The following is a 57,671-nucleotide window of genomic DNA, read 5'->3' on the forward strand; positions in this document are numbered from 1 at the left end:
TTCAAATCCATCGTTATCCGGAGAAAATGTTTTTGAAGCAAGTGTGAAATTCTCTTGAAATTCAGCAATCTCCGAATGCTGGGAATTCTTATAGCCCGGACTTGCAAAACCGGATGCTGATGTTGCAGATCTTAGATTTCCCGGATCACTGTTAGGCCTGTTCAGTTTGCTGCGTTCAAGGCTTACACCTTCTTTAGTTTTAAGTAAAGAGAAATGCATTTTTTCAGAATAGCTTAGCTGATCAATTATTTGTCCTTTGCTGATTAAGACAGCTGTACCGGAATCATCGTTAAATGCCGGGAAGGGATTGATTTTGATGAAGGAGTTAGTATCTTTTATAAAATATTCTTTTTTAATATTCCCTGGGTCTGGTGTAAGGGCGAGGTAAGTCCCGGGTTCAATTAAATTTTGCTTTTTGCTCAGTTTCTGGATTGAATTGATGCTGTCTTTGATGATTCTGGCAATCGAAAGATCTTTCAAATCAAGTGTATAATCTCTATTGTTAAAGATCTCTACAAAATCAGAGCCTCCGGCTCTTGGGTTAAAAAGTATCTCTGTAATCAGAATATCATTCTTGCCAATATCCCGGCTAATAGTAAATTCCAGGGAATTGAACTCTGCCGATAGCAATGTATTTCTGCAATCCCTGATATTATTTGCTGTGAGCCGATAGGTGAATCCTTTACTTAGGGGCTCTCTGAAAGATAAAATAACCCGGGTAAAATCAGGCCCGCTTATTTGGGAATTTATTGGGTTTCCTACTCCATTGTTCAGAAAATAATTACTATTCAGGCTTGCTTTAACACTATCAGCTGTTTTGTTAAACGTCAGGGCAATTTTCAAACTATCAATTATTTCTATGGCAATTAGCTTCAAAGTATCGGGCTGGTAATCAATCTGGTAAACTGAATTCATTCTGCCGGGAGTGCCACCCGAACTATCCCTGCTGGCTGTCCAGTTCTGAAAACTGAGGCAGATTGATTCAGGATCAATTAATTCCAGAGAATACCCGCCTTTTCTTTTTTCAGAATCCCGGTACCATTTGGAGTCATACCTGAGTTTATTTATTTCTTTACCCTTATTATTTTTTAATATTAATACATCGCTTTCATTATTCAGATCAGGCCAAAGAGGTAAACCCATAACTTTTCCATAGGAGCTGAATAATGAGGTATCCTTTACTGCACATATTATGAGATAGGATTTCGCTGCAATTTCACCATTAGTAAATGTGTAATTTCTGCTTTGGTCACCAAAGTTTAGGCCATTGAGGCTCACAGAACTTGATGTTGGATTAAAAAGTTCAACGAATTCTGCTTCGGGTAAACCCTGTGTGGGACTTGGGTCGGCAAAGATTTCATTTATTATCACAGGGTAAACTATTTCTGGTATAGTTGGTATACCGAAAGAAATTTTGTGATCAGTGGCTGAACCTAATTTTCCCGAACAGGTATAGAGCGAATCAGCAATTAGGAAGTACTCGGTACCCTCAATGAATTTTTTACTGAAGATTAATTTTATTCCCATAAAATCGGCTTGGATAGCTAAACCTTTTGCTCTTCCTATTTCCCCCGGAATATTAAAATTTGAGGCCTTAAGGAAACTTGTATCGGGAATCTGGTTAAACAAAATATTAAGTGTACTATCTGACATGATAACTACAGACTTCATTTTTAGTTCATTAGCACTATTTATTAAGACTTCCCGGCTATTTTTTCGGCCGGGTGTACCTCCTGAATGATTTGTTGATGCTGCCCAGTTGTAAAAGCCGGAGCATGAACTGGAATTAAGGTCAATTTTTTCCAGCGACCAGCCACCGGATTTTTTTACCTGATCTTTGTACCATGTGTCTGAATAGGCAATGGAATCAACAGTTCGATTTTTATGACTTTTTAAAACCAGTCGGTCGGAACTGTTTCCAAGGACTGGCCAGGGTGAGAGTCCTGCAGTTTTTCCAAAAGCTTTGTACTGTACTGTATCTGCTGCCGGGCATAGAATCAGAAATTCGCCCGGTGCAATCAGAATTTTTTTAAAGCTGCTTTTGGTTTGGGTATCACTGAAAGTCCATCGTTCAAGATTAATGGTATCCTTGCCGGGATTATAAATCTCAACAAATTCAACCAGGGGTAATCCAACTTCAGGAGATGGATCGGCGAAGATCTCAGTCATGAAAATCAAAGCCGTATCCCGTTTTTCTGCAGGAGGCGGGACAATTGCAGGGATTGTAAAGCTGAAGTGAGATGAGGTATTCTGAATGGAATTTCCGCTGCAGTCTTTCAGCCCTGAAATACTCAGCTTATAACTTGTTCCTGAAATAAATTTTTCACTGAATGTAATTTTTAGCTGCCGGTTTTTTGAATCTTCAGTAATTAATTTGACCTGACCGGCCGCAGGAGAAAGCACAAAGTTCTCAATGCGGATGGAGTTGATATCGGAAAATTTATTGAAAAAGACTTGTAAAGTTGTGTCAGATTTAATGCTCAGGCTATCTGCTTTAAAGGCAATCAGGTCATAATTCATGATATTCACTGAATTTTGCCTTCCGGGTGTTCCTCCCAATGAATCAATAGAAGCAGTCCAGTTTAGAATACCCAAACACTTCGAAAAAGCATCAATTCGCTCCAGACTCCAGCCTCCCTGCTTCTTTTTGGAATCATTGTACCATGTGTCCGAATAGGCAATGGAATCAACAGTTCGATTTTTATGACTTTTTAAAACCAGTCGGTCGGAACTGTTTCCAAGGACTGGCCAGGGTGAGAGTCCTGAAGTTTTTCCAAAAGCTTTGTACTGTACTGTATCTGCTGCCGGGCATAGAATCAGAAATTCGCCCGGTGCAATCAGATTTTTTTTGAGAATGCTTTTGGTCTGGGTATCACTGAAAGTCCATCGTTCAAGATTAATGGTATCCTTGCCGTGATTATAAATCTCAACAAATTCAACCAGGGGTAATCCAACCTCTGGAGAAGGATCGGCGAAGATTTCAGTTATGTAAATCAATGCTGTGTCTGGTTTTTCTGCAGGCTGTGGAGCAATTGCTGGAATGGTAAAGCTCCATTGAGATGAGGTATTCTGAATAGGATTTCCGCTGCAGTCTTTTACTCCTGAAATACTTAATTTATAAATTTTTTCTGCCAGAAATTTTTCGGTAAAAGTAATCCGTACTTGTTTGAAGTCTGGGTCGGCGATTATACTTTTGATTTTTCCTGCATCAGGAAGCATAGAAAAGTTTTCTTCAAGGATTGTTGATTTATCGAGGTGCTTGCTGAAGTAAACGATAAGAGTAGTATCAGAAAGTCTGTGGATACTATCTGATCTCAATGGCAAAAGGTCATAATTAATTACATAAACAGAGTTCATTTTCCCCGGTGTCCCTCCTGTGGAATCTATTGAAGCGGCCCAGTTGAATGCTCCTTCACAAACAGATTTCGGGTCAATTCGTTCCAGACTCCATCCACCCTGCTTTTTTTCAGTGCTGCGATACCATTGATCTGAATAGCTAAGGGAATCGATTAGTTTGTTTTGTGCATTTTTTAATTTAATGATATCACTGGTATTGTTTAAGCTTGGCCAGGGTGAAATTCCCATTACGTTTCCAAATTGTTGAAATTCAGTTGTATCTGTTTTTGCGCACAGTATTAAAATGTCCCCGGGGCTTAAGCTGACATTCCCTAATGTTGTGCTACTTGAGGGATCAAGAAATTTCCAGTTATTTACAGAAATAGTTTTTTCACTGATATTAATCAATTCTACATATTCAGCCGAGGGGAGCCCTAGTTGTGGTGTAGGATCGGGAAATATTTCATTAATTATAATGTCCATAAAATTCCCATAATATGGTTTTATATAGTTAAATGAAAAGCTATTGTTTGATTTTATCTTATTGCCATTCCTGTCCATTACATTTACTACAATCAGGGAATAATTCCCTGTATTCAAGGGTTCTGAGAGCCTAATCCTGAATTTCTGTGGATCTCCTTCTGAATTTATTTCAATTACGTTTCCTGGAAAATTTTGGATATTATAATTCATTATGTTTTTGACGCTAAGGCTGTCCATGGCTTCGTTGAACTGGACTTCCAAAGTATTGGAGTCTATAACGGTGACCATATTTAATATGGGGGCGATGCTATCAGTAGTCAGTGATCCAATCCTGAAATCATCAAAGAAATGTTTCTGAAAAAATGATGCAGTTGATTGCTGTATATAAATCCCAAAAGAAGTGGTATTGATGTGGCTTTTGTCAAGGAATGTGCCTTCGTTCACAACTTTTGAGTTTATGCCAATAACTTCCCGTTCAAGGGTAAAATGGCCGAGGTGGTCCCGGCTTACACGAATTTTGACTGTATTATTACTTGAGCCAACTGAGCCATTTATGCCATCGATAATACGGATACTGCTAGCCATAGAACCTGAGCGTTTGTATAAACTGATTTCGTCTTCAGTATTGCCAATCCTTACAAAATAGCCATTGATCATGGAGTTCTGTAGATCAGCTTTATCAGAGATCAGATATACATCGGCATAGTTTAAGCCCGAGGTACTGAATTGCAGATTAATCCAGAACTCCCAGTAGCAGTTTAAAGCAAGAGTATTTGCAGTACTCAAATAAAAATTTCCGGATGCTTTATTGGATTCTGACCTCAGACGATTGTTTATGATTTTAAAATCTCCACCCGTATTGCTACCATTCCATTCAGGGTTTATACTGAAATTCCCATCAGAAAAATCATCTATTACCTGGCTAAATCCCGGAATGCTGCAAAAAACAAGAAAGATAATCAGCGCATTTTTCATTTCTGACAGGTATAAGCAGCATTAAGTTAAGTCCTGTTGAAATTCCTGAATAATAAAATTAGTATCCGGTATAGCTGACTAGTATTATCGGTATTTTAATAGGTCTGATCGGAATAGTAGTAACAATTGACATGAAAATTACCCCCTAAAGAAAGGAACAGGGTGAAAACCCAAACAATTTCCCATATTTGCTTAATTATTATTTAACAACTAAAAAAATTTAAAAATGAAAGTCGCAGTAGTAGGCGCTACCGGCCTTGTTGGTTCGGTGATGTTAAAGGTTTTAGCAGAGCGCAATTTCCCGGTTAGTGAGTTGATCCCAGTAGCTTCAGCAAAGAGCGCAGGTAAACAGATCGAATTTAAGGGAAAGAAGTATACTGTTGTGACCATGGATGATGCCATAGCCATGAAACCTGATGTGGCTTTGTTTTCTGCCGGTGGGGGTACCTCTCTTGAAAATGCGCCCCGTTTTGCAGAAGCTGGAACTACAGTAATTGATAATTCTTCAGCATGGCGTATGGATCCTTCAAAAAAGCTTATTGTACCCGAAGTAAATGCAGATGAATTAAGTGCTCAGGACAAAATTATTGCCAACCCTAACTGTTCTACCATACAGATGGTAGTAGTATTAAAACCATTGCATGATAAATATAAAATCAAGCGGGTTGTGGTCTCAACTTATCAGTCTGTTACGGGTACAGGGGTAAAAGCGGTTGATCAAATGATGAATGAGCGTAAAGGAATTGAGGGGCCGATGGCTTATGCATATCCCATTGATCTTAATGTAATACCTCAGATCGATGTTTTTCAGGAGAATGGGTATACAAAGGAAGAGATGAAGATGATTCTCGAAACAAAAAAAATAATGAGTGATGATTCAATTCGTGTAACCGCAACAACAGTTCGCATACCGGTTATGGGAGGGCATTCAGAATCAGTAAATATTGAATTCGAAAATGAATTTGATCTTAAGGAGATTCGTTCAATTCTAGAAAAAGAGGAGGGGATAATCGTTGTGGATGATCCTGCTAACCTGAAATATCCAATGCCAATGGATGCTCATGAAAAGGATGAAGTTTTTGTTGGCAGAATTCGCAGGGATGAATCTCAGGATAAAACCCTGAACCTTTGGATAGTAGCAGATAATTTACGGAAAGGTGCAGCTACAAATGCAGTGCAGATTGCTGAATACCTGTTAGAGAAAAAATTGATCTGATCCTGATCAGAATAAATGAAGAGCCTGGCAAAAGCCGGGCTTTTTTTGGCTCATATGGCCGATTTATTGACTTGCCAGTTCTATTTGCCTTTCAAAAGTATTTTCAATAACTATACTTGCTGAACCCAGAATGCCCGCACTTTGTCCAAGCCCTGAGAGGACAATTTTTGTCTGTTCCCTGATTCTGGTCATGCAATAGGTATTGATTGCATGCCTCATCGGAATTGTTATGTACTGTTTTGCCCCAGCTATTTTACCCCCAAGTATAATTAGTTCAGGGTTAAACAACTGAATAAGGGTTGCGACAGCCTTACCTAAATTCTCACCTACTTGAGATAAGATGTTAATTGCATACTGGTCGCCTTTGTTAGCGGCATCAATCACAATCTGAGGTTCAATCTGGTCGATTTCCTCCTCCGATAGTGCATTCAAAAGAGAGGTCTGGCCTGACTTTATACCTTCTTTAGCCATTCTTGCCAGTGCAATTCCCGAGGCTACTGTTTCGAGGCAACCTCTTTTGCCACAATGGCAAAGTTCACCATCTTTTACAAAAGGAATATGACCAATTTCACCTGCAAAACCCGACATTCCACTTTGCAGTTGACCATCCATAATGATTCCGAGTCCAATTCCCCAATCCATCAACAATACTAATGCATTCTTTTTGTTCCGGGCAAGTCCGAACCTGCATTCAGCCAATGCATTGGTCTTTACGTCATTCTGAACATACACAGGTTTTTTGAATTTTTCTTCCAGAATATCCCTTAAGGTTTTGGAATCACCTGAACTGCTAACCAGGTAAGTATAATTCTTGCCTGCATTGGAGTCTACCAGTCCCGGCATACCAAGTCCTATACCTACCAGTTTATCTGTATCTATTCCGGAAGATGCTATTAATTGTTCTGCAAATTCATGGAGTAGTTTGATCGCACTTTTGTCTTTTGTTAATTTGAGAGGAAAACTTTTTAATCCTGTTATATTATTGTTATTGTTGTCCAAAATTGCCATCTCGGTCTTAAACCGGTCCATTTCTATGCATAGAACGTAGAATGAATTATTGTGAAGTGAATATAGTTCGGGTTTTCTTCCTCCAATTGATTTCCCTTTCCCTTTTTTTTCTATAATACCATCGGTCAGAAGTTCATTAAGCAGAATTATTGATGTTGGCGAACTTATATTCAAAACCCTGCAGATATCCGCATTTGATTTTGAACCCTCTGCATGCAGTAATTTGACTAGTTTAACTTTTTGTAAATATTTCTTTCTTTCAATATTGGTTAGTGAGTCTAAATAACACTTCTCAAGGAGTATAGCTTTCATTCAGAAATTGATTGATTAAACATAATTACTATTAATAGTTGTAAATTCATAAAGAACCAGTTCAACAGGTAAGTTTAGTTTCCAGCGACAAATATTTTCAAAATCACGTTTTATAATTTAATAGCTCATATAGATGTTACATTACTGATTTGCAAGCCGTAATTATTAAGTTTGGGGGTAAATATGCTTTTTTTTGTATTAAATAGCGTGAAAATTGCGATTATTTTTTAAAAATAGTAGAAATCCAGGCTATCTTTTGTTTTTTTTTATTCAAAGGTCAGTCAATTGCTTTATTTTTTTAAATTACTGTAAATTAGTTAGTTATAAACAATATATAATATTTTCAGTATCTTAGGGCCTTTAAATTCATTAGGTAATTTAATTTTATTTAACAATATTTACTTTATATTTAGGAAGTGAACTGTACTTATGCAGAAAAGGGAAGCAATTTGCGATTTTGAACTTATAACCCGCCTCAAAGAGGGTGATGAGCTTGCATTTCGTATAGTTTTTGACTCCTATTCCAGTAAACTCTATTATTTTAGTTTGAAATTCCTGAAAGAAAAGGAACCTTGCCAGGAGGTAGTTCAGGAAGTTTTTATGAATCTATGGATTAACCGTGAGAAGCTGGATACCCAATATCCAATTGCCCCATATTTGTATACCATCACCCGCAGGTTAACTTTAAATGTACTTCGTCAGATTGCCAATTCGCAAAGTGCAATGGAAAAAATGTGGTTAAATCTTCAAACCATTAGTAATGAAACTGAAGAACTTGTTTTTCTGGAGGACCTTGAGAGATTTACAGAACAAGTTTTAGCAAATCTACCGAAGCAGCAGCAGTTGGTATACAGAATGAGCAGGCAACAGGAACTTAGTTATGATGAAATAGCTGAAGAACTCAATATCTCCAGAAATACTGTAAAAAATCACCTGGTTTCGGCTCTTAAGACTCTCAGGACCCAATTGCAAAAAGCATTTTCTATTCTCTATTAGCTAGAATATCCATTTGATATTTTTTTTCAATAAATAATTCAGCAGACTAGTCCTGTTTTGTTGTTGAGGTGTATTACAATAAATCTTCCTATGTGTTTTAAATAATCAATGATGAATCAAAATAAATTAGATGATCTTTTAAGTCTATTTGCAGAAGGAAAAATCAGCAGAGAAGAATTCGAGCAATTATTTGATTATTTAAAATCAGGACATGATACTGAGAGCATCAATTTTGCAATTGATCAGGAACTTGCCAAAATGACTAAATGTGCTTCTTTGACCGATGAGGAAAGAGATACCATGTTTAAAAATATTGTCGTCACCAATAAATTCAGACAAGAATCAGGTACTGAAAGAACCGGGGTGTTTGTTTTCAGGGCGTGGTATCAGGTAGGTGTGGCAGCAAGTTTACTTGCAATACTTTCTATTGGCCTATACTTTTATACCAATAGAACAATTGAAAGTCAGGTAGCATTTTCAGATTCCAAAACCATAATAGAAAAGGCTATAATCAAACCCGGTGGCGACAAGGCAGTATTGACACTTTCTGATGGTTCTGAAATTATTTTAGAAGATGCAAAGAAGGGATTACTAGCGAACCAGGCCGGTGTAAGTATTCAAAAAACTGCTGATGGGGAGTTGCTTTATTCATTTGCTAAGAATGTAAGTTCCGTGTCCGAAACAATACCAAAAGAGTTGATTTACAATAAAATAGAAACTCCATTTGGAGGAAAGTATCAGATCAATTTACCTGATGGAAGTAAAGTTTGGTTGAACTCAGCTTCAACTTTGCGTTTTCCTGCTTTGTTTTCCGGAAATACAAGGGAAGTTGAACTAAATGGAGAAGCCTATTTTGATGTGGCAAAAAATCCAAATAAACCTTTTAAGGTAATTACTAAGGATCAGATTGTAGAAGTTTTAGGTACTCAGTTTAATATTAACTCTTATTCGGATGAGGAAAGCTTCAAAACAACGTTAATTGAAGGCTCAGTTAAAATTATTTATAAGGATAGAGTTGTATTATTAAGCCCCGGGCAGCAATTTCAGCCTAATATGAAATCTTCCAAATTGATTGAGGCTGATACAGAAGAAGTGACGGCCTGGAAAAACGGATATTTTTTATTTAAAGATGAGGATATCCAAAGTATCATGAGAAAGGTGTCAAGGTGGTATGATGTTGAAGTGAGTTATGCCGGTGATATACCTGATGTTGGTTTTGGAGGTAACATTTCGAGATCAAAAGATATTAATGAAGTGCTAAATGTACTTCAGTTAACAAATGCTGTTCATTTTAAAGTTGAAGGAAGGAGGATTACTGTTATGCGATGAAATAGACCCTGAAATGCTAACGGTAATCCTACAAAAAAAGCCAGGAGCGGTTGCAACGCCCCTGACCATATTCGGGTTACCAATTTAATTGTTGTGAACAAGTATTAACTAAACCCAAACGCGCAAAGATATGAAATCCTATTCATTAAACATATGTAGGCCTTCTGATTACATAATAAAACTCTTGTTGATGATAAAACTAACTTTTGTTTTATTGATCACAGCCCTACTTCAAATAAGCAGTGCTGCATCATTTTCTCAAACGGTGAGCTTAAAATTTAAGAACGCCAAGCTTGAGACGGTCTTAAAGGAGATTGGAACCCAAACGGGTTACGATCTCGTGTATATTACCCCATTGATTAACGAAGCCAAACCGGTTAGTATTAATGTAAATAATGCATCCTTAAAGGAGGTTCTTGAAAAATCTTTTTCAAACCAGTCCCTCACTTATACAATCAGTAATAATACGATTATCGTTCAGCAAAAGTCATCCGCTTTATTTCCTGCTGCACTAATTGATATCAAAAAACTGTCAGAAAAGGCACCTCCCACAGAAATCAGAGGTCAGGTTACCGACGCAAGCGGAGAAACTCTGATAGGTGTAAGTGTAACAGTGAAAGGCACTAATGTTGGTGTAAGTACTGATGTCAATGGCCGTTATACCATTAATGTTCCCGATGGTTCAAGTGTTTTAGTATTTACTTATATAGGTTATACTACAAGAGAGGTCTCTATATCAGGTCGTACAAGCCTTGATGTAACTCTGGTGCAAAGCACTGAAGCCCTTCAGGAAGTGGTGGTAGTTGGTTATGGTACTCAGAAGAAGAGTGATTTGACTGGTTCTGTCGTTTCTGTTACTGCAAAGGATATTAAGGATCAGGCATTCTCTAATATTAATCAGGCCCTGCAGGGTAAGGTTGCAGGAGTTTCTTTTACAAGTACTTCAGGCGATCCTGGTGAGAATGTAAACGTTCGTATCAGAGGCTTGAATACTTTTGGAGGCTCAGGCCCGCTTTATGTTGTAGATGGTATGCCTATGGAGGCAGCTGATATTAACAGTATTAATCCAAATGATATTGAATCCACCACTGTATTAAAGGATGGATCTGCAGCAGCAATTTATGGTGCCAGATCTGCAAATGGTGTGATTTTATTAACTACCAAAAGTGGTGGGGAACGTGCTCCATCAATCAGCTTTAATTCTTATTACGGTATTCAATCTTTCAATAAATTCATACCCTTGTTGAATTCTCAGCAAATGGCGGATGTAATTAATGAGGCGCACGTAAATGGTAACTTCTTTCCTTTACAGCCTGCGATGAACGATCCGGTGAATTTGCAGACAAATACTGACTGGCAGGATGTATCCATTAATCCTGCTCCAATTCAGGATCACTCACTGACAGTTTCCGGGGGCACTAAGGATGCTAGTTATTCTATTTCCGGGGGTGTATTTGACCAGGAAAGTGTATTGGCATTTCGTACCTACAAAAGATATTATTCAAGGGTAAAAACTGAGTTCAAGATTGGGAAGTTAACAATCGGACAATCATTGATTGCGAGTAAGGATGAAGGTCTGAATTTGAATTTTGGAAACAACCTTGATTTAGCTTATATGATGGGTGCTGCCCCAACTATGCCAGTGTATGATCCGAATAATAATAGTGGTTATGCGGGGCCTTCACCGGCTACCACTGGTGTGAATAACAGGGACAATATCCTTGGTCGTCGTGACATGAACCGGGCCTATACCTTTAATAATAAAATAATTGGTAGTGCCTATGCCTCATTTAAAATTCTTCCTGATCTGGAGTATAAGTTAAATGGAGGTTTGAACATGGGTATGCGAAGATTCAAAAATTATGTGCCTCAGTTTCAAATGAATAACAGGGGAAGTAACGTCAGATCTTTGAACACAAGTTTGAATGAATCATATGAGTACCTGGTTGAAAATACCCTGACATATAACAAGGTAATAAAAGAAAATTACAGGGTTAATTTATTGGGTGGTTTCACTCAGCAGAATTTTTTCGGAAATGGCATTAATGGTACCAGAAGGGATTTCCCAAGTAATGACATTCAGGTATTGAGTGCAGGTACTGGTGTATTTACAGTGGGTGGAAATGAACAGGAGTGGGCTATAAGATCTTTCCTGGGTAGAGCAAATATTACCATGTTCGACAGATATTTGATTACTGCGACCATCCGTCGCGATGGTTCATCACGATTTGGTGATGCCAATCGATATGGAAATTTCCCGTCTCTAGCTGTAGGATGGAATGTGGACCAGGAGAATTTCCTGAAGGATTCCAAATTGATTAGTGGTTTAAAAGTCAGAGCAAGTTGGGGGAAGTTGGGTAATCAGGATATTGGTAACTACAGTAATCAAACAGTGGTTTCTACTAATTCGAGATATTTCTTTGGTGCAGACCAGCTTGCTCCTGCAGCAGTGGTTAACAACTTAGGTAATCCAAATCTTCGTTGGGAAACAACTACTCAAAGCAATGTTGGGGTAGATTTAAGCTTTCTTCAGAATAAAATTTATTTTACTGCCGATTACTGGATCAAAGATACAGATGGAATTTTGGTACGTACACCAATTTCAACAGTTACCGGATTTGGCCGTGATTCCGGACCTTTCCAAAATGCTGCTCAATTGCAGAATAAGGGTTTGGAATTCTTGTTAGGTTACAGGGGAGGCAGTGGTGAATTTAAGTACGGCGTTTCAGGAAACTTATCTAATGTGCGAAATAAAGTGATTTCACTGGGTGCCGGTACAAGTATCATCAACCTTGTTGAAAATGTGTACTACTCCGGTACATTTACCCGCACTATGCCGGGAATGCCAATGTCTCACTTCTATGGCCACATTAATGATGGAATCTTCCAAACTCAGGCAGAAATTGATGCACATGCAACACAGGTTGGTGCCAAGCCGGGTGACAGAAGGTTCAGGGATATTAATGGTGATGGTAAGGTTGATGCCAACGACAGAACCAATATTGGTGATCCTTGGCCTGATTTTGATTATGGATTTTCTGCTGATGCGAGTTGGAAGGGTTTCGATGTCAACATGAGTTTTTATGGAACCAGTGGTAAGCAATTGTATGATTCTCAGGGTGTTTATCTTGAAACAATGCAGGGTGAGTGGAATAATAAAACCACTGTTTTAAATCGCTGGACAGGACCAGGTACCTCTAACACTCTTCCACGTGCAGTGCGTGGTGATACCAATCAGAATAATCGTAGTCAGTCAGACTATGTATTAAATGCAGATTTCTTAAGAATGCAGAATTTCCAGATTGGTTATACACTTCCACAAAGTGTTATCAAGAGAGTTGGTGCCAGAAATGCCAGAATTTATTTTAACGGGCAAAACTTATTTACAATTACCAAATATCCTAACTACAATGCGGATACTTTGGGAGGTGTAGGTTTCAATGATGACTCAATGAGTCCACTAGCTTTCGGAGTAGACACAGGTTCAACTCCTATCCCTAGCGTTTATTCATTTGGAGTTAATTTAACTTTCTAAGTTTTAGACAGCAGAATTACTTTTTAAACAAGTCATTAAGAAATTAAAAATTCAAGAAAATGAAAAATCTAAAATTAGGTATATCAACCATGTTAATGCTGTTGTTGTTTGCAGGTTGTAAAAAGGAGTTTTTAGAAAAGTCACCACCGGATGCATTGACTGAAGCCGGTTTTTATGACTCCGCTGAACGAGCTCAATTAGGAGTAAATGCAATATATGTTTCCCTTCAAAGTGCCTGGAGTATCAATCTTCAGCGTATTTATGATGTGCCATCCGGTGAGGTTTTACTTTCCAATACAGTTCCTTTGGAGTACAATAATTTCACCTACTTTCCGGCACTGAATCAGATTCATGATACCTGGAGAGGTTTGTATGAAGGAGTATACCGGTCAAATCTTGCCATTGCGAATATTCCCGCGATTAATATGGCAGATGCATTAAAGAATCAGTATGTAGGAGAAGCTAAATTTCTAAGAGCACTATTTTATTTTGATCTCGTTAATTTATTCGGTGCTGTTCCGTTAATTACAGAGCCCTTGCCAAATACAGATGCAGCTCTGGTAGCAAGAACTCCGGCTGCCGATGTATATAAGGTTATAATTGCCGATTTATTGGCAGCAGAAGCAGGTCTGCCGGTTTCTCACAGTGGGAATAATCTGGGAAGAGTAACAAAGGGGGCGGCTCAGGCCTTGCTTGGTAAAGTTTATCTTTATAATAAAGATTATGCCAATGCTGAGAAATACTTCTTATTGGTAATTAATTCGGGAAGATATGGTTTGATGGATAATTTCCAGGAAGTATGGCACCGCAGTTTTGAGAACAATAAAGAATCGATTTTTGAGGTTCAGTTTGCCGATATTGGTGGTAGTGGTACCAATGGCCGAAACGGAAGTTATCTTCCTGCGGTGAATGGAGCTACCGGTTCAGGTTTGGCTACTAAACGCGCATTTGATGCATTTGATCCTGCAGATCCCCGTCGTGGTATGTCAATCTTCAAACCAGGTGATACATTCGCACCGAACATAAGTGCAGCGCTTTCTACATTTAGTGCCGTTTGGTCAGCAACTGGATATGCAGTAAAAAAAGGTATGTGGCCAATCATGTACGTGAATGCCAGTGGCATAAATTACCCGATCATTCGTTATGCAGATGTGTTGCTGATGTATGCAGAAGCTGCCAATGAGCTGAATAAGCTTACTGAGGCAAGAGCTGCCGTAAATCAGGTTCGTGCCAGACCATCGGTTAATATGCCGGCATTAACTGCTGCAAATACAGGAACAAAAGCGACCATGTTCAATGCCATCAATAAGGAAAGACAAGTTGAATTGATGTTTGAATTTATCCGGTTTAATGATTTGAGAAGATGGGGTTTGGCGGTGCAGGAGTTAGGACCAATAGGATATACAGCAAAACATGCTTTATTCCCTATCCCTCAGCTTGAATTGGATATCAATCCTAAACTGACACAAAATCCAAGCTGGTAGTCATACCTTTTAATGCGATATTTTAAGTATTAAAAGGATAAATAGGGATACTGTGAATCTGATTCACAGTATCCTTTATTTTAAGAATATATAAGCTGGTTTCTAAAATGGAACTCGGCCGGATCATGAAGCTTTTTTTCATGATTCATATAATTACCGAACTTAATTGTTTTTTTCTATATTGAAAATGGAAAATAAACAAACTCATTTAATCGTATCCAGAGCATATTTGAAGGGTTGTTGCTTAGGTAGAAGCTCGCTTTTTAAACAGAAGGTAATTAATTTGGAACAAGATATATGAAACGCAGGGATATCATCAAGTGCTTAACGATTCTGCCGATAGCTGAATTTTCTACTTTTAACCTATTTGGAAATTCAATTATTGATGAATACGCGCCTTTGTTGAATTCTGCTTCATGCAAATCTTTTCTATCTGACCTCCATAAAAACGCCTTTGTTATGGATGGTCATATTCATATGATGACCAGGCAGTTATTACAGGGACTTGATATCGGAGATCGTTATCCGGATGGTCATGTTGATCTTCCCAGAGCTATTGAGGGGGGATTGGATGCAATGTTTTTCTCCTGTTATACTCCTGAGCCTTATTATCCCGACCGTCATGAATTAAAAAATACATTCCGTGTAGTAGAACTGGCTCTTGCACAGATAGAGAAGAACAATCACCTTATTGAACTTGCACATACTGCTTCAGATATTGTCAGAATAAACCGCAAGGGAAAGATGGCAGCTTTTCTGGATCTTGAAGGAGGTTTTGACCTGGATGGTGATCTGAATATATTAAGGGCACTTTATCGTTTAGGGCTTAGGTCCGTTCAGCTCACTGCTCATAATGAAACAAATGCGTTCATTGATTCCTGTTATGGAGAGAAGCGCTGGGGTGGGATAAATGCCCATGGGCGCACTGTTGTTACTGAGATGAACAAGTTAGGGATGCTTATTAATGTTGCCCATGCATCAGATGATGCAATCCTTCAGACAGTTGAAGCGAGCAGCCAACCTGTGATTTATAGCCACGGAGGTTTCCGTGGTATTGTAAACAGTTTACGGTGTATTACCGATGAATGCGCAAAAGCATTAGCAGCAAAGGGTGGGGTAATTGGAATACAATTCGGTAGCAGTTTCAATAATCCAAAATATGCCCAATGGGTGGAATCAAAACGACAGGCTGGATCCGGTACAATAGCTGATCCAATAGAAAGAAAAGCTTTGTCTATAGAAGAGGTGGATCAATCCCTATCCAAAGGACTCCCCTTCGTTCATAAAGGAGTAATTCCCGATGAATACTGGATGGGAACAGATCAGCTTGCAAAAGTTATTGATTATGGCGTACGTCTTGTTGGAGAAGATCATATTGCACTGGGTTCTGATTTTGATGGGGGCCCACCGCTTCCCAGAGAAATAAAGGATGTAAGTGATTATCCTCAAATGACTTATGCAATGCAGAAGCTTGGGTATTCCGAGGAACGAATTCGTAAAATTCTCGGACTGAACTGGTTGAGAGTGATAAGGGAAGTCACTGAAAAAAAATAATGGAGTAATTATGTCTTGATTGTTATCAATTAGCACAATGATCCTGAAAATGAGTTAATGTTTAAATTTTATTATGATGATAAAAAAAGTTCAAAGAGTACTGTTATTGATTTTATTAGCAAGTATGAGCTTGCCATTGAGTTCATTGAATGCGCAGGAAATTGATTTATTACTGAAAGGCGGTCATGTTATAGATCCAAAAAACAGTATTAATTCAAAAATGGATATAGGAATTAAGGATGGTAAGGTGTTTCGTGTTTCAACCAATATTCCTGCAAGCTCCTCAAAAAAGACTGTTGATGTAAGTGGTCTCTATGTTACACCGGGAATAATAGATATACACACTCATGTTTTTGCAGGTACACAAGATCCCGGATTTTCAGGGTTCGAAATTACCAACGGTTTTGGGAGTGTTGTGCCTGATGATTTTACTTTCCGCGCAGGGGTAACTACAGTAGTGGATGCGGGGTCCTCTGGCTGGAGGAATTTCCACACATTTAAAAAGCAAACCATTGATAATTCTCAAACCAGAGTCCTTGCATTCATTAGTATAGCGGGATATGGAATGCTTGGAACAGTTCATGCCCAGGATGTTACCGATATGAATCCTGTAGCAACTGCCTTTATAATGAATGAATATCCGGATCATATTGTAGGAATAAAGGCACATCATTATCGCGGTCATGATTTTACACCTGTGGATCGTGCAGTAGCTGCAGGTAATATTACTAAAAAGCCTGTAATTGTGGATTTTGGAGGAAGTACCCCTCGTTTATCAATCGAGGAATTATTTATGAAACATTTGCGACCAGGGGATATATTCACGCATACATATGCTTATTCTTTGCCAGGCAGGGAATCAGTAGTGGATGAAAATAATAAACTAAAGCCCTTTGTTCTTGAGGCACAGAAAAGCGGAAGAATCTTTGACGTGGGACATGGTGGAGGTGCTTTCAGATGGCATGTAGCAAATGCTTCTATCAAGCAAGGATTTCTTCCAAATACGATCAGTACTGATCTGTACCGTGCGAGCAGAAATGCCGGTATGAAGGATATGGCCAATGTCATGTCTAAATTTCTGGCTCTTGGTTTATCCATTGAAGATATTATTCTTCGATCTACCTGGAATCCTGCAAAAGTAATACAAAGAACCGAGCTGGGACATTTGAGTGTGGGTGCTGAAGCTGATCTTGCAGTTTTCAATGTCAGGGAAGGGAAATTTGGCTTCATGGATGCAAGAGGTTTAACTATGAATGGCAATAAAAAATTTGAAGCTGAATTAACTTTAAGATCAGGCAGAATTGTTTGGGATCTGAATGGTATCAGCGGCCAGCAATGGGATTCGGTTCAATAATAAACATGCAGGATAGCCTCAATAAACTAGGCTTAGCACTCCTGCAATAAACTAAAATTAAGCGAATATGAAACGTAGAAATGTTTTAAAAACTCTAACCTTGCTTCCTTTTGCAGGAGGGGCAATCCAGGGAAACTCTGCATCTGCCGCTCAGGAGATAACCGGATCATTAAGGGGACCCATTAATCCGGCTACAGCCGGAGTGGAAATCACTCTTGAGTCCTTTATGTCAGATAAAAATATTTATAGAACTCATGGTATTGAACCGGTAATTAATTGCCGTGGTATCTTTACAATTATTGGTGGTTCACTCAAGCGACCTCAGGTTAAGGCCGCCATGGAAGCAGCTTCGAAAAACTTTGCACAAATGGATGAAGTGGCCGACGGTATCGGTCAGCAACTTGCTAATCTGACCGGTGCAGAATGGGGCGTGGTTTCTGCCGGCTGTGCTGCAGGATTAAAACTGGTTACTGCAGCTGTGGTGGCCGGCGGAGATCCAGAGAAACTTGTGCGTATTCCAAATCTGGAAGGTCTTGAAAAAACAGAGGTTATCGTTCCACGGACTTCACGGAATTCTTATGATCATGCTATCAGAAATATAGGCGTAACTATGATTAATGTAGGCTCTATGGAGGAACTTGAGAATGCCATAAATCCCAAAACGGCCATGATCTACCTTGTTAATGGAGACCGATCATGGACAGGGGCACCTATGTCTCTTGAAAATATCGTTGCGGTAGCGAAGCCGAAAAATATACCGGTACTTTTTGATGCAGCTAATGAAATATTAACCTTCCCTCCGGTTCATTTGAAACGTGGGGCAACCATTGTTGCTTATAGCGGTGGCAAAGCAATTTGTGGGCCACAGTCCTGTGGACTAATACTTGGTAATAAGGAGATTTTGACATCGGCATGGCAGGCTAGTTCTCCACACCATGGGCCTTGCAGGGATAATAAGGTAGATCGCGATGAAATGTTTGGGATGGTTGCTGCAGTCAGGGCCTGGAAGGAGATTGACCATGATGCGATATTGAAGCAGTGGAATTCTTATCTCGATCATATTATTAAGAAAGTATCGGGAATAAACAGTGTCCAAACAATGGTTCATGTCCCTTCAACCCAATCCGGACTTTCGAATGTGTCGCCGGAAGTTGTGATAAGCTGGGATAAGGATGTACTTAACATTACCGGACTTGAAATGGCTGATGAACTGGCCAGAACAAAACCGAGGATTGCAGTGGCTGCTGGTGGAGGAAGAGGTAAAGACCCAAATGTTAACGGAATTGCGGTTACTACGATAGGTATGCAACCCGGTGAAGAAAAAATTGCTGCAGACAAAATTTATAAAATATTGACTGCTAAAAGAGCTCCTATTTCTACAGAAATGCAAGCCCCGGCCCAAAGCCTGGCGGGAAGTTGGGACGTAGACGTGAAATTCTCAAGCAGTTCGGCAAAACATAAACTTTTTCTTGAACAGGATGGTAACTGGATTAAGGGAGGTCATCAAACAACATTTGCAGTAAGTGATTTATCCGGAAGCATTGAAGGGAATCAGATCAGGCTTCAAAGTGCTCTAAGACTTATCGGAGATCATGTTCCATATACTTTCACAGGTACTGTTTCGGGTGATCAAATGACCGGAAGTATTTTTATGGGAGAATACCGAAGTGCGCAGTTCACTGCTGTCAGAGATAAAAAGGCGGGTCCAAAACAAAAGATTTTTGTTCCATCGGGAGCACCCCTTTCCAGTTAAATTCAAAATACTTAAATTAAATTCAAACTTCTTTAAATCAATCAAATGAATAAACAATTTATCAGAAAGGCGTCTATGTATGCCGCTGCATTAATCATTACAGTTGGTCTATTCAGCAATTCAGAACTTCAGGCCCAGGAAATTGATATGCTTATAAAAGGCGGTCATGTGATCGACCCTAAGAATAAAATTGACGGCAAAATGGATATTGCGATTAAGGATGGCAAAATTTTTCGGGTTGCTTCTGATATTCCAGCTAGCAGCGCCAAAAAAACAGTAAATGCTACCGGATTGTATGTTTCTCCGGGCTTCATAGATATCCATACTCATGTTTTTGCAGGAACTCAGGATCCCGGATTTACAGGATTTGGAATAACCGATGGTTTTGGAAGTGTCGTGCCTGATGATTTTACATTTCGTTCAGGTGTAACCACAGTAGTTGATGCAGGATCTGCAGGTTGGAGAGATTTTTATAAATTCAAAAAGCAGACTATTGACAATTCTCAGACCCGGGTGCTTGCCTTTATAAGTATCGCAGGTCATGGAATGCTGGGTACTGTACATGCGCAGGATACGACTGATATGAACCCTGTGGCTACCGCTTTTATCATGAATGAATATCCTGATATTATTGTTGGCATTAAGGCACATCACTATCGCGGGAATGATTTCACTCCTGTCGATCGTGCTATAGCAGCCGGTAAGATTACAAATAAGCCAATCATTGTAGATTTCGGGTCAAGTACTCCTAAATTATCTATAAAAGATTTGTTTTTAAAACATTTCAGACCTGGAGATATTTTCACACATACCTATTCCGGTTCAGATATTTCTGAGAAAAATCCCGGAGGTCGTGAGTCTGTAGTTGATGAAAACAATAAAGTAAAACCCTTCATTTTTGAAGCTCAGAAGCAAGGCAGAATCTTTGACGTTGGTCATGGTGGTGGTGCTTTTGTATGGAGTACGGCAATCAACAGCCTTAAGCAGGGTTTCCTTCCAAATACCATCAGCACCGATTTGTATAGAAACAGTAGAAATGCAGGGATGAAGGATATGGCGAATGTAATGTCAAAATTTCTGGTAATGGGAATGTCTATTCAGGATGTGATTTTACGTTCAACCTGGAATCCCGCAAATGTAATTCAGCATCCTGAACTTGGACATCTGAGTGTGGGAGCAGAAGCCGATGTGACAGTATTCAATGTAAGGGAAGGTAATTTCGGATATATGGATGCTCGTGGTTCAGTATTTAACGGAACCAAGAAAATAGAGGCAGAATTAACCCTTCGTGCCGGTAAGGTAGCCTGGGATTTAAATGGTCTTAGCGGGCCACAGTGGAATGCAGTCAGATGATAATTAATATAATCAGATAAAATTATGCGAATTAAAACAGTAAATATTTCAAAGTTTATTCAGTGTGCAACTGTTCGGATGGTATATGGAATTGCTGCTGTTTTAGTTCCCATCTTGATAGCATCAGGGGTTTATGCACAGGAAATAGATATTCTTCTGAAAGGCGGCCATGTTATTGATCCAAAGAATAATATCAATTCTAAAATGGATGTAGCTATTGTTGGTGATAAAATATTCCGTGTTGCGAAAGATATACCGGCTAATATGTCTAAAAAGACAGTTGATATAAGTGGCTTATATCTTACTCCCGGGATTATTGATATGCACGCACATGTATTTCATGGGCCGGATGTCAATAGTATATCGGCTAATTCTCCCGGGGGCTTACAAGCAGATGCATTTTCATTCAGAGCAGGAGTTACCACAGTAGTGGATGCGGGTTCTTCCGGATGGAGGAATTTCCCGCTTTTTAAATCACAGGTAATAGATCGATCCCAAACCCGCATTTTAGCTTTTTTAAATGTTGTTGGCAGAGGGATGGTTACCCGATTTGATCAACAGGATGTTACGGATATGAACCCCGAAATGAATGCTTATATGATCAAAAGATTACACCCGAATATCCTGGTGGGCATTAAATCTGCTCATTTCTGGGGTGATTTTACTTCGGTTGATAAGGCGGTTGAATCAGGAAAACTGGCAGACGTTCCGGTTATTGTAGATTTCGGAGAGCATTCCCCTCCCAATTCTATTGAATCTCTATTTATGGAGCATTTCAGACCAGGCGATATCTTTACCCATACTTTCTCTGAGCATGCAATTTCAGGGACTAACCCCGGCCGGGAATCCATTGTTGATCAAAATACCAGAAAGGTTAAACCCTTCGTGTTTGCAGCCCAGAAACGGGGTGTCATTTTCGATGTTGGGCATGGTGCAGGAGCATTCAATTTTAATCAGGCGATACCCGCGATGAAACAGGGTTTTATGCCAAATACAATCAGTACCGACCTGTACAATTTAAGTATGAATGCAGCGATGAAGGATATGGCAAATGTGATGTCAAAGTTTCTGGCAATGGGTATGGGACTACAGGATGTTATTTTACGATCTACATGGAATCCTGCTCAAGTAATTAAACGCCCTGATTTAGGCCATTTAAGTGTCGGTTCTGAGGCTGATATTGCTGTTTTTAACTTAAAAAAAGGAAATTTCGGCTATATGGATGTACGGCGTACAAAAATCAGCGGAACAGAAAAACTTGAAGCAGAATTGACTATCAGAGCAGGGCGTGTGGTTTGGGATTTAAATGGAATTAGCGTTCCACAATGGCAAATGCCGGCAGTTACTAATTGATTTTTATTTAATAAAATCATAAAATTAAAACGATATGAATAAGCTATTAAATTTGAAATGGTCACAGTCATGGTTTTTTACAGTGCGATTAATGACAGGACTTATATTCTTTGTTTGTGCCCCTCAGGTAAAAGCCCAGGACATCGATTTATTACTAAAGGGAGGTCATGTGATCGATGCTAAAAACAATATTGATCGTAAAATGGATGTCGCGGTTAAAGCGGGAAAAATATTCCGGGTTGCAGCTGATATCCCTGCAAGCTCAGCAAAAAAGGTTTTGGATGTAAGTGGTTTAATAGTCGCTCCCGGTTTGATCAACATGCATACGCATGTATATGCAGGGTCTAATCCAGGATTTACGGACGGTACTTCAAGTCAGTTGCCGGATGCCTTTGCTCCACGTTCAGGTATTACCACAGTTGTTGATGCGGGAACTACCGGCTGGCGTACTTTCCCTGATTTTAAGGCTAAAATAATTGATAATTCCATGACCCGTGTACTGGCCTTTTTAAGTATTGCAGCATCAGGATATTCTGTAGATAAAGCCCAGGAAAATATTGCTGAAATGGATGTTCAAAAGACTACCGAGACCGTCAATAAGTATCCTGATATTTTGGTAGGAGTACGTATTGGACGATACGATGGGACTGAATGGACACCCTTTGATCGGGCATCAGAAGCTGCTAAAATAGTTAATAAACCATTGTTTGTTGAGTGTCACCTTCCTATGTATTCTCTCGAGGATCAGTTGAATCGCATGCGTGCCGGGGATATTATCACTCATGCATTCGAAAATGTATCAGAACGGATGACTGTTGTGGATGAACAGGGAAAAGTAAGGCCTTTTGTACTGGCTGCACAAAAAAGAGGTGTACTCTTTGATGTAGGCCACGGAGGTGGTGGATTTTGGTTTAATCAGGGTATTCCTTCATTTAAACAAGGTTTATGGCCAAATTCTTTTGGCACAGACGAACATCGTACAAGCATGAATTCAGGTATGAAAACAATGTTGAACGTGATGTCTAAATATTTGAACATGGGAATGACCATGCCCGAAATCATAGCAAGAGGAAGCTGGAATGCAGCCAAATCAATCAAACGTGAAGATCTGGGGAATTTATCGGAAGGATCAGTCGCGGATATTGCCGTACTGAGTGTCCTAAATGGAAAGTTTGGATTTGTTGATTCCGGTAATAACAGGATTGAAGGGAATAAAAAATTCGAAGCAGAACTTACAGTGAGGGCAGGTCGGATTATATGGGACCTTAACGGTCTGGCAGCAAATCCTTACAAATAAAAAGTATAGAAATTAATATTAATAAAATGAAACGTAGAAACGTAATTAAAGGACTGGCGATGTTGCCTGTAGCAGGAGCGGTTCTTCCGGCGCAATCAGTCTTGGGAAATCAGCTTACAGGATCTACTGCTTTGGCAGGATCTGAAAGTGTCACAACAGCAGCCTCATTTATGGCCGATACTAATATCTTTCGCAGAATAGGTGTAGAGCCCGTGATAAACTGTATGGGAACCTACACTATTATTGGGGGATCAATTGAGCGTCAGGCGGTTCGTGAAGCAATGGAAGCTGCTGCGCATAATTTTGTACAATATGATGAACTGGCTGATGGAATTGGCCAGCGCCTTGCCGATCTTACCGGGGCAGAATGGGGTATGGTTTCGGCAGGATGTGCTGCCGGACTTAAACATATCACAGCTGCCTGCGTAACCGGGGGTAATCCGGAGAAGCTGATTCGTATCCCAGACCTGACAGGTTTTGATAAGGATGAAGTTATTATTCCACTTTACTCCCGGAATGCATATGATCACGGAATCAGGAATATCGGAGTGAAGATTGTTCATGTTTCCACCCCTGAAGAACTTGAAAAGGCGATTAATCCTAAGACTGCTATGATTTACCTGACAGCAGGTGCTGCTTCTGAAACTGGTCAGCCGCTTTCACTGGAGGTAGTTTCTTCCTATGCAAAACCAAAAAATATTCCGGTTTTGATTGATGTTGCAGCTCAGAATCTGACCATTCCACCTGTACACCTTAAGCGTGGAGCAACCCTGGTAGCATATAGTGGAGGTAAGGCCATCTGTGGTCCTCAATGTGCCGGATTAATGTTAGGTGATAAATCAATTTTGATGTCTGCATGGCAGGCAAGCTCACCTCACCATGGTCCGGGTCGGGACAATAAAGTTGGTCGTGAGGAGATGATTGGAATGATGGCGGCAGTTGAAGATTGGGTTAAAAGGGATCATGCTGGTGACTGGAAAAAATGGCTAGGCTGGCTGGATACCATTTCCCGGAAAATTTCTCCAATCGAAGGGGTTAAAACAAACGTTCATGAACCTCCAGGTCTATCAAATAAATCTCCAGTATTGTTTGTTACCTGGGACACTAATAAACTCAATATTAACAGTTTTGAGCTTGCTGAAGAATTAGGCAGAAACAAACCAAGAATTGCTCTTGCCAGTCGTGGTGAAACTGATGGCATCAGTACGGTAAGTATTACCACCGGGCAAATGCAGGCAGGAGAAGAGAAAATTATAGCAGACAGGCTTTATGAAGTTCTATCAAAAAAACGTAGTCCAAGGCCTGAAATGTCTGCCCCTTCAGCGAATCTTACCGGTTTATGGGATTTGAACATCAAATTTTTCAGTAGTAACAGCATGCACAAGCTAACTATTGAGCAGGATGGAAATTGGCTTTCAGGTACGCATAAAGCAGATTTTGATACCAGAACACTTGCAGGTACAATTGATGGTAATAAGGTAAGGTTTGAAAGCACAATTAAAATCATCGCTGATAATATTAATTACTTGTTCCAGGGTACGGTGAATGGAGATATGATGTCGGGAGATATTCATTTAGGTGAGTACCGGACTGCAAGCTTTACTGCAAACCGCAGTGCATCCAAACCTGTAAGAAAAAGGATTCAGATTCCTGCAGGTCCGCCATTGGCAACTTAAGATTTTCCCTGCCGGTTTCTTACAGATAGCAAGAAACCGGCAGGCTAATTTTGGTATAACTTACCTGATGTTTAATTATTAACTTTCTAAATACCTTATTGCAAGCCTAATTCATAAAATAACAATCAAATTGATGAAAAAACTAAAAATCCTTCCCTTTGTCGTCCTGTTTATGTTGCTTTTTGTCAATATTGTTAGCGCTCAGCAAACTTCTGCAAGCAATTCGTCCGATTTTCTTATTTATAATGTTAAAAGATCGGCTAAAGCAGTCGATGTTAATGACAAATGGAATAAATCAGGATGGAAAGGAGTTAAATCCATTAAAATAAGGAATTATATGGGGAAAGTTCCAGCATTTAAGCCCAAAGCTGATGTTAAAATGACTTATGACGATAATTTTATCTATGTTATATACAGAGTAAAGGATCGTTATGTAAAAAGTATTACCGAAAAAATAAACGGACCGGTCTGGAGGGATTCTGCCGTTGAATTCTTTTTCTCTCCAGAGGCTGATAATCCCGTCAATTATTTTAATCTGGAGATTAATTGCGGAGGTACCCCCTTGCTTCATCATAAAAAGAACAGACCTACGATAGAGGATATTCAAAAAATTGAGATCAAGGCTTCTTTACCTAAGGTTGTTGATCCGGAAATTACCGAGCCGGTAACCTGGACCATGTCTTTTAAGATACCTCTGAGTATGCTTGAAAAATATACAAACGTAGTTCGTCCTAAATCCGGTGTTTCCTGGAGGGCTAATTTCTACAAAATCGCCGAAATTAATTCAAACCCTCATTACATAACCTGGAACGAAGTTAAAAATGATAAACCTCAGTTTCATCTGCCTCAGTTCTTTGGGATTCTTAATTTTCAATAGGCCTTATACTCTATACCGGTCCTGATCAACGTGAAATACTATGATTTGGAGTAATAATCGAATAAAATTAGCGCGAAATAGAATGCCATTCTTAAATAAACTAATTACATACCTGTTTCACTATCAGAAAGTTGCTCTGATAGTCATTCCCATATTATCGGTTTCTCAAGCTGTGAATGCACAGGAGATTGATATTCTTCTGAAAGGCGGTCATCTGATTGATCCAAAGAATAATATCAATGCTAAAATGGATATTGCGATCCTGGATGGTAAAATATTCAGGGTAGCAGCGAACATCCCGGAATCCCTGGCTAAAAAAACAATAAATGTCAGCGGTCTCTTTGTTAGTCCTGGTATAATTGATATGCATGTGCATGTTTTTCAGGGTACCGATAAGTACAGTACTTCGGTAGCTAATTCTTCCCGCAGTCAGCAGGCTGATGCTTTTTCCTTCAGGTCCGGAGTAACTACGATGGTGGATGCGGGTACTTCTGGTTGGCGAAATTTCAGAACATTCAAAGCTCAGTCAATTGATAAATCTCAAACCCGTATTCTGGCATTTCTGAATGTGATTGGAAATGGGATGATCGGACGCTTTGAGGAACAGGACGTCAATGATATGAATCCTGAAATGAATGCCTATATGATTAAAAAGTTATTCCCGGAGATTCTTGTGGGTATTAAATCAGCTCATTACTGGGGTGAATTTACTTCGGTGGATAAGGCAATTGAATCGGGTAAGCTCGCAGATGTACCGATTATGGTAGATTTTGGAGAGCATGTGCCAACTAACTCCATTGAGTCACTTTTTTTAAAACATTTTCGCCCCGGAGATATTTTTACGCATACTTACTCTGAGATCAGTGCCGGCCGTGAATCCATTGTGGATGAGAAGAGTAGAAAATTAAAACCCTTTATTCTTGAGGCTCAAAAGCGGGGTGTTATTTTTGATGTTGGTCATGGTGGGGGAGCTTTTTCCTGGGCGCAGGCAATTCCTGCATTCAAGCAGGGTTTTTTGCCCGATGTAATCAGTTCTGATCTTCACGATCAAAGTATGAATGCCGGTATGAAAGATATGACCAATGTGATGTCCAAGTTTCTGGCTTTGGGTATGCAATTAAAGGATGTGATTGAGCGCTCAACCTGGGCACCGGCTAAAGTAATCAAGCGTACAGATCTTGGACATTTAAGTGTTGGTGCAGAAGCAGATATTGCTGTTTTCAATTTAAGGGACGGGAAATTTGGCTTTACGGATGTCCGTAAAGTTAGTGTCGAAGGATCAAAAAAGCTGGAGGCTGAACTGACTTTAAAGGCCGGGATAATCATGTGGGATTTAAATGGTATAAGTGGACAAGCCTGGCAGGACTAAGATTATTAATAAAAAAAAATTTGAGTAAACAGAAAAATAGGAGATCATGAATAATTTTTTTATAGAATTAAGGATACGGATAATGATGTCTCTTCAAAGAGTTACCCTTATGATGTTTTTGTTAATAAGTCCCTTTTTATCTCAGGCTCAGGCTCAGGATTATGATTTATTGCTGAAGGGCGGAAGAGTTATTGATTCGAAAAATAAAATTGATGCCAAAATGGATGTGGCCGTAAAAGACGGTAAAATATCCAGGGTGGCTGCTGATATTCCTGCTTCGGCTGCAAAGAAAATGCTTGATGTAAGCGGACTTATAGTTGCCCCCGGCCTGATTAATATCCATACTCATGTTTTCGCTGGCAGTAATCCCGGTTTTTTGGACGGACAGTCGAGCCAGTTGCCAGATGCTTTTGCGATACGCTCGGGGATTACCACAGTTGTAGACGCGGGTACCACCGGATGGAGGACCTTTCCTGAATTTAAAGCGAAAGTAATTGATCCCTCAATAACCCGGGTACTTGCATGGATCAATATTTTTGAGACAGGTTTTAGCTCGGGATCTGCTTTTGAACCTGATATGGGTACAGTAAGTGTTCAAAAAACTACTGAAGCTATTGAGAAATATAAGGATTATATCGTTGGTACCAGAGTTGGTCATTATAAAGGGAAAAGCTGGCTTCCGTTTGAGCGGGCTTCCGAAGCCGCAAGAATTGCCAATATGCCGCTTTTTGTGGAATGCCATATGCCACAATATACACTTCAGGACCAATTGGATCATATGCGCCCCGGTGATATTATTACTCATGCATTTGAGAATGTTTCTGAGCGTATGACAGTAGTTGATGAACAGGGGAAAGTCAGGCCCTTTGTGTTGGATGCACAGAAGAGGGGCGTACTTTTCGATGTGGGCCATGGTGGGGCAGGATTCTGGTTTAATCAGGCAATTCCTGCATATAACCAGGGACTCTGGCCAAATTCATTTGGCACAGATGAGCATCGTACGAGTATGAACTCAGGGATGAAAAACATGCTGAATGTGATGTCGAAATATCTGAATATGGGGATGAGCATTCCTGAAGTTATAGCCCGCGGAAGCTGGAATGCTGCTAAGTCAATTAAGCGTGAAGATCTCGGAAATTTATCAGTGGGCTCAGTAGCTGATATTGCCGTGTTGAGTATAGTAAATGGCAAGTTTGGTTTTGTAGACTCCGGACAAAACAGGATCGACGGAGATCGTAAACTGGAGGCAGAACTTACAGTACGCGCAGGAAGGATTGTTTGGGATCTTAACGGGCTGGGAGCAAATACATATAAATAGAATGAAGCGCAGAAGTGTAATTAAAGGCCTAGCTCTGCTTCCGGTTTCCGGAAGTGTGCTTGCTGTGGAAGCAGCAGAATCAAATGTATTGCAAGCTTCTTTTAATAATTTAACTGAAACAACATTAAGTTCATTCCTGGATGAGAAGAATATTTATCGTTCCATGGGGGTTGAACCAATCATAAATTGCAGGGGTTCATTCACTATCATTGGAGGTTCAATCAAACTTCCGAAAGTAAGGGAGGCACTCGAAGCAGCAAGTAATAATTTTGTTCAGCTTGATGAGCTGGCAGAAGCAGCTGGTAAACGACTTGCTGAACTTACTAAGACAGAGTGGGGAATGGTTTCATCCGGGTGTGCAGCCGGTGTTAAACACATCACTGCAGCCTGCGTTACAGGCGGTAGTCCTGAGAGACTGATCCGTATTCCTGATCTTACCGGATTTGAGAAAACTGAGGTAATCATACCAAGATATTCCCGTCAGCATTATGATCATGCCGTGAGAAATATAGGGGTCAAAATTATAACTGTTTCAACAGCGGCTGAACTGGAAAAATCGATCAATTCAAAAACAGCAATGATTTATCTGACCTCCGGAACTCCCGGCGCAGCATCAGATACCGGCCAGCCACTCTCACTGGAAGTAATTGCAGCAATTGCAAAACCAATGAATATTCCTATTCTTATGGATGCAGCAGCAGAAAGCCTGACAATTCCGCCTGTACATTTGAAAAGAGGGGCAGATATTGTTGCTTATAGCGGAGGTAAAACTATTCGCGGACCCCAGTCGGCAGGATTAATGCTAGGCAAAAAAAATATTTTACTTGCAGCCTGGCAGGCAAGTGCGCCACACCATGGTCCCGGGCGTGACAATAAACTGGATCGTGATGAAATCGTGGGAATGGTCGCAGCAGTTGAGGATTGGCTAGTTCGTGATCATGATGCAGAATGGAAGAGATGGCTTTCCTGGCTTGATGTAATTTCGAAAAAAGTATCAGGTATCAGTGGCATTACAACGAAAATTATTGAACCGGTAAATTTGAATAATAAGTATCCGGTTCTGCATATTATCTGGGACCCCGCAAAGTATCCTGTTACGGGTTATGAGATTGCAGAGGAGGTAGGTAGGAATAAGCCGAGGATTGCATTGGGGAATCGTGACGAGGCCGATGGAACTACTTCAATACAGATTACTCCGGGGCATATGCAGCCAGGTGAAGAGAAAATAGTTGCTGAAAGGCTATTTGAGGTTTTGTCGAAGAAGAGAAGTTTCAAGCCCGAAATGGCTGCACCTGCTGCTAATCTTAGCGGGCGCTGGGATGTTGAAGTTCAGTACGCTTTAAGCACGAGTCAGCATTCCTTTGTGATTGAACAGGAAGGGAACTGGATTCAGGGAACGCATAAGGGAGATCATGACACAAAAAATATGGTGGGTACCATAGAGGGAAATGAGGTAAAGATCAGAAGTACAATCCCTATTGTTGGGAATATTATTATTTACCTCTTTTCCGGTAAGATCAATGGAGATATCATTTCCGGCGATATCCATATGGGAGAATATCTGACTGCTAAATTTACAGCCAGACGTAATACAACTAAACTACCTAAACAAAAAGTTATGATTCCGGGTGGTCAGCCATTGGCGACTTGATAAAATGATTTTTAACATATAAAAAGCATTATAATATGAAACGCAGAGACATCATTAAAGGTATGGCAGCAATGCCCTTATTGGGCTTGATTAATCCAATTGATTCAGTTCTGGCTTCAATGCCAGAGAAATTTAAGAAAAAGCGTTTGGTCATTGACACCCATGTGGAAACATGGAATTTTGATTCGCGGTTCCCGTTCAAACATCCAGAAAATCCAAATCTAAAAGTGTCGATTGAAGCCCCTATTGAAAACCAGATTAAGCAGATGAAGGATTTCGATATTACTTATGGGGTACTGATAAATCCGCGCTATTATGGCTGGGATAATTCTTATAAGGCTCATTGCGTTAAAACCTACCCCAATCATTTCGTGGCTCATGGCTTACTGAATCCACATGATCCTAAAATTGTCGATAATCTCAGGTATTGGGTCAATGAACATGGTTTTCAGGGGATGCGTTTCAGCCCGATATACCATCCTAAAGAAACCTGGCTAAATTCAGCAGCTCATTATCCTTTATGGAAAGAAGCCGAAAAACTGGGACTTTGTTTCAACTATTATATCCTGCCTCATCAGATGCCAATGATTGAAGATATGGCTGAACGTTTCCCGGGTGTAAAAATAGTGATAGATCATGCCGGAAAACCGGATTTGAAGGCAGCGGATTGCTGGCCTGAGTTTAAAAAAATGTTTAAGCTTAGCCGTTTTAAAAATGTCTGGATAAGTAGTTCGGAACCTTATGAAATGTCGGAAATAAAAAAGTATCCCTATGAAGATACACTGCCCTTCTACAAAGCTATTTATGAAGAGTTTGGACCAAAGCAGATCATTTGGGGGACAGGATATCCTTTCCCGCGATGGGAGCTTCCAATGGATAAAGAATTGGAGTTCATGTATAAGTACTGTGACTTCTATACCGAAAAGGATCTGGATTTAATAATGGGTAAGAATGCTCTTAAGATCTGGAAATTTCCAAAGAAAGCTTAAATTCTACAGGTTTTAAATTTATTTTTCTTATTTTTAAATAGCATCAATTTTAATTATATGTTTTCAAAAAATTATAGATTTTATCTATCTCTTGTTTTTATTTGTTATTTAGGTTCAGTTTCTAACCTATTCGCACAGGCGATACCTAAGGAGGAATTGATATTTTTAACTTCAGCCTGGAAGGGTGAGCGATTTGCCGACGGTCGTCCAAGGATTTCGGATGACTTATTGAAACGTGCCCGTGAAATAGGTATTGAAGAAGCCTGGCAAATCCTGAATAATGAAGGATATCTGTATCAGTATGAGCGCAATTGGAAAATACTTCACGAAGATGTTACAGTAGTAGGTCGGGCTTTGACTGCTCAGTTTATGCCAATCCGCCCGGATGTGGAAAAGAATATTGTAGAACGTGCAGCAAAGGAAGGCCGTGCGGGAAGACATTTGCATTGGCCGATCAATATGTTGACTAAGGGAGATGTATATGTTGCCGATAATAAAGGCAGGGTGGGATCGCTTATGGGCGATAACCTTGGTAATGTGATCTATAAGAATTCAGGCAATGGGGTTGTCTTCGACGGATTTGCCCGTGATATAGATGGTTTGGCGGAAATAAAAGGCTTTAATGCTCATGTCAGGGATTTTGCTCCTCAGTTTTTACAAGGTGTAGTGTTAATGGGATTGAATACACCAATCACTATTGGGTCGGCGATTGTTCTTCCTGGCGATCTGGTTATTGCCGGAAGGGCAGGTGTAGTTTTCATTCCGGCACATATGGCTGAGCTGGTTATTTCTACAGCAGAATTTATTGCATCTAAAGATCGTTTCGGACATGAGATGATCAGGAGTGGGACTTATAAGGCAAATGAGGTCGATACTCAGTGGACCGATACAATTAAGGTTGAGTATCTGAAATGGCTGGATCGGAATCCGGCTGAAAAGAAGATTACCCGTGCGCAATTGGATCAGTTTATGTCGAAAAGAACCTATTAAAAGGAAATATGAAGCCAGTATTCAAAATAGTGATGGGTTTGGGTTCAATCTGCCTCCTGGCAGCACTGATTCTTTACCTGGTCAATAATCCAAAAACAGCAGAACCCTTCTTAATTGTTGGTATCGTTTGTTTTGCACTGGGTGTCAGGGGAGTATCTGCTCTGAAGGGCTTCGCTTATCCGATCATGATTGTGGGGGTAGTTTCAACAGCCCTGATATTTCCGCAGTATTTTATAGAGATCAATGGCTATAAGCTTTCCGGACTAATAACCCCGCTGATTCAGTTAATCATGTTCGGGATGGGTATTACTATGAGTTACAAAGACTTTCTGGGTGTATTCAAAGCACCAAAAGGAGTATTTGTAGGTATATTCAGTCATTTTACAATTATGCCCCTGCTGGGCTTTGCCCTTGCAAGCATGAGTAATTTTGAACCGGAAATTGCCGCCGGGATGATTTTGATTGGCTGTGCCCCGAATGCGGTTGCGGCCAATGTAATTTCATATCTGGCAAAAGCAAATCTGGCCTTGTCAATCACCCTGACCTCGATTGCTACCTTATTGGCTCCATTCCTTACACCTTTATTGATGAAATTGCTGGGGGGCTCATTTATTGAGATTAATGTACTTGATATGATGTGGGATATTATGAAAATGGTCATTCTTCCGATCACATTGGCTATCGTGCTGAATGAACTGCTTAAAGATAAGATCAAGTGGTTGAATTCGATAATGCCAATGGTGTCAATGTTTGGGATTGCTTTCATCATTATCATTGTAACTGCAGTAGGGAGAGAAAGCCTGCTAACAGTTGGACCACTTCTGATTTTGTTGGTATTGATCCTTAACTTGTTAGGCTATACGCTGGGCTACTGGTCGGGTAGATTGTTCGGAATGAATGAAAAGGATTGCCGGACAATAGCCATAAATGTAGGTATGCAGAATGCGGGACTTTCAAAGGGTTTGGCTCATGGTATGGGCAAACTGGGTACTGTTGGATTAGCACCTATGATCTATGGCCCGATGATGAATATCACTGGTTCTATCCTAGCCTCATATTGGCAGAACAGACCACCCCTTGATCCGGGAAGTGAAAACAATGAAGCTGAAATAAATTCTTCTAAATAAACTATGAAATTAAAATATATCTGCATTTTAATCACTTTGGCAGGGATTAGTTTTAGCTTAAATGCTCAGACAAAAAAGGAACAACGTGTTGTGCAGTTGGTGAATGATTTTAATCAGGCTATTATCAGTACCGATAGCACAGGCTTAAAAAGCCTGGTATGGGAAGATTTAAGTTACGGACATTCTTCCGGACTTGTCCAGGATAAGGCAGCATTTATTGCGGGAGTGATGAATGGCCCCAACTTTTTCAAGAAATTCGACCTGCAAAACCAAACGATTAAAGTTTCAGGAAAAAACGCAGTGGTCAGACATGTGGCTATTGCCCATGCTGTTAATCAGGGAAATCCGGTTGAAATCAGGTTTGGGAATATTCTCATCTGGCAAAAGAAACAAGGGCATTGGAAGCTGCTGGCCCGACAAGGATATAAGCTTTAACACTATCTGAATTAATTACAAACAGGATGGTATGCCCGGAAGGGCTATTCATCAGAATACAAATTTTATAAAATGGATAAGAAAACAGAGCTAAAAGCTCTCATTAAGGAGCAGGGGATTGTCCCTTTGTACTATGCTGCAGATGCCGGGGTCAGTATTGAGTTAATGCGTGCAATGTACGAGGGGGGGATTCGCACAACCGAGTATGCAAATCGTGGAGAACAGGCGATGAAGAACTTTAAGGAAATGCGTAAGGCATGTGATGCAGAAATGCCGGGTATGCGTTTAGGTATTGGGACAATTAAAAATACAGAAGCAGCGAAAGAATATATCGGTGAAGGTGCTGAGTTCCTGGTCTGTCCCGGTATTTTGGAGTCTGTAATCGAGCTGTCAGATGATCATAATTTGCTCTGTGTTCCCGGCTGTATGACCCCTAGTGAAATCATCCGTGCCGAATCCTGTGGCGTGAACATGGTGAAACTTTTTCCGGCAAATACGCTGGGCCCTTCTTATATTGAGGCAGTTCAGGCATTGTTTACAGATATGACTTTCTTACCCACAGGTGGTATTGAACTGAATGAGGACAACCTTAGGTCTTGGTTTAAAGTTGGAGTTTGTGCTGTGGGTGGAAGTAAGATGATAACTAAAGCGGTAATCGAGAATCAGCTTTATGATGACTTGAGTAAAGAATGTCATCGTGCTTTGGATCTGATTAAAACGATTCGGGAGAGTTTATAAATTAAGGAAATTAATTAAATAGAATACAAATTTTTAAGACAAATCATACAATGAACGAGTCATTATATAAATACATGCGTGTGGGCCTGGTCCACTTTATGGCTTTTCCGGCCACGATCAAAGGTGAAGGGCCGGTGTTGGAAACAATCCGCAAAATTGCCGTTGATGATTATTTCAGTGCAATTGAAATAACCACGATTAAGGATCCGGAAACCCGTCTGGCGGTTAAGAAAATGCTGGAAACCTCTCATATGACGGTAGCTTATGGAGCACAGCCAAGGTTGCTGACTACCGGCTTGAACATTAACAGTTTAGTGGAAGAGGAACGACAGAAAGCACTTGATAACTTGAAACAGGGTATTGATGAGGCCTATGAAATTGGAGCAGCCAGCTTTGCTTTTCTCAGTGGAAACTATGAAGAAAGCAGAAAAGAAGAGGCCTTTCAGGCCCTGGTTAAATCAACTAATGAGATTTGTGCCTATGCAAAGAGCAAAGGTGATATGAAAATAGCGCTGGAGGTTTTTGATTATGATGTAGATAAAAGGAGCCTGATCGGTCCGGCAGATCTAGCCTTGCGTTATGCCAAAGAGATCCGTAAAGCACATGATCATTTCGGTCTGATGGTAGACCTGAGCCATATTCCATTGATCCATGAAACGATTGAGGAATCAATACTTCCGGTAAAGGATTATATTGTGCATGCTCATATCGGGAATTGTGTGGTGAAAAGTCCAGATATGGCTGCATACGGAGATGTGCATCCAAGGTTTGGTTTCCCTAATGGCGAGAATGATGTGGATGAAGTGGTTGAATACCTGAAGGTCTTACTGGATATAGGTTTCCTTAATACCCAAACCCCACCAGTAGTAAGTTTTGAGATTAAACCCTTTGGAGATGAGGATGCTGATGTAGTGATTGCCAATGCCAAACGGGTGCTGAATCTGGCATGGGCGAGGGTTTGATTATAAGCTAAAAGCAGAAAGCTAAAAGCATAAAGTAAAAAGGATTATTAGAACTGAAATAAGCATGAAGTTAGTTGTATTAGATGGTTATACCTTAAATCCCGGGGATTTGACCTGGGAGGGAATAAAACAATTCGGGAACCTGGAGGTGCATGATCGCACACCTGAAAGCCTGATCGTAGAGCGTTGTCAGGGAGCAGAGATCATTTTTACGAACAAGACCCCGCTCAGGGAGTCTGTACTTTCTCAGCTACCTGACCTGAAATACATCGGAGTTCTGGCAACAGGTTACAATGTAGTGGATGTAGACTATGCAAAAACCAGAGGGATTGCAGTGGCCAATGTACCTGGTTATGGTACGGCATCTGTGGTACAAATGACCTTCGCCTTATTGCTGGAATTATGCCAGCATGTACAGAGCCATAGCGATTCGGTTCGTCAGGGCGACTGGGCAGCATCACCCGATTTTTGTTACTGGAATTATCCATTGATTGAGTTAGAAGGAAAAACAATTGGAATCATTGGTTTCGGCAGTATCGGGCAGAAAGTGGCAGATATTGCAACGGCTTTTGGAATGAATATTCTGGGTTATTCCAGGACCAAATCAGATCAATCGCATCGAAAAAATTTCAAATGGGCTGAACTGAATCAGCTCTTGAAGGAGTCGGATGTGGTGAGTGTTCACTGTCCGCTTTTCCCTGATACACAGGGCATTATTAATAAAGACACTTTGAAACTTATGAAGCCCAGTGCTTTCTTCTTGAATACCTCCAGAGGGCCGCTGATGGTTGATCAGGATCTGGCAGACGCATTAAACAAGGGAATCATAGCAGGCGCAGGGATTGATGTGTTATCAGTAGAACCTCCATCGGCAGACAATCCTTTGTTTAAGGCGAAGAATTGCCTGATTACTCCCCATATTGCATGGGCAACTAAAGAAGCCCGTTCCAGATTGATGGGAATTGCAGAAAAAAATTTATCTTCATTCCTTAATCAAAAACCTGTTAATATTGTAAATAAATAAATAAAACCAAAAATTAAATGATTATGAAAAAGTACTCTCTATTATTTCTTATTTCAGCAGCCTTATTAAGTTGTAATCCTAAGCAGGAAGATGCTGCAAAACAGGAAACAACAGCTGTTGCTGATACTGTAGATATTGAAGCTCGTTTAAAGGAATTAAATATAGAGCTTACAACTCCGAAGCCACCGACAGCTAATTTCGTAAAAACTGTACGTGTAGGTAACCTCGTGTATACTTCAGGTCACGGTCCTGACCGGGCAGAAGGTGGGCCTTTAACAGGCAGAGTTGGTGGCGATTTAAGCCTGGAGCAGGGTCAGGAAGCTGCGCGTTTAACAGGTATTTCGTTACTCTCGAGCTTAAAGGCTGAAATTGGTGACCTGAACAAAGTAAAGCGTGTGGTTAAAGTATTAGGGATGGTTCAGTCTACTCCTGAATTTAAAGATCAGCCGAAGGTGATGAATGCATTCTCTGATATGATGGTTGATATTTTCGGAGAGAAAGGCAAGCATGCCCGCTCAGCTGTAGGTATGAACGCATTACCTGGAAACATTGCTGTAGAAATTGAAATTATTGTCGAAGTAGAGGATTAATAATTCCTAAAAGACATACACTCCTAATTTTAATGCTGATTTACTTTTCTTCTGGATTTGGTAGATCAGCATTAATTTTTTAAAGACCGTTGATTTAATTTAATGTTTTATCAGAATTATTTCAAAATGAAAAAGTATTTTCTAATATCCCTGATCGCTCTTGTTTTAACAGGCTGTAATTCTGCACCAAATGAGAGGGACAAAGAGGCTCCAAAGGCTGAACATATTGATTTCGATAAGCACCTTAAGGATCTGAACATAGTGCTTGCGGAGCCAAGTGCACCCTTAGCCAGCTACGTAAAGACTGTCCGTGTGGGAAATCTAGTGTATACAGCCGGGCATGGACCTGATAAGCCGGATGGCAGCAGGATTACCGGAAGGCTTGGTGATGATTTAACCCTGGAGCAAGGCCAGGAAGCTGCACGCTTAACCGGTATTTCATTGCTTTCGAGTTTAAAGGCAGAACTCGGTGATTTGAATAAAGTGAAGCGAATAGTTAAGGTTTTAGGGATGGTGCAATCAGCTCCGGATTTTAAAGATCAGCCTAAAGTGATGAATGCATTTTCTGATCTGATGGTAGAAGTATTTGGAGAGAAGGGTAAACATACCCGTTCAGCTGTAGGTATGTCAGCGCTTCCGGCAAATTGGGCCACAGAAATTGAAATGGTAATAGAGGTTGAAGATTAAAATAGAACTGATTCTAACATAATGCATATTCTGATTGCTCCTAATGCCTTTAAACATAGCCTTACTGCAAATGAGACTGCTGATGCTATTCAGGAGGGTTTGAAACGCAGTGGGTTAAATTTTACTTCTGAATGCTTCCCTATTGCAGACGGTGGTGATGGTACCGGACATTTAATCGTCGAGAAATGTGGTGGAATCTGGCATGAGTATGATGTTCACGATCCATTAGGGCGCCTGATAAAAGCTTCGCTGGGTATAATAGATCAGGGTAAAACCGCAGTTATTGAAATGGCTGATGCTTCGGGCATCCGTTTGTTAAATGAGGATGAAAGATCCCCTCTAATGGCTACTTCTTTTGGAACCGGGGAATTAATCAGTTTTGCTTTGGACAGGCAGGTCGAAAGGATTATCATAGGTCTTGGAGGTTCTGCCACTGTCGATGGAGGAGTTGGAATTTTAAGTGCTCTGGGTATGAAATTCAGGGATGCTGATGGGCTCGAATTGGCAGCGGTGCCGGTTAATATGGCGTGCTTCCATCATATTGATGCCTCAATGTTTGATGATCGGGTCTTGAAATGTCATATCACCGTACTTTGCGATGTAGATAATTTACTCCTCGGCGAACAAGGATCAGCAGCAGTTTTTGGTCCTCAAAAGGGAGCAAGCCCGGAAGATGTAAAACTTCTGGATCTGGCATTGGCCAATTTGTCGGAGATTGCTTTTAAGTCGACCGGAATCAAAATGAATGAAATTATTCATGGAGGAGCTGCAGGTGGTATCGCTGCGGCTTTACGGGCATTTTTTAAGGCAGATTTAGTGAATGGGGGAGAACATTTTTTACAAATAACCGGTTTTCATGAAAGTTTGAAGAATGCCGATTTGCTGATAACCGGAGAGGGTAGTCTTGATGAGCAGACTTTGCAGGGAAAAGGCCCTTTTGCTGTAGCCAAATATGCAAAGGAGAAAGGCATCCCGGTTATCGGGCTTGCCGGGAAAGTGCCGCTGATGGATCATCCTGAGTTGAATAAATATTTCGACCTGCTGCTGGCTATTGGCAATCAGCCTAATGATCTGGAAACTGCGATGAAATTTACCGCTTCTAACCTGATCCGCACTTCCTTAATTGTGGGGAGGTTTCTGTCTTTAACAAAAAGTTCATAATATTTTTTTTTATTTAGATTGAATTTTTCGATTCTGAATAAGGGCTAACAAATAAACATGAAAAATTTCCTGTTAATTATTCTCGTATTTTCAATCCATCCTCTGTTCGCTCAAGGTCTGAAGCAAAAAATCGAAAATGCCTATCGATCTTTTGAATCTGATCCCCAAATGAAATATGCCAGTAGCTCATTAAGTGTATTAAATGCAGAGACCGCTGCAGTGATTTTTTCTGAAAATGGAAATACTGGTCTGGCGAGTGCCTCTACACTCAAAACAATTACTTCTGCCACTGCCTATCATATACTGGGGAAAGATTTTACCTGGGAAACCACACTGGGTTATTCAGGTTCAATTTCAGCTAATGGAACCCTTAATGGGGACCTCATCATTACCGGAGGGGGTGACCCTTCCCTGGGAAGTGAGCGGTATGATCAGAGCAGGTCTGAGTTGATCCTGAAGAAATGGGCTGATGCCCTGACAAGAGCCGGGGTTAAAAACATCAGTGGCCAAATCATTGCCGATGATCGTTTGTTTGGAACAGAAACTATGCCCGGTGGCTGGACCTGGCAGGATATGGGCAATTATTATGGTGCCGGTCCCTCTTCACTGACCTGGCGCGAGAATCAGTTTGATATGCATTTTAGACCCGGCAGAGTTGGAGAACCCGCAGAGCTTTTGAGAACTGATCCCGAGATGTCATACCTTAAGATTATTAATGAAGTTAAGACCGGTGCGCCGGGTACAGGTGATATGGTTTATGCCTTTTCTGCACCATTTTCAACTGTAATTTATCTCAGGGGAACTTATGGTGTAGATCTTAAGAAAGCAATTTCAGCCTCAGTTCCTGACCCGGCTTTTGATCTGGCCTATCGGTTCCAGAATAAGTTAAAGCAATTGGATATTCAGGTTGAAAAAGGGGTGCTTACTTCAAGGTTATTGACAGCAAATAGATTGCCTTTACTGCCTCAATCAAAGATCATCTCGGTTCATACCTCTCCTCCGCTTTATGAAATTGTATACTGGTTTAATCAGAAAAGTATCAACCTTTTTGGGGAGCACCTGATAAAAACAATTGCCTGGAAAGAAGGGAAAGAAATTACAATAAGTCAGGGAACTAAACTAGTGAAGGATTTCTGGAAAAATAAAATTTCCATAGACCCTGCTGCGATGAATGTTTATGATGGAAGCGGTCTATCCCCGGCAAACCGGGTCACAAGCCTGGCTATGGCTAAGGTGCTTCAATCCCTAAAAAAAGAGGATTGGTTTGAGAGCTATTTCAATAGTTTTCCGCAGAATAATAATATGAAAATGAAAAGCGGAACAATTAGTGATGTAATCGCATATACAGGATATCATACTTCCGCTTCAGGAACCCCACTGGTATTTTCATTTATCATTAATAATTATAATGGAAGTAGCTCTGGCATCAGGCAGAAAATGTTCAGGGTACTCAATACCCTTAAATGAGCAATCCTGAAATTAATTTGCATTAGCCCTCAATTTTTTGTAGATTAATATATTCAACTCGTTAAAAAGGAGGTGTTTATGAACTTAGTTCAAAAAATAGAGCACTGGGGCGATGTACATCACGCGAAGTGGCTCGATTCAATCAGGATAGTACTTGGACTTGTAATTTTAAGTAAAGGACTAGCTTTTATCAGCGATACTGAAGCGCAGAAGGACTGGATTATTCAAAACAGTGTTTTTGGATTTTCTGGCCTGATGGCACTTGCGCTGGTGCATACAGTCGCTTTTGCCCACCTGGTAGGAGGCGTTTTAATTACCCTGGGACTTGTAACCCGTTTTGCCGCTGTTATTCAGATCCCAATACTTTTGGGAGCGGTCTTTTTCGTGAACCTGACCAAGGGTTTCTCTCCACTTAATTCAGAACTTTGGTTATCGGTTCTGGTCTTGATGCTGCTTATCCTTTTCTGGATATTGGGTTCGGGACCTTATTCTGTTGATCAATGGTTAAAAGGTTCAAGAGGCAGATAACTAATTTTCGGAGGCCTTAATAGTATTCTTGAATAATATTCCTGTCATATTTTCATCCAAATCTCCTTTCGGGATGAAATAGCGTATTTTCGTTTCATGTCTAAGGCCATTATTATTGGTGCAGGTATTGCCGGAATTGCCGCTGCTATCCGTCTGGCTATAAAGGGTAAGCAGGTTGATGTTTTTGAAGCCTCTGCTCAGGCGGGAGGAAAACTCTCTGAGATCAGGCTAGGGGCTTTTCGTTTCGATGCCGGGCCAAGTTTATTTACCATGCCTCAGTATGTTGATGAGCTATTTCGTCTTGCAGGTAAAAATCCGGATGATTATTTTAAGTATGAGAAGCTGGATACCATCTGCAAATATTTTTATGAAGACAATACCCGGATCAATGCCTTCGCTGATCCTGTCAGGTTTTCAGAAGAAATTGCAGCGAAGACCAATGATACAGCTGAGTCTGTGATCAACTATTTAAATAAAAGCAGGGATATCTATGAGATAACAAATCCTGTTTTTCTGCAAAGATCATTACACAAACTGCGGAGTTACCTGAATATAGGAACTTTAAAATCACTTTTGCGCTTCCATCAGATTGATGCTTTCCGTTCCATGAATCGAGCCAATGAGGCCAGGTTTAAGGATAGCCGAACAATTCGCCTTTTTAACCGCTACGCTACCTATAATGGTTCCAACCCTTATAAAGCCCCCGCGACACTTAATGTAATTCCCCATTTTGAACAGCATTTTGGTGCATATTTTCCTGTTGGAGGAATGTATGCCATTGTCAGCTCACTGACAAAACTGGCGGTAGACCTTGGAGTGAAATTTCACTTTAATTCCTATGTTGATGAAATTGATATAAAAAATAATAGGGTAGTTGGTCTTCGCTGTGGAGGGGAGAGTCACACCGCTGATCTGATCATTTCCAATATGGATGTTTGGTATACCTATACCCGATTAATGAGGGGTATCAAGGTTCCTGAACGCTTGAAAAATCAGGAACGCAGCAGTTCTGCCCTGATCTTTTACTGGGGAATGAGTACTTCCTTTACTGATTTAGGTCTGCACAATATATTTTTTACGGAAAATTATCAGGAAGAATTCAGGCAGATATGGGAAGAGAAATGTGTAGGTTCTGATCCAACTGTGTATGTTCATATTAGTTCTAAAAGCAATCCTCAGGATGCTCCGGAAGGATCAGAAAACTGGTTTACAATGATCAATGTGCCTTCGGATACTGGTCAGGACTGGGATGAACTGATCCGGATTTCCAGAAAAAATATTATTGAAAAACTTTCCAGGAATCTGGGTAAAGACATCAGTCAACTGATTAGCTGTGAATCTGTACTGGATCCAAGAGGGATTGACTCAAAGACTTTTTCTTACCAGGGTTCATTGTATGGCAGCAGTTCTAATAGTCAGTTTTCGGCTTTTTTAAGGCATGCTAATTTTTCAACGGGAATTAAGGGCTTGTATTTTGCAGGTGGCAGTGTACATCCCGGGGGCGGGATACCGCTTGCACTGCTTTCAGCAAAAATAGTTGTTAACCTGATTAAGTAATATTTTGGATGTTCTTTCTTTAAGTATTTTCAGGATTATAAAAAATTATATCTTTAAGTATGCTTGAACCACGCCGGAACAAAATTATATTTCAATTCTTCTCCTGGTATATTAATAGAATTATTAAATCAGATTTTGAAGAGCTGAAATTTAACAAAACAGAGTATGATACCGAAAGGTCAATTTTATTATTGGCCAATCACTGTTCATGGTGGGATGGCTTTTTGATGTTTCAGATCAACCGGCTTTATTTCAAAAAAAAATTCCATGTGATGATTACCGAAGAAAACTACCGAAAGGTTTGGTTTTTAAAATACCTGGGTAGTTTTTCGGTAAAAAAGAATTCCAGAAGTGCGATCGAAACATTGGAATATGCCGGAAATCTGTTAAATGATCCTGAAAATCTGGTACTTATTTTTCCTCAGGGTAAGCTGTATTCCGGGCATGTAGATGAGGTTCAGTTTCAAAAGGGTTTAATCAATCTGATTAACAGTTCAACCCGCAAATTCCAGTATATTTTTGCTGCCAGCTTTGTCGATTATTTTGAGCATCGCAAGCCGGTAATGACTTGTTATCTTCAGGATTGGGAAGGAGCTGAGTTTACCAGTCTGCAGCTAATTAAAAGTGCATATAATAAACATTATGAATCATCGCGGCATAAACAATGCGCGATTCAAGTATAAGCATGATCCTTATTTACTTTATTTATTTTTTTCTTATCCTTAGGTTTACAGTAACGCTGTTTAACTTCATCTCTAATCCGAAACTGACCAAGACCGGAAAAAAATACAATGACCTGGTTTCAATTCTAATCCCGGCCAGGGATGAGGAACTAAATATCATAGATCTGCTCGAGTCTATCCTTGATCAGGATTATCAAAACTATGAAGTCATCGTGCTTGATGATCATTCTTCTGACCAAACCTTTAAGCTTTGTTCTGATTTCTGTGAAATGCACAAACGTTTTAAAGTCTTAAAGGGCAAGGCTCTCCCTAAAGATTGGCTGGGAAAGAATTATGCATGTTCCCAGCTTGCTGAGATGGCAAATGGCAATTATTTAATTTTTCTTGATGCGGATGAAACGATCTCCGATGGACTGATTAATAATTCCATACACCGGATGAAACTAAATAAGCTTAGTCTGCTCAGTATTTTTACAGATCAGGTGACACTTACATGGGGTGAACGTTTAGTGGTTCCGCTGATGCATTTCCTTTTGCTTAATCTCTTGCCGCTTCGGCTGGTCAGGTTATCAGGCAATCCATCTTTTTCGGCTGCAAGCGGACAGTTTATGATGTTTGATGCTGATAATTACAAATCGAATCTATGGCACGAGCAGGTGAAGGGAAAAGTGGTTGAGGATATTGAAATCATGAAACTGATCAAGGTTAATGGGTACAATGGAGAGACGCTACTGGCAAACGGATATATTCATTGCCGTATGTACCGGTCATTTTCAGAAGCAGTGGAAGGCTTTAGTAAGAACTTTTTTGCAGGGTTTAATTATAGTGTATTCGGCCTTTTCTTTTACCTCCTGCTTGTGGTGCTGGGGCCAATAGCAATCACTTATTTTCTTGGGATTGAGCTGGTATTGTTTGCATTATCCCTGATTGTATTAAGCAGAATAATGATTTCCTTACTTTCAGGACAAAGTGTTTGGCGGAATGTTTTACTCCATCCATTTCAATTATTATGTATGCTATTTATTTCGGTTCAATCTGTGAAGAAACATTTTACTAAGACCATACTCTGGAAGGGTAGGATAATAAGAAAGCGATCATGAGCAGGATAATACTTTGTAGTGTAATCATAGTACTATTTCACCTTGTTGGTCTCTATGGTTTTCTGACTCCTGCCTTTGAAGAGCTTTTCATAAAGCTGGTTCCCTTCCATTTATTGCTGATGCTGCTGCTTATGATTCTTACAGTTAATGACAAATCTAATGATCTTATAAAATTTGCCATTGTGATTTATCTGGCCGGTTTTTTTATTGAAGTAATAGGGGTTAATACCGGTTGGATCTTTGGAAACTACACCTATGGAACCGCCCTGGGAGCTAAATTATGGGCTACTCCGCTTCTCATTGGTGTAAACTGGTTAATTCTGGTTTATTGTACCGGGGTGTTTCTGCACTATTTTAATCTTAAAAGCAAGCTGATATTTTCTGCATTGGGTGCAGGTATATTACTGGGTATGGATTTCCTGATTGAGCCTGTGGCAATCAGATTTGATTACTGGTCCTGGTATGGAGGCATTATTCCAATACAAAACTACCTGGGATGGTATATTTTTTCTTTTATTCTATTCCTGTTTTTTTCAGGTTTAAATTTTAGAAAGAAGAATAATGCTGCAATTGTGCTTCTTTTTGCACAGTTCGGTTTTTTCCTTATCCTTAATTTATGGGCTTTCTGACGAACATTTTAGTATTTTTGTAATTAAATCCGCTGAATTTCAGCAATTGAGAAAAAACAATGGAATATAATCTGAAGGTAACGATTGATCAGGATTCGGGATTCTGTTTTGGAGTTGTCTATGCAATTGATATGGCTGAGGAAATTCTGGCCGAAGATGGTTACCTGTATTGTTTGGGCGATATCGTGCATAATGATGAAGAAGTAAATCGTTTAAAAGCTATGGGGCTTAAGATTATTTCTCATGAGGATTTGTTGAACATTAAAAATGAGAAAGTGCTGATCCGTGCACATGGTGAAGCACCAGAAACATACCGCCTGGCACTTGAGAATAACATTACCCTGATTGATGCATCCTGCCCGGTAGTGTTAAAGCTTCAGAATCGGGTTAAGAATTCTTATGATAATAATGAAAAGGTGCTTCTGTTTGGTAAACATGGGCATGCCGAAGTTATTGGCTTGCAGGGGCAGACAAATAACGATGCGCTTGTATTTCAGGATATATCGGAACTTGATAAGGTTGATCTCCCTCAGAAATTTACCCTGTACAGCCAGACAACTAAAAGTACCGCGAAGTTTTATGAAATAAAGGATGAATTGATCAGGCGTGGGTACGAGATTAAAGCAAACGACACGATTTGCAGGCAGGTTTCAAGCAGGGATGAAGATCTTAGAAAGTTTGTTGTTAACTATGATCATATCGTTTTTGTTTCTGGTAAAAAGTCTTCGAACGGAAAAGTTTTATATGAAGTTTGTAAGAGTATTAACCCAAATACTTACTTTATCTCAAGCGAAGAAGAATTATCAAGAGAAATGTTCAGACCTGGCGATAAGATCGGAATTTGTGGCGCAACTTCCACCCCCTTATGGTTAATGCAAAAAGTGAAGGCCATTTTGGATGGATATTGATAAATAAAACTATGTCCGGGCATCAGTCAAATACAGGTTTAATAATTGCAATGCTTGTGATCGGATTGTGGGTTTTATGTATTATAAATCTGATGATGTGGAATGTGAATCTGCAGAATCCGGCACTCTATCTAATGATCCTGGTCCAGATGCATTTGTATACTGGATTGTTTATCACCGCACATGATGCCATGCATGGTACAGTATCTTCGAAGCCCGGACTGAATAAATTCATCGGTCAGCTTTGCACTGCATTATATGCTTGCTTCCCCTTCAGCAAACTTTACGAAAAACATCATAAACATCACAAGCATGTGCATACTGAACTTGACCCAGATTATCACGAAGGAAACTTTATAACCTGGTATATCAGTTTTATCAGGGAATATTTATCCTGGTGGCAGATTGTACTTATGGCTCTGATCTATAACGTGCTTAAGCTATGGATAGCCGAAGTAAACCTCATCTTATTCTGGGTCTTGCCATCCTTACTCAGCACCTTGCAATTGTTTTATTTTGGTACCTGGCTTCCTCATCATGGGGAACATTCAAACAAACATCAGTCGGCTACCCAAAAGAAAAATCATATCATTGCTTTCTTTTCCTGTTATTTTTTTGGATATCATTATGAACATCATGATTCACCCGGAACCCCCTGGTGGAAACTCTGGAAATTGAAGAACTGATTCCAAAATGTTTTTCTAACGTCAAATAGAGAGAAGCATTTTTAATAAATGATTCCTAAGACTATCTTTGCCGCTCTTTAGTAGTCATATGAGCAAGCAAGGTATTTTATTAGTTAATTTAGGAACTCCTGATAGTCCCTCAAATGCAAATGTTCGCAAATACCTGGATGAATTCCTGATGGATGAACGGGTAATTGATATTAATCCCGTTTCCAGAGCATTGCTTGTTAAGGGCATTATTGTTCCTTTCCGGGGCCCGAAATCTGCAAAATTATACAGGGAAATCTGGTCCGACACAACCGGATCCCCATTAATGCATTACAGTCTGCTACAGAGGGATCTTCTGCAGCAACGCTTAGGTAATGATTACCAGGTAGAACTCGCCATGCGCTACCAAAGTCCATCAATTGAGAGTGCCTTAAATAAATTAAAGGATGCCCAGGTCAGCAGTATCAAAGTTATACCAATGTTTCCTCATTACGCTTCCGCAAGTACCGGTTCGGTTCTGGAAAAAGTAATGGAGCTGGTCAGAAAATGGCAAACAATTCCAAATATTTCTTTCATCAATTCTTTTCATGATAATGAATTGATGATAGAGGCTTTTTGTGACAATGGCAGAAAACATAAACCTGAAACATACGATCACGTATTGTTCAGTTTTCATGGTTTGCCTGAAAGGCAACTTGTTAAATCAGACCATTCACAAAAACATTGCCTTAAAGTTGAGAATTGCTGTTCCACGTTGACCGACAATAATAAATTTTGCTATTCAGCACAATGTCATGACACTGCCCGTTTAATTGCTGATAAACTTGGCCTCAGTAAGGATAAATATTCGGTTTGCTTTCAATCGCGTTTAGGTAAAGATCCTTGGGTGCAGCCTTATACAAGTGTGGTCATAGAAGAATTGGCAGAAAAGGGAGTTAAAAGCTTATTGGTATTTTGTCCCGCTTTTGTTGCAGATTGCCTTGAAACAGTCTATGAAGTAACGGTTGAATATGGTGATGAATTTAAGACTTTGGGTGGTGAACATGTACAATTGGTTGAGAGTTTAAATGATCATCCTTTGTGGATTGAAGCATTGGAGGGAATGGTGAAGGCATAAAAAAATGGAAAAAATTCTTGATTGCCAAGAAAAATTTCGTAAATTGTTTATGTGAAAGATAAGAACATAAAAAATACAACAGCCAAACCTTATCCAGCTTCTGATATTCAAGGTTCTGTAGTTTCTGAAACAATGGTTCATTACCAGTTAATGTATGCCAATGACATCGCTCTTCTTACTCATTCAAAAATAGGGTTAAACGCTAAAGCAGCCCTTGATTTTATATCCCTTTCAGGCTTTTCCTATCAGGAGTTTCAGGAAACTTTTAATACAACTGTTAAAACTATTCAGAACTATGTCTTACAAGATATGAAACTGGATGCCGCCCTCAGTGAGAAACTGCTTAAGTCTTTTGCCTTGTTTAATAAAGGAATTGAACTGTTTGGTTCCCCCAGGGCTTTTCATGATTGGCTTAACACTTCAGCATACGGGCTTGGCAATAAAATACCCTATAATTTGATGGATACTATTACTGGCATTTCCTTAATTGAAGAAGAACTTATCCGTATAGAATACGGTGATCTTGCATAAATGCTAGTTTACAGGATTACACTGGCTAAGTATGCTCAAGGTTTATTAGCATCAGGCAGAGCGGCGAGGTGGAATTCCAACGACTGGGAAATGATCTACACATCTTCATCACAGTCTTTAGCTTGCCTAGAAAATGTTGTTCACCGGAGCCAGATAGGACTTTCTGATCAATTTCGTTTATTAACTATTGAAATACCCGAAAGAATTGCAATAGTTTCATTGGATTTAACACAATTACCTGGGCAGTGGTATATTTTTGAAAATATGAACATCACTCAGCACCTTGGTGATCAATGGCTGAAACAAGCAGATAATGCTGTGCTGAGGGTTCCTTCATCCATTATTCAATCTGAATTTAACTATTTATTAAATCCCAGTCATGCTGATTTTAGATTAATCAAACTCTTAAACGTTGAGCCTTTCAAATTCGATGAAAGAATTAAACGTTGAACTTAATGTGTTCAATAATCTTCCGGGTAGCACCTGTATGCTCCTGAATATAATTACGTGCAATATCGCCCGATTGCTTATTGGCTATAAAATAAAGAAATGCACTTTCCAACTCACCTGCATTAGAAATGCTTATGGCTCCTTTTAATGATACCAGATCCACAGCTTCTTTAAATTTCAGGTATTCCGGTCCGAAAATAACCGGTAATCCGAAGGCTAGAGCCTCCTGAGTGTTGTGGATCCCTTTACCAAATCCGCCACCGATATAGGCCATCTTACCATACTGATAAACAGAGGAAAGTATTCCTATATTATCAATAATGAGTGTTTGCTGATTTCCGGGTTCCGAAGACCGGACACTTGCTGCTGAATAAGTAATATGATCAGTGAATAAGTCTTTAAGCTCATTAATCCGGCTATCACTAACCTCATGCGGGGCTATTATAAACTTCCAATCAGGATATTTTTTTACCAGATAATGCAATAGCTTTTCATCTTCAGGCCAGGTACTCCCTGCTATGAAAATGCTTTTATCACCGCAAAATTCTTCAATTAAGGGTATTTTTTTTATTGTAAGGATATTTTCAGCCACTCTGTCGAAGCGCGTATCCCCGCTAACTGTAACATTCCTGACTTGAATCTTCTCTAAAAGCTCCCGGCTACATTCATCCTGCACAAAAATATGGCTTACCCATTTTAACATCTTCCTGTGCAAACCTCCATACCATTTAAAAAAAACCTGCTCTTTTCTGAATATTCCGGAGATCACATAGAGAGGAATATTATTTTTATGTAATTCTTCAAAGTAATGATACCAATAGTCATATTTAGTAAAGATGGCCATCTCTGGATTTAATAGTCGGATAAACTCTTTGGCATTTGTTCTGGTATCTGCCGGAAGATAAAATACAAAATCAGCCAGGGCATAATCCTTCCTGATTTCATATCCTGAGGGAGAGAAAAAAGTAATAATAATTGGTAGTTCAGGATTCTCTGATTTTAAGCGTTCAAGTACCGGCCTTCCTTGCTCAAATTCACCCAATGAGGCAAAATGAAACCAGGTATAGCGTTTGTTTTTGTACAGTCTGCTTTCTATTAATTGTATGAGTCCTTTTCTTCCACTGATCCATGCCGCAGCTTTTTTATTCCTCAGGGAAGCAATCCGAATGAAAAGTGTATAAAAATAAATACCTGTATTGTACAAAAAAAGCATTTTGAATATAATTCTTATCTTCGTCGAAGTTAAGGTTAAATCTTTTAAATAGTCTTCGTCAATAGATGAAAATAGCAGTTGTTGGTACAGGATATGTAGGCTTAGTGACCGGTACTTGCCTTGCCGAAACAGGGAATACAGTTACCTGTGTGGATATAAATGAGGAAAAAGTTAAAATGATGCAGGCATATAAATTGCCAATCTATGAGCCTGGTCTGGATATACTTTTTCATAGAAATATAGAACAAGGGAGGTTGAAATTTACTACCATTCTTGTTGAGGCAATCCAGGATGCCCAAATAATATTTCTTGCCTTGCCAACACCTCCGGCAGGTGATGGTGCAGCAGACCTGAGTTTTGTACTCGGTGCAGCTAAGGATATCGCTAAACTCATCACTGGATATAAGGTTATAGTGACTAAATCAACAGTGCCGGTTGGTACTGCAGATAAAGTGATTAAGGTATTTATTGAAAATACATCAGTTGAAGTGGATGTGGTCTCAAATCCGGAATTTTTACGGGAAGGGGTTGCTGTCGACGACTTCATGAAACCCGACAGGGTTGTTGTGGGTACACAAAGTCTGAGAGCCCAAAAGCTGATGGCAGAGTTATATAGCCCTTATGTTAGACAAGGGAATCCAATCATTTTTATGGATACCCGATCTTCTGAACTGACAAAATATGCGGCTAATTCGTTCCTTGCAACAAAAATTACCTTCATGAACGAGATAGCCAATTTATGTGAACTTGTCGGGGCAGATGTGGATGCAGTCAGGAGGGGAATAGGAGCAGATGACCGCATTGGTAAGCGTTTTTTGTTTCCGGGTGTTGGGTATGGAGGTAGTTGTTTCCCAAAGGATGTTCAGGCTCTGGCCAGATCTGCCTCTGAAAATAACTATGATTTTAAAATCCTCAACTCTGTAATGGAAATTAATGATTCTCAACGGGTAAGACTGGTTGAAAAAGTTAGAAATTACTATAAGGGGGATATCCAAGGAAAGAAAATCGCTATCTGGGGACTGGCCTTCAAGCCTGAAACTGATGATATACGTGAAGCCCCCGCCCTTTATATTATTGAAGAATTACTCAGGGAGGGTGCTTTGATTAGGGCCTTTGACCCGGAGGCTATGGGCAATGTAAAAAAACTTCTGGGCGATAAAATTTCATACGGTGAAAACCAGTATGACACATTGAAAGATGCCGACGCCCTATTGATTGTTACAGAATGGTCGGTATTCAGGACGCCTGATTTTGACAGAATAGCTGAATTAATGAAGACTAAAGTGATTTTTGATGGGCGTAACTTGTATGATCTTCAAAAGATGATCGATTGCGGGTTTTATTACAATAGCATTGGGCGAAAAACTGTAGAATAATGAATCAGCGAAAACGTATTTTAATAACAGGTGCGGCAGGTTTTCTTGGCTCTCATCTCTGCGACCGCTTTATTAAGGAGGGTTTTCATGTGATTGCGATGGATAATCTCATTACCGGAGATCTTCGCAATATAGAACATCTTTTTCCTCTTGAAAATTTCGAATTCTATCATCATGATGTTTCAAAGTTTGTTTATGTTGCCGGAGAATTGGATTATATCCTGCATTTTGCATCTCCTGCCAGCCCGATTGATTATTTAAGAATTCCTATTCAAACTTTAAAGGTCGGATCATTGGGAATTCATAATCTTCTGGGATTAGCACGATCCAAGAAATCAAGAATTTTAATTGCTTCAACATCAGAGGTTTATGGCGACCCTGCCGTAAATCCGCAACCAGAAGAATATTGGGGGAATGTTAATCCTGTGGGTCCCAGAGGTGTTTACGACGAAGCCAAACGTTTTCAGGAAGCTATGACAATGGCCTATCATACTTTTCATGGTTTAGAAACACGTATTGTAAGGATATTTAATACCTATGGACCAAGGATGCGCTTAAACGATGGAAGAGTATTGCCTGCATTTATCGGACAGGCTTTGCGGGGAGAAGACCTTACCGTATTTGGTGATGGTTCCCAAACGCGATCTTTTTGTTATGTAGACGATCTGGTCGAGGGCATTTACCGATTATTATTTTCTGATTATGCATTACCTGTAAATATTGGCAACCCTGATGAAATCACCATTCGTGAGTTTGGAGAAGAGATTATCAAACTTACCGGAACCAAACAAAAAATGATATTTACAGATTTGCCTACCGATGATCCTAAACAACGAAGACCGGATATTACTAAAGCCAGGGCAATTCTGGGCTGGGAACCAAAGGTCAATCGCGCAGAAGGATTGAAAATTACTTATGATTATTTTAAATCATTGCCTGAACAGGAAATAAAACATAAGGATTTCACTTATTACAACAACAAATAATGTCAGGGAAGAAAATTTTAGTTACAGGTGGAACCGGATATATTGGCTCACATACTGTTGTTGAATTGATCAATGCAGGTTACGAGCCCGTGGTGATTGACAACCTCTCGAATTCAAGCCCGAAGATTGTTGACCAGATAATGAAGATCACAGGTATAAGACCTGAATTTTACAATTTCGATCTTTGTGATGAAAAGTTAACCCGCGAATTTTTAGAATCGCATAGTGATATCACCGGATTAATACATTTTGCAGCATTCAAAAGTGTTGGAGAATCAGAAAGGGAGCCCTTGAAGTATTATAAAAACAATTTATATTCCCTGATCAACCTGCTCGATGCCTGTTCTAATCGAAAGATGAACCTCGTATTTTCATCGAGTTGTACAGTTTACGGAGAGCCTGATATTTTACCTGTCAACGAACTTGCTCCGGTAAAAAAGGCTGAGTCAACCTATGGAAGTACGAAACAGATCGCTGAAGAAATATTGGAGGAGGTAGCGGGTGTTAGTGAAAATCTTAAAGTAATCGCCCTGCGTTATTTTAATCCGGTTGGTGCACATGCATCGTCCCTTATTGGAGAATTGCCTATCGGTGTTCCGCAAAATCTGGTACCATTTATTACCCAGGCAGCCATAGGAAAGCGTGGAAATATCATTGTATTTGGTGATGATTATAATACCTCCGATGGAACCTGTGTCAGGGATTACATACATGTTGTAGATCTTGCAAAAGCCCATGTTGCTGCAATCAGGCAGATGGAAAATGTAAAGAATAAAAAGAAGTTTGATATTTTTAACATAGGTACCGGCAAAGGAAACTCTGTCCTGGAAGTGATTCATGCATTTGAATCTGCAACCGGTCAGAAATTAAATTATACGATTGGAAAGCGTAGAGCCGGGGATATTGAGCAGATCTATGGCGATGTAAGCAAGGCTGAAGTTGAATTGTCATGGAAGGCAGAATTGGGTATTCAGGATATGATGAGTTCTGCCTGGGACTGGGAAAAGTATATCAAGCAAAATCCATTGTAATCGGAACTGATTCAAACCAGCATTTCATGGCTTATAGCAATTAAGTAAAAAAATTATCAGGGAATGAAGAAAATATTGATTACCGGAGGAGCAGGATTCATCGGATCACATGTGGTCAGGCGATTTGTGATCAATTATCCTGAATATCAGATCATTAATTTAGATAAGCTTACCTATGCCGGCAATCTCCTTAACCTGAAGGATATCGAGGATAAGCCTAATTATAAATTTATCAAAGGGGATATTGTTGATGCCGGATTTATCGACAAAGTATTTTCTGAAGAGCAAATCGAGGCTGTAATTCATCTTGCGGCTGAGTCGCATGTCGACCGCTCGATCAGCAGTCCGCTTGAATTTGTAATGACCAATGTTGTTGGAACTGTAAACCTGTTAAATTCTGCACGACATCAATGGAAGGATGATTATAAGTCACGCAGGTTTTATCATGTTTCAACAGACGAAGTTTATGGGAGCCTTGGAGAGGATGGTCTTTTTACAGAGAAAACGGCTTACGATCCGCACAGCCCCTATTCTGCATCTAAAGCAAGCTCTGACCATTTTGTAAGGTCATATCATGATACTTACGGGATTGATGTAGTGATTTCAAATTGCTCCAATAATTATGGTTCCTTTCATTTCCCTGAGAAACTGATCCCACTCTCGATCAATAATATTAAAAATAACATTGCCATCCCTGTTTATGGGAAGGGGGAAAATATACGTGATTGGTTATGGGTTGAAGACCATGCCAGGGCAATTGATGTGATCTTTCATCAGGCTTCAGGCGGAAGTACTTATAATGTAGGCGGGCACAACGAATGGAAGAATATAGACCTTATTCGTTTACTTTGTAAGATTATGGATAAAAAGCTGGGAAGAGAGCCCGGCTCATCTTCCAGATTGATCACATTTGTTACCGACCGTGCAGGACATGATTTAAGATATGCAATCGACTCATCGAAACTCCAGAATGATCTTGACTGGAAGCCTAGTTTACAATTTGAAGAGGGGTTGGAAAAAACGGTTGACTGGTACCTGCAAAATGAGGAATGGCTACAGAGTGTAACATCAGGTAGCTACCAGTCTTATTATAATGAGCAATACGGTAAGAGATAACACCCCTTTGTCTTGGCTCTTGGCTCCTGATTCTTTTTTAAACTATTCGTATCTCAATGACTCCACCGGATCCATTTTACTCGCCTTAACCGCAGGATAAAGTCCGGAGATCAATCCAACTCCAATACATAAAGTCAATCCTAGAATGGTCCAGCCCCATGGCATTATAAACGAACCGCCCATGACCATGGAAAGCAGGTTGCCGATCAGAATACCTAGAAAAACGCCGGTTATACCTCCCATCAGGCAAATAACGATTGCTTCAATAAGAAATTGACGCCTGATAACAATAGGAGTAGCACCAATAGCCTTTCGTATCCCGATTTCACGAGTACGCTCGGTTACAGAAACGATCATGATATTCATTAGGGCAATTGCAGCACCAATCAAGGTGATGGCCCCTATCACGATACCTCCGATCCTGACGAATTTTAAATTGTCGACCAGGGTTTGTGCAATGGCATCACTTTTTGTGATCTCAAAATTGTTATCATCGGCAACCTTCAAATTGCGGATATTTCTGAAAAGAGAGGTTGCTTCACCAATTGCCGCTTCCATCTGATTTGGGTCATCACTCATTACCGAAATAGTGTAGGATGGGTTCTGAATAGTCATGACCTGTTTGGCTCTGTATAGCGGAATCACACAAATTTTATCACCCCCAAAACCGACACTGGATCCTTTCGCTGCCAAAATACCTATGATACGGAATTTGTTATTTCCGATACTAATCGTTTTATTAATGGGGTCTACATTTGGGAAGAGCCGTGTTTTTATCTCATCCCCAATAATTACTACACTGGTGCCAAATTCCAGTTCTGATTGAGAGAAATTTCTTCCAGAAGCCATTTTATAACCCGCAGACTGAATATAATTTTCATCCGCTCCCAATACAGAGATATTTGGATTGGTCTTTTCATTGCCATATTTTACGGTACCTCCGAAAGAGGCAAATACGTTTACAGATATCATTGCCGGAAAATTAAAACTGCTTTTAAATTCCGTGGCCTGTCTGTAATCAATTGACTTATAGCGCTTTGGTCTTTGGCCTCCACCTCCAATACGAATCCCGATACCCCGGTTTCTAATTGTAAATGAATTTGCCCCCATGCTTGAGAATGTATTATTCAGGGAACCTTCTATGGCATCAATGGAAGTTAAAATGCCGACAAGTGCAGTTAAACCGATGGCAATGATAATAGCGGTTAAAAATGTCCTTAGCTTGTTACCCTTAACGGATTGCATAGCCACTTTGACATTTTCCGAATAACTCATTTTTGTTGCCATAGTATAAATATAAAAAGTCCTGCTGTTTTGACAGCAGGACTTCATGAAATGTTACAAATATTTTGTTAAACTGAAAACGATGTACCGCAACCGCAGGTACTGCTGGCATTTGGGTTGCTAAAAGTGAAGCCCCGGGCATTTAATCCATCTTTGAAATCTACCTCCATGCCTGCCAGATATAATCCATGGGCTTTATGCATAAAAACCCTGATGCCGTCAATAAAATACTCCTGATCACCATCTTTTTGCTGATCAAATCCGAGTACATAATTCATTCCGGCACATCCACCACCTTCAACACCCAAACGTAATCCGTATTCTTCACCTAACTCCTGTTGCTGAATGAGTTTTATGATTTCTTTTTTTGCACCATCAGTCAGAGTAACCGGTGCTGTAAGATTTGCAATTTCTGTACTCATAATTCTTTTAAAATCTTATCACAAATATACATGAAATTGCTCACTTTTGTTTTGACCGCAGTCATTTTGACTATCTGATAACAATTGCATACCCATGAACGAAACTGAATTTATACTTGATCTACTGAAATATGCTCTGGCCGGATTGATTGTGTTCTTCGCGGGATGGTTCGTAATTAAGAATTACCTTAATGAAAAGCTTAATTTCCAGCGAATGGAACTTAAAAGGGCAGCACTCAAACACACCTTGCCACTCAGGCTACAGGCATATGAACGAACCGTTTTGTTTCTTGAAAGAATTAATCCATCGAGTATGCTCATCCGTCTGCATACACCGGGAATGAGCGCACGTGAAATGCAGGGATTAATTATTTCAGATATTCGGGCAGAATATCAGCACAATATTTCGCAGCAGATATATGTCAGCAATAGAGCATGGGCAACAGTTAAACAGGTGAAGGAAGATACAATTAGTATGATTAACAGCGCTGTGCATGCATTGCCTGAAAATGCGTCTTCTGTCGATTTAAGTAGGGCAGTCCTTAGCCATTTGGCGAATCTGGAAACAGAAAATCCATATGAACTTGCTTTAACAATTGTTAAGGCAGATATGCAATCTTTATTTTAATGGAATGAGCGAAAAGAAGATAAAAACAAGTTCTGGTATTGAAATAAAGGAAGTTTATACTGAAACTAAAAGTATTGAACTGCCGGGGGAGTTTCCTTTTACCCGTGGCATACAAAAGGATATGTACCGCGGCAGAATGTGGACGATGCGGCAATATGCCGGTTTTTCTACTGCTGCAGAATCAAACAAACGTTATCATTACCTGCTTTCGCAAGGTACTACCGGCCTTTCTGTCGCTTTTGATCTTCCTACCCAGATTGGTTACGACTCAGATCACATGATGTCGGAAGGGGAAGTTGGCAAAGTTGGGGTTGCAATAGACTCATTAAAGGATATGGAAATACTTTTTGAGGGGATCGACCTTCAGAAGGTTACCAGTTCAATGACCATCAATGCAACTGCTCCGATTCTGCTGGCTATGTATATATGCCTGGCAAAGAAACAGGGTGCTGATCTCAAGCAGATATCCGGAACTATTCAGAATGACATTTTAAAAGAATATGCAGCCAGGGGTACCTATATATATCCTCCAAAAGCTTCCATGCGTTTGATTACGGATGTATTTGAATATTGCAGTGCAGAACTTCCAAAATGGAATACCATTTCCATATCAGGATATCATATCAGGGAGGCGGGTTCTACAGCAGTACAGGAACTGGCATTTACACTGGCCAATGGAAAGGCTTATCTCAAGGCAGCCATGCAGAAGGGTCTGGATATCAATGTATTTGCGAAGCGTTTATCATTCTTTTTTAATTGTCACAATAATTTTTTCGAGGAGATTGCCAAATTCAGGGCAGCGCGCAGAATGTGGGCTAAACTGACTCAAAGTCTTGGTGCTACGGACCCGGCTGCGCAAAAACTCCGCTTTCACACGCAGACCGGTGGCTCAACTTTGACAGCCCAGCAACCTTTGAATAATGTGATCAGGGTAAGCAATCAGGCCATGGCAGCTGTTCTTGGTGGAACCCAGTCGCTTCATACCAATGGTTATGATGAGGCTCTTTCTTTACCCACAGAAGCGGCAGCTAAGGTTGCA

The 57,671-nt window shown here is 40.0% G+C and carries 48 protein-coding genes (1 of these 48 running past the window's edge); 43 read left to right on the forward strand and 5 right to left on the reverse strand.

Going from position 1 to position 57,671, the window contains the following annotated elements; translation table 11 throughout:
- Window positions 1-4,794, reverse strand: a 4,794-nt coding sequence (locus Q8S11_RS12280; RefSeq protein ID WP_305662401.1) for a lamin tail domain-containing protein, incomplete at its 3' end; no start/stop codon positions are given.
- Between the two features lie 226 nt (window positions 4,795-5,020).
- On the opposite strand from Q8S11_RS12280, the gene Q8S11_RS12285 reads away from it, so the two are divergent.
- Window positions 5,021-6,010: an aspartate-semialdehyde dehydrogenase gene (locus Q8S11_RS12285; protein WP_305662402.1), complete on the forward strand. Its 990-nt coding sequence runs from the start codon at window positions 5,021-5,023 to the stop codon at window positions 6,008-6,010.
- Window positions 6,011-6,073: 63 nt separating this feature from the next.
- Here Q8S11_RS12285 and Q8S11_RS12290 read toward each other — a convergent pair whose 3' ends face one another.
- Window positions 6,074-7,330 (reverse strand): ROK family protein, encoded by a 1,257-nt coding sequence (locus tag Q8S11_RS12290; protein ID WP_305662403.1) that lies wholly within the window; start codon window positions 7,328-7,330, stop codon window positions 6,074-6,076.
- A gap of 429 nt (window positions 7,331-7,759) precedes the next feature.
- Here Q8S11_RS12290 and Q8S11_RS12295 point away from each other — a divergent pair, with 429 nt between their 5' ends.
- The 36 genes from Q8S11_RS12295 to Q8S11_RS12470 all read left to right on the forward strand — a co-directional run bounded on the left by Q8S11_RS12295 (window position 7,760) and on the right by Q8S11_RS12470 (window position 48,576).
- Window positions 7,760-8,326 (forward strand): RNA polymerase sigma-70 factor, encoded by a 567-nt coding sequence (locus Q8S11_RS12295; RefSeq protein WP_305662404.1) that lies wholly within the window; start codon window positions 7,760-7,762, stop codon window positions 8,324-8,326.
- Between the two features lie 108 nt (window positions 8,327-8,434).
- Window positions 8,435-9,655 (forward strand): FecR family protein, encoded by a 1,221-nt coding sequence (locus Q8S11_RS12300; protein WP_305662405.1) that lies wholly within the window; start codon window positions 8,435-8,437, stop codon window positions 9,653-9,655.
- 190 nt (window positions 9,656-9,845) lie between these two features.
- Entirely contained in the window at window positions 9,846-13,190 is a 3,345-nt protein-coding gene (locus Q8S11_RS12305; RefSeq protein ID WP_305662406.1) for a TonB-dependent receptor, read from the forward strand.
- A gap of 59 nt (window positions 13,191-13,249) precedes the next feature.
- On the forward strand, window positions 13,250-14,674 hold the full coding sequence (locus Q8S11_RS12310; RefSeq protein ID WP_305662407.1) for a RagB/SusD family nutrient uptake outer membrane protein: 1,425 nt from the start codon (window positions 13,250-13,252) through the stop codon (window positions 14,672-14,674).
- 297 nt (window positions 14,675-14,971) lie between these two features.
- Entirely contained in the window at window positions 14,972-16,228 is a 1,257-nt protein-coding gene (locus Q8S11_RS12315) for a dipeptidase (protein WP_305662408.1), read from the forward strand.
- A 73-nt stretch (window positions 16,229-16,301) separates the two neighbouring features.
- Window positions 16,302-17,582 carry an amidohydrolase/deacetylase family metallohydrolase gene (locus Q8S11_RS12320; RefSeq protein WP_305662409.1) on the forward strand — a complete coding sequence of 427 codons (1,281 nt, stop codon included), beginning with the start codon at window positions 16,302-16,304 and terminating at the stop codon, window positions 17,580-17,582.
- A gap of 67 nt (window positions 17,583-17,649) precedes the next feature.
- Window positions 17,650-19,335, forward strand: coding sequence for an aminotransferase class V-fold PLP-dependent enzyme (locus Q8S11_RS12325; protein WP_305662410.1), 1,686 nt, complete (start codon window positions 17,650-17,652; stop codon window positions 19,333-19,335).
- A 45-nt stretch (window positions 19,336-19,380) separates the two neighbouring features.
- Window positions 19,381-20,688, forward strand: coding sequence for an amidohydrolase/deacetylase family metallohydrolase (locus Q8S11_RS12330; protein WP_305662411.1), 1,308 nt, complete (start codon window positions 19,381-19,383; stop codon window positions 20,686-20,688).
- Between the two features lie 24 nt (window positions 20,689-20,712).
- Window positions 20,713-22,041, forward strand: coding sequence for an amidohydrolase/deacetylase family metallohydrolase (locus Q8S11_RS12335; RefSeq protein WP_305662412.1), 1,329 nt, complete (start codon window positions 20,713-20,715; stop codon window positions 22,039-22,041).
- Window positions 22,042-22,075: 34 nt separating this feature from the next.
- Window positions 22,076-23,338, forward strand: a complete 1,263-nt coding sequence (locus Q8S11_RS12340) for an amidohydrolase/deacetylase family metallohydrolase (RefSeq protein WP_305662413.1) — start codon at window positions 22,076-22,078, stop codon at window positions 23,336-23,338.
- Window positions 23,339-23,364: 26 nt separating this feature from the next.
- Window positions 23,365-25,014, forward strand: a complete 1,650-nt coding sequence (locus Q8S11_RS12345; protein ID WP_305662414.1) for an aminotransferase class V-fold PLP-dependent enzyme — start codon at window positions 23,365-23,367, stop codon at window positions 25,012-25,014.
- A 133-nt stretch (window positions 25,015-25,147) separates the two neighbouring features.
- A complete protein-coding gene (locus Q8S11_RS12350) occupies window positions 25,148-25,891 on the forward strand; it encodes a carbohydrate-binding family 9-like protein (RefSeq protein ID WP_305662415.1) in 744 nt (247 codons plus the stop codon).
- Window positions 25,892-25,973: 82 nt separating this feature from the next.
- A complete protein-coding gene (locus Q8S11_RS12355) occupies window positions 25,974-27,260 on the forward strand; it encodes an amidohydrolase/deacetylase family metallohydrolase (protein WP_305662416.1) in 1,287 nt (428 codons plus the stop codon).
- A gap of 46 nt (window positions 27,261-27,306) precedes the next feature.
- Window positions 27,307-28,578 (forward strand): amidohydrolase/deacetylase family metallohydrolase, encoded by a 1,272-nt coding sequence (locus tag Q8S11_RS12360; protein ID WP_305662417.1) that lies wholly within the window; start codon window positions 27,307-27,309, stop codon window positions 28,576-28,578.
- A 1-nt stretch (window position 28,579) separates the two neighbouring features.
- A complete protein-coding gene (locus Q8S11_RS12365; protein WP_305662418.1) occupies window positions 28,580-30,229 on the forward strand; it encodes an aminotransferase class V-fold PLP-dependent enzyme in 1,650 nt (549 codons plus the stop codon).
- 35 nt (window positions 30,230-30,264) lie between these two features.
- On the forward strand, window positions 30,265-31,218 hold the full coding sequence (locus tag Q8S11_RS12370) for an amidohydrolase (protein WP_305662419.1): 954 nt from the start codon (window positions 30,265-30,267) through the stop codon (window positions 31,216-31,218).
- Between the two features lie 57 nt (window positions 31,219-31,275).
- On the forward strand, window positions 31,276-32,208 hold the full coding sequence (locus tag Q8S11_RS12375; RefSeq protein ID WP_305662420.1) for an RraA family protein: 933 nt from the start codon (window positions 31,276-31,278) through the stop codon (window positions 32,206-32,208).
- 8 nt (window positions 32,209-32,216) lie between these two features.
- The gene (locus tag Q8S11_RS12380) at window positions 32,217-33,335 is read left to right on the forward strand and encodes a bile acid:sodium symporter family protein (protein WP_305662421.1); all 1,119 of its coding nucleotides are present in this window, start codon (window positions 32,217-32,219) and stop codon (window positions 33,333-33,335) included.
- 3 nt (window positions 33,336-33,338) lie between these two features.
- Entirely contained in the window at window positions 33,339-33,770 is a 432-nt protein-coding gene (locus Q8S11_RS12385) for a nuclear transport factor 2 family protein (protein WP_305662422.1), read from the forward strand.
- A gap of 72 nt (window positions 33,771-33,842) precedes the next feature.
- Window positions 33,843-34,508: a bifunctional 4-hydroxy-2-oxoglutarate aldolase/2-dehydro-3-deoxy-phosphogluconate aldolase gene (locus Q8S11_RS12390; RefSeq protein WP_305662423.1), complete on the forward strand. Its 666-nt coding sequence runs from the start codon at window positions 33,843-33,845 to the stop codon at window positions 34,506-34,508.
- A gap of 50 nt (window positions 34,509-34,558) precedes the next feature.
- Entirely contained in the window at window positions 34,559-35,470 is a 912-nt protein-coding gene (locus Q8S11_RS12395) for a sugar phosphate isomerase/epimerase (RefSeq protein ID WP_305662424.1), read from the forward strand.
- 64 nt (window positions 35,471-35,534) lie between these two features.
- On the forward strand, window positions 35,535-36,494 hold the full coding sequence (locus Q8S11_RS12400; RefSeq protein WP_305662425.1) for a D-2-hydroxyacid dehydrogenase: 960 nt from the start codon (window positions 35,535-35,537) through the stop codon (window positions 36,492-36,494).
- 23 nt (window positions 36,495-36,517) lie between these two features.
- Window positions 36,518-37,084 carry a RidA family protein gene (locus tag Q8S11_RS12405; RefSeq protein WP_305662426.1) on the forward strand — a complete coding sequence of 189 codons (567 nt, stop codon included), beginning with the start codon at window positions 36,518-36,520 and terminating at the stop codon, window positions 37,082-37,084.
- A gap of 126 nt (window positions 37,085-37,210) precedes the next feature.
- Window positions 37,211-37,771, forward strand: a complete 561-nt coding sequence (locus Q8S11_RS12410) for a RidA family protein (protein WP_305662427.1) — start codon at window positions 37,211-37,213, stop codon at window positions 37,769-37,771.
- A 21-nt stretch (window positions 37,772-37,792) separates the two neighbouring features.
- On the forward strand, window positions 37,793-38,932 hold the full coding sequence (locus tag Q8S11_RS12415; protein WP_305662428.1) for a glycerate kinase: 1,140 nt from the start codon (window positions 37,793-37,795) through the stop codon (window positions 38,930-38,932).
- A 57-nt stretch (window positions 38,933-38,989) separates the two neighbouring features.
- Complete coding sequence (dacB, locus tag Q8S11_RS12420) at window positions 38,990-40,399, forward strand: D-alanyl-D-alanine carboxypeptidase/D-alanyl-D-alanine-endopeptidase (protein ID WP_305662429.1); 1,410 nt, start codon at window positions 38,990-38,992, stop codon at window positions 40,397-40,399.
- A 78-nt stretch (window positions 40,400-40,477) separates the two neighbouring features.
- Window positions 40,478-40,927, forward strand: a complete 450-nt coding sequence (locus tag Q8S11_RS12425; RefSeq protein WP_305662430.1) for a DoxX family protein — start codon at window positions 40,478-40,480, stop codon at window positions 40,925-40,927.
- Window positions 40,928-41,023: 96 nt separating this feature from the next.
- Entirely contained in the window at window positions 41,024-42,484 is a 1,461-nt protein-coding gene (gene crtD / locus Q8S11_RS12430; protein WP_305662431.1) for a 1-hydroxycarotenoid 3,4-desaturase CrtD, read from the forward strand.
- 59 nt (window positions 42,485-42,543) lie between these two features.
- The gene (locus tag Q8S11_RS12435) at window positions 42,544-43,167 is read left to right on the forward strand and encodes a lysophospholipid acyltransferase family protein (protein WP_305662432.1); all 624 of its coding nucleotides are present in this window, start codon (window positions 42,544-42,546) and stop codon (window positions 43,165-43,167) included.
- Window positions 43,149-44,267: a glycosyltransferase family 2 protein gene (locus tag Q8S11_RS12440; protein WP_305662433.1), complete on the forward strand. Its 1,119-nt coding sequence runs from the start codon at window positions 43,149-43,151 to the stop codon at window positions 44,265-44,267. The genes Q8S11_RS12435 and Q8S11_RS12440 overlap by 19 nt, the downstream gene beginning before the upstream one ends.
- Complete coding sequence (locus Q8S11_RS12445; protein ID WP_305662434.1) at window positions 44,264-44,896, forward strand: carotenoid biosynthesis protein; 633 nt, start codon at window positions 44,264-44,266, stop codon at window positions 44,894-44,896. The genes Q8S11_RS12440 and Q8S11_RS12445 overlap by 4 nt, the downstream gene beginning before the upstream one ends.
- A gap of 59 nt (window positions 44,897-44,955) precedes the next feature.
- The gene (locus Q8S11_RS12450) at window positions 44,956-45,804 is read left to right on the forward strand and encodes a 4-hydroxy-3-methylbut-2-enyl diphosphate reductase (RefSeq protein WP_305662435.1); all 849 of its coding nucleotides are present in this window, start codon (window positions 44,956-44,958) and stop codon (window positions 45,802-45,804) included.
- An 11-nt stretch (window positions 45,805-45,815) separates the two neighbouring features.
- Window positions 45,816-46,490, forward strand: a complete 675-nt coding sequence (locus tag Q8S11_RS12455; RefSeq protein ID WP_305662436.1) for a fatty acid desaturase — start codon at window positions 45,816-45,818, stop codon at window positions 46,488-46,490.
- Between the two features lie 88 nt (window positions 46,491-46,578).
- A complete protein-coding gene (hemH, locus tag Q8S11_RS12460) occupies window positions 46,579-47,595 on the forward strand; it encodes a ferrochelatase (protein WP_305662437.1) in 1,017 nt (338 codons plus the stop codon).
- Window positions 47,596-47,646: 51 nt separating this feature from the next.
- A complete protein-coding gene (locus Q8S11_RS12465; protein ID WP_305662438.1) occupies window positions 47,647-48,126 on the forward strand; it encodes an MbcA/ParS/Xre antitoxin family protein in 480 nt (159 codons plus the stop codon).
- Entirely contained in the window at window positions 48,127-48,576 is a 450-nt protein-coding gene (locus Q8S11_RS12470) for an RES family NAD+ phosphorylase (RefSeq protein ID WP_305662439.1), read from the forward strand.
- Here Q8S11_RS12470 and Q8S11_RS12475 read toward each other — a convergent pair.
- Window positions 48,566-49,789, reverse strand: coding sequence for a 3-deoxy-D-manno-octulosonic acid transferase (locus Q8S11_RS12475; RefSeq protein ID WP_305662440.1), 1,224 nt, complete (start codon window positions 49,787-49,789; stop codon window positions 48,566-48,568). The genes Q8S11_RS12470 and Q8S11_RS12475 overlap by 11 nt on opposite strands.
- A 65-nt stretch (window positions 49,790-49,854) precedes the next feature.
- Here Q8S11_RS12475 and Q8S11_RS12480 point away from each other — a divergent pair, with 65 nt between their 5' ends.
- The 4 genes from Q8S11_RS12480 to rfbB all read left to right on the forward strand — a co-directional run bounded on the left by Q8S11_RS12480 (window position 49,855) and on the right by rfbB (window position 54,298).
- Window positions 49,855-51,165 (forward strand): UDP-glucose/GDP-mannose dehydrogenase family protein, encoded by a 1,311-nt coding sequence (locus tag Q8S11_RS12480; protein ID WP_305662441.1) that lies wholly within the window; start codon window positions 49,855-49,857, stop codon window positions 51,163-51,165.
- Window positions 51,165-52,151: a UDP-glucuronic acid decarboxylase family protein gene (locus Q8S11_RS12485; RefSeq protein WP_305662442.1), complete on the forward strand. Its 987-nt coding sequence runs from the start codon at window positions 51,165-51,167 to the stop codon at window positions 52,149-52,151. Before Q8S11_RS12480 ends, Q8S11_RS12485 begins: the two co-directional genes overlap by 1 nt.
- Window positions 52,151-53,182: a UDP-glucose 4-epimerase GalE gene (galE, locus tag Q8S11_RS12490; protein ID WP_305662443.1), complete on the forward strand. Its 1,032-nt coding sequence runs from the start codon at window positions 52,151-52,153 to the stop codon at window positions 53,180-53,182. Before Q8S11_RS12485 ends, galE begins: the two co-directional genes overlap by 1 nt.
- Before the next feature lie 63 nt (window positions 53,183-53,245).
- Window positions 53,246-54,298 (forward strand): dTDP-glucose 4,6-dehydratase, encoded by a 1,053-nt coding sequence (gene rfbB, locus Q8S11_RS12495; RefSeq protein ID WP_305662444.1) that lies wholly within the window; start codon window positions 53,246-53,248, stop codon window positions 54,296-54,298.
- 42 nt (window positions 54,299-54,340) lie between these two features.
- Here the strand turns inward: rfbB and Q8S11_RS12500 are convergent, their stop codons facing one another.
- Complete coding sequence (locus tag Q8S11_RS12500; protein ID WP_305662445.1) at window positions 54,341-55,585, reverse strand: ABC transporter permease; 1,245 nt, start codon at window positions 55,583-55,585, stop codon at window positions 54,341-54,343.
- Between the two features lie 65 nt (window positions 55,586-55,650).
- Window positions 55,651-56,004 carry an iron-sulfur cluster assembly accessory protein gene (locus Q8S11_RS12505; protein WP_305662446.1) on the reverse strand — a complete coding sequence of 118 codons (354 nt, stop codon included), beginning with the start codon at window positions 56,002-56,004 and terminating at the stop codon, window positions 55,651-55,653.
- Between the two features lie 94 nt (window positions 56,005-56,098).
- Between Q8S11_RS12505 and Q8S11_RS12510 the strand changes: the two genes are divergently transcribed.
- Both Q8S11_RS12510 and Q8S11_RS12515 read left to right on the forward strand, forming a co-directional pair.
- Window positions 56,099-56,632, forward strand: a complete 534-nt coding sequence (locus Q8S11_RS12510; protein ID WP_305662447.1) for a hypothetical protein — start codon at window positions 56,099-56,101, stop codon at window positions 56,630-56,632.
- A gap of 4 nt (window positions 56,633-56,636) precedes the next feature.
- Window positions 56,637-57,671: the 5' portion of a methylmalonyl-CoA mutase gene (locus Q8S11_RS12515; protein ID WP_305662448.1), read on the forward strand. 510 nt of this gene lie beyond the right edge of the window; only the first 1,035 of its 1,545 coding nucleotides appear in the window; its start codon is at window positions 56,637-56,639; its stop codon lies off the right edge, out of view.

Origin of the sequence: Daejeonella sp., from assembly GCF_030695525.1 — a bacterium.
Classification (GTDB): Bacteria; Bacteroidota; Bacteroidia; order Sphingobacteriales; family Sphingobacteriaceae; genus Daejeonella.

Coding starts and splice junctions, on each gene's coding strand:
- Q8S11_RS12315 (WP_305662408.1), top strand. CDS start 14,972: ATGAAACGCAGGGATATCATCAAGTGCTTAACGATTCTGCCGATAGCT.
- Q8S11_RS12455 (WP_305662436.1), top strand. CDS start 45,816: ATGTCCGGGCATCAGTCAAATACAGGTTTAATAATTGCAATGCTTGTG.
- Q8S11_RS12370 (WP_305662419.1), top strand. CDS start 30,265: ATGAAACGCAGAGACATCATTAAAGGTATGGCAGCAATGCCCTTATTG.
- Q8S11_RS12505 (WP_305662446.1), bottom strand. CDS start 56,004: ATGAGTACAGAAATTGCAAATCTTACAGCACCGGTTACTCTGACTGAT.
- Q8S11_RS12345 (WP_305662414.1), top strand. CDS start 23,365: ATGAAACGTAGAAACGTAATTAAAGGACTGGCGATGTTGCCTGTAGCA.
- Q8S11_RS12390 (WP_305662423.1), top strand. CDS start 33,843: ATGGATAAGAAAACAGAGCTAAAAGCTCTCATTAAGGAGCAGGGGATT.
- Q8S11_RS12485 (WP_305662442.1), top strand. CDS start 51,165: ATGAATCAGCGAAAACGTATTTTAATAACAGGTGCGGCAGGTTTTCTT.
- Q8S11_RS12340 (WP_305662413.1), top strand. CDS start 22,076: ATGAATAAGCTATTAAATTTGAAATGGTCACAGTCATGGTTTTTTACA.
- Q8S11_RS12480 (WP_305662441.1), top strand. CDS start 49,855: ATGAAAATAGCAGTTGTTGGTACAGGATATGTAGGCTTAGTGACCGGT.
- rfbB (WP_305662444.1), top strand. CDS start 53,246: ATGAAGAAAATATTGATTACCGGAGGAGCAGGATTCATCGGATCACAT.
- Q8S11_RS12380 (WP_305662421.1), top strand. CDS start 32,217: ATGAAGCCAGTATTCAAAATAGTGATGGGTTTGGGTTCAATCTGCCTC.
- Q8S11_RS12295 (WP_305662404.1), top strand. CDS start 7,760: ATGCAGAAAAGGGAAGCAATTTGCGATTTTGAACTTATAACCCGCCTC.
- galE (WP_305662443.1), top strand. CDS start 52,151: ATGTCAGGGAAGAAAATTTTAGTTACAGGTGGAACCGGATATATTGGC.
- Q8S11_RS12325 (WP_305662410.1), top strand. CDS start 17,650: ATGAAACGTAGAAATGTTTTAAAAACTCTAACCTTGCTTCCTTTTGCA.
- Q8S11_RS12320 (WP_305662409.1), top strand. CDS start 16,302: ATGATGATAAAAAAAGTTCAAAGAGTACTGTTATTGATTTTATTAGCA.
- Q8S11_RS12410 (WP_305662427.1), top strand. CDS start 37,211: ATGAAAAAGTATTTTCTAATATCCCTGATCGCTCTTGTTTTAACAGGC.
- Q8S11_RS12450 (WP_305662435.1), top strand. CDS start 44,956: ATGGAATATAATCTGAAGGTAACGATTGATCAGGATTCGGGATTCTGT.
- Q8S11_RS12305 (WP_305662406.1), top strand. CDS start 9,846: ATGATAAAACTAACTTTTGTTTTATTGATCACAGCCCTACTTCAAATA.
- Q8S11_RS12510 (WP_305662447.1), top strand. CDS start 56,099: ATGAACGAAACTGAATTTATACTTGATCTACTGAAATATGCTCTGGCC.
- crtD (WP_305662431.1), top strand. CDS start 41,024: ATGTCTAAGGCCATTATTATTGGTGCAGGTATTGCCGGAATTGCCGCT.
- Q8S11_RS12385 (WP_305662422.1), top strand. CDS start 33,339: ATGAAATTAAAATATATCTGCATTTTAATCACTTTGGCAGGGATTAGT.
- Q8S11_RS12300 (WP_305662405.1), top strand. CDS start 8,435: ATGATGAATCAAAATAAATTAGATGATCTTTTAAGTCTATTTGCAGAA.
- Q8S11_RS12350 (WP_305662415.1), top strand. CDS start 25,148: ATGAAAAAACTAAAAATCCTTCCCTTTGTCGTCCTGTTTATGTTGCTT.
- Q8S11_RS12310 (WP_305662407.1), top strand. CDS start 13,250: ATGAAAAATCTAAAATTAGGTATATCAACCATGTTAATGCTGTTGTTG.
- Q8S11_RS12425 (WP_305662430.1), top strand. CDS start 40,478: ATGAACTTAGTTCAAAAAATAGAGCACTGGGGCGATGTACATCACGCG.
- Q8S11_RS12470 (WP_305662439.1), top strand. CDS start 48,127: ATGCTAGTTTACAGGATTACACTGGCTAAGTATGCTCAAGGTTTATTA.
- Q8S11_RS12405 (WP_305662426.1), top strand. CDS start 36,518: ATGAAAAAGTACTCTCTATTATTTCTTATTTCAGCAGCCTTATTAAGT.
- Q8S11_RS12285 (WP_305662402.1), top strand. CDS start 5,021: ATGAAAGTCGCAGTAGTAGGCGCTACCGGCCTTGTTGGTTCGGTGATG.
- Q8S11_RS12290 (WP_305662403.1), bottom strand. CDS start 7,330: ATGAAAGCTATACTCCTTGAGAAGTGTTATTTAGACTCACTAACCAAT.
- Q8S11_RS12415 (WP_305662428.1), top strand. CDS start 37,793: ATGCATATTCTGATTGCTCCTAATGCCTTTAAACATAGCCTTACTGCA.
- Q8S11_RS12395 (WP_305662424.1), top strand. CDS start 34,559: ATGAACGAGTCATTATATAAATACATGCGTGTGGGCCTGGTCCACTTT.
- Q8S11_RS12440 (WP_305662433.1), top strand. CDS start 43,149: ATGCGCGATTCAAGTATAAGCATGATCCTTATTTACTTTATTTATTTT.
- Q8S11_RS12500 (WP_305662445.1), bottom strand. CDS start 55,585: ATGGCAACAAAAATGAGTTATTCGGAAAATGTCAAAGTGGCTATGCAA.
- Q8S11_RS12400 (WP_305662425.1), top strand. CDS start 35,535: ATGAAGTTAGTTGTATTAGATGGTTATACCTTAAATCCCGGGGATTTG.
- Q8S11_RS12475 (WP_305662440.1), bottom strand. CDS start 49,789: ATGCTTTTTTTGTACAATACAGGTATTTATTTTTATACACTTTTCATT.
- Q8S11_RS12445 (WP_305662434.1), top strand. CDS start 44,264: ATGAGCAGGATAATACTTTGTAGTGTAATCATAGTACTATTTCACCTT.
- Q8S11_RS12435 (WP_305662432.1), top strand. CDS start 42,544: ATGCTTGAACCACGCCGGAACAAAATTATATTTCAATTCTTCTCCTGG.
- dacB (WP_305662429.1), top strand. CDS start 38,990: ATGAAAAATTTCCTGTTAATTATTCTCGTATTTTCAATCCATCCTCTG.
- Q8S11_RS12360 (WP_305662417.1), top strand. CDS start 27,307: ATGAATAATTTTTTTATAGAATTAAGGATACGGATAATGATGTCTCTT.
- Q8S11_RS12365 (WP_305662418.1), top strand. CDS start 28,580: ATGAAGCGCAGAAGTGTAATTAAAGGCCTAGCTCTGCTTCCGGTTTCC.
- Q8S11_RS12330 (WP_305662411.1), top strand. CDS start 19,381: ATGAATAAACAATTTATCAGAAAGGCGTCTATGTATGCCGCTGCATTA.
- Q8S11_RS12375 (WP_305662420.1), top strand. CDS start 31,276: ATGTTTTCAAAAAATTATAGATTTTATCTATCTCTTGTTTTTATTTGT.
- Q8S11_RS12355 (WP_305662416.1), top strand. CDS start 25,974: ATGCCATTCTTAAATAAACTAATTACATACCTGTTTCACTATCAGAAA.
- Q8S11_RS12335 (WP_305662412.1), top strand. CDS start 20,713: ATGCGAATTAAAACAGTAAATATTTCAAAGTTTATTCAGTGTGCAACT.
- hemH (WP_305662437.1), top strand. CDS start 46,579: ATGAGCAAGCAAGGTATTTTATTAGTTAATTTAGGAACTCCTGATAGT.